The sequence below is a fragment of the Vibrio sp. 2096 genome, from assembly GCF_033339595.1.
Classification (GTDB): Bacteria; Pseudomonadota; Gammaproteobacteria; order Enterobacterales; family Vibrionaceae; genus Vibrio; species Vibrio alginolyticus.
Genome location: NZ_JAWOUX010000004.1, coordinates 1 through 57,671, shown reverse-complemented (window position 1 = coordinate 57,671; position 57,671 = coordinate 1). Strand labels below are relative to the sequence as shown.

General features: G+C 46.2%; 48 protein-coding genes and 5 tRNA genes (1 of these 53 running past the window's edge). 22 read left to right on the top strand and 31 right to left on the bottom strand.

The features are described 5' to 3' along the window. From R7Q41_RS09015 to R7Q41_RS08995, 5 genes are all read right to left on the bottom strand, one after another. Positions 1 to 1,160, bottom strand: the 5' portion of a protein-coding gene (locus tag R7Q41_RS09015) for a diacylglycerol kinase family protein (RefSeq protein ID WP_318144474.1). Its footprint begins 505 nt before the window's first position; the window shows 1,160 of its 1,665 coding nt (coding positions 1–1,160); its start codon is at positions 1,158 to 1,160; the stop codon falls past the left edge of the window. Between the two features lie 144 nt (positions 1,161 to 1,304). After that, a complete protein-coding gene (locus tag R7Q41_RS09010) occupies positions 1,305 to 1,736 on the bottom strand; it encodes a hemerythrin domain-containing protein (RefSeq protein ID WP_005379185.1) in 432 nt (143 codons plus the stop codon). Between the two features lie 104 nt (positions 1,737 to 1,840). After that, positions 1,841 to 2,038, bottom strand: coding sequence for a hypothetical protein (locus R7Q41_RS09005; RefSeq protein ID WP_017821108.1), 198 nt, complete (start codon positions 2,036 to 2,038; stop codon positions 1,841 to 1,843). A gap of 8 nt (positions 2,039 to 2,046) precedes the next feature. Continuing rightward, complete coding sequence (locus R7Q41_RS09000; protein WP_318144473.1) at positions 2,047 to 2,223, bottom strand: DUF1328 family protein; 177 nt, start codon at positions 2,221 to 2,223, stop codon at positions 2,047 to 2,049. A gap of 45 nt (positions 2,224 to 2,268) precedes the next feature. Next, on the bottom strand, positions 2,269 to 2,820 hold the full coding sequence (locus R7Q41_RS08995; protein ID WP_005379174.1) for a BON domain-containing protein: 552 nt from the start codon (positions 2,818 to 2,820) through the stop codon (positions 2,269 to 2,271). A gap of 436 nt (positions 2,821 to 3,256) precedes the next feature. Here R7Q41_RS08995 and R7Q41_RS08990 point away from each other — a divergent pair, with 436 nt between their 5' ends. Then, positions 3,257 to 4,600: a sigma-54 interaction domain-containing protein gene (locus tag R7Q41_RS08990; RefSeq protein ID WP_005382945.1), complete on the top strand. Its 1,344-nt coding sequence runs from the start codon at positions 3,257 to 3,259 to the stop codon at positions 4,598 to 4,600. Between the two features lie 93 nt (positions 4,601 to 4,693). Here R7Q41_RS08990 and R7Q41_RS08985 read toward each other — a convergent pair whose 3' ends face one another. The 3 genes from R7Q41_RS08985 to ftnA all read right to left on the bottom strand — a co-directional run bounded on the left by R7Q41_RS08985 (position 4,694) and on the right by ftnA (position 7,009). Continuing rightward, positions 4,694 to 5,887: an NAD(P)/FAD-dependent oxidoreductase gene (locus tag R7Q41_RS08985; RefSeq protein WP_005382944.1), complete on the bottom strand. Its 1,194-nt coding sequence runs from the start codon at positions 5,885 to 5,887 to the stop codon at positions 4,694 to 4,696. A gap of 179 nt (positions 5,888 to 6,066) precedes the next feature. Continuing rightward, positions 6,067 to 6,390, bottom strand: a complete 324-nt coding sequence (uspB, locus tag R7Q41_RS08980) for a universal stress protein UspB (protein ID WP_005379169.1) — start codon at positions 6,388 to 6,390, stop codon at positions 6,067 to 6,069. Between the two features lie 91 nt (positions 6,391 to 6,481). Beyond that, positions 6,482 to 7,009: a non-heme ferritin gene (gene ftnA / locus R7Q41_RS08975; RefSeq protein WP_005379167.1), complete on the bottom strand. Its 528-nt coding sequence runs from the start codon at positions 7,007 to 7,009 to the stop codon at positions 6,482 to 6,484. Positions 7,010 to 7,291: 282 nt separating this feature from the next. Between ftnA and uspA the strand changes: the two genes are divergently transcribed. Together uspA and R7Q41_RS08965 are read left to right on the top strand one after the other, a co-directional pair. After that, on the top strand, positions 7,292 to 7,717 hold the full coding sequence (gene uspA, locus R7Q41_RS08970) for a universal stress protein UspA (RefSeq protein WP_005379165.1): 426 nt from the start codon (positions 7,292 to 7,294) through the stop codon (positions 7,715 to 7,717). A gap of 64 nt (positions 7,718 to 7,781) precedes the next feature. After that, positions 7,782 to 8,660 (top strand): carboxylate/amino acid/amine transporter, encoded by an 879-nt coding sequence (locus R7Q41_RS08965; protein WP_017635030.1) that lies wholly within the window; start codon positions 7,782 to 7,784, stop codon positions 8,658 to 8,660. Between the two features lie 69 nt (positions 8,661 to 8,729). On the opposite strand, the gene R7Q41_RS08960 is transcribed toward R7Q41_RS08965, so the two are convergent. From R7Q41_RS08960 to R7Q41_RS08950, 3 genes are all read right to left on the bottom strand, one after another. Then, positions 8,730 to 9,302, bottom strand: coding sequence for a hypothetical protein (locus R7Q41_RS08960; protein WP_318108454.1), 573 nt, complete (start codon positions 9,300 to 9,302; stop codon positions 8,730 to 8,732). 186 nt (positions 9,303 to 9,488) lie between these two features. After that, the gene (locus tag R7Q41_RS08955) at positions 9,489 to 10,268 is read right to left on the bottom strand and encodes a class I SAM-dependent methyltransferase (RefSeq protein ID WP_053303431.1); all 780 of its coding nucleotides are present in this window, start codon (positions 10,266 to 10,268) and stop codon (positions 9,489 to 9,491) included. Positions 10,269 to 10,357: 89 nt separating this feature from the next. Continuing rightward, positions 10,358 to 13,483 (bottom strand): EAL domain-containing protein, encoded by a 3,126-nt coding sequence (locus R7Q41_RS08950; RefSeq protein WP_318108456.1) that lies wholly within the window; start codon positions 13,481 to 13,483, stop codon positions 10,358 to 10,360. A 113-nt stretch (positions 13,484 to 13,596) separates the two neighbouring features. On the opposite strand from R7Q41_RS08950, the gene asnC reads away from it, so the two are divergent. After that, positions 13,597 to 14,061, top strand: a complete 465-nt coding sequence (asnC, locus tag R7Q41_RS08945) for a transcriptional regulator AsnC (RefSeq protein WP_005389595.1) — start codon at positions 13,597 to 13,599, stop codon at positions 14,059 to 14,061. A gap of 66 nt (positions 14,062 to 14,127) precedes the next feature. Here asnC and prlC read toward each other — a convergent pair whose 3' ends face one another. After that, positions 14,128 to 16,170, bottom strand: coding sequence for an oligopeptidase A (gene prlC, locus R7Q41_RS08940; protein ID WP_054575420.1), 2,043 nt, complete (start codon positions 16,168 to 16,170; stop codon positions 14,128 to 14,130). Positions 16,171 to 16,569: 399 nt separating this feature from the next. Between prlC and R7Q41_RS08935 the strand changes: the two genes are divergently transcribed. Next, positions 16,570 to 17,409 (top strand): 23S rRNA (adenine(2030)-N(6))-methyltransferase RlmJ, encoded by an 840-nt coding sequence (locus R7Q41_RS08935; protein ID WP_047103871.1) that lies wholly within the window; start codon positions 16,570 to 16,572, stop codon positions 17,407 to 17,409. A gap of 259 nt (positions 17,410 to 17,668) precedes the next feature. Next, on the top strand, positions 17,669 to 19,024 hold the full coding sequence (gorA, locus tag R7Q41_RS08930) for a glutathione-disulfide reductase (protein ID WP_005379157.1): 1,356 nt from the start codon (positions 17,669 to 17,671) through the stop codon (positions 19,022 to 19,024). A gap of 81 nt (positions 19,025 to 19,105) precedes the next feature. On the opposite strand, the gene R7Q41_RS08925 is transcribed toward gorA, so the two are convergent. Next, the gene (locus R7Q41_RS08925) at positions 19,106 to 20,011 is read right to left on the bottom strand and encodes a LysR family transcriptional regulator (protein WP_182039706.1); all 906 of its coding nucleotides are present in this window, start codon (positions 20,009 to 20,011) and stop codon (positions 19,106 to 19,108) included. A 121-nt stretch (positions 20,012 to 20,132) separates the two neighbouring features. Here R7Q41_RS08925 and xapA point away from each other — a divergent pair, with 121 nt between their 5' ends. Next, on the top strand, positions 20,133 to 20,957 hold the full coding sequence (gene xapA / locus R7Q41_RS08920) for a xanthosine phosphorylase (RefSeq protein WP_182039705.1): 825 nt from the start codon (positions 20,133 to 20,135) through the stop codon (positions 20,955 to 20,957). A gap of 105 nt (positions 20,958 to 21,062) precedes the next feature. Here the strand turns inward: xapA and R7Q41_RS08915 are convergent, their stop codons facing one another. Then, positions 21,063 to 21,674 (bottom strand): bifunctional 4-hydroxy-2-oxoglutarate aldolase/2-dehydro-3-deoxy-phosphogluconate aldolase, encoded by a 612-nt coding sequence (locus tag R7Q41_RS08915; protein ID WP_005394384.1) that lies wholly within the window; start codon positions 21,672 to 21,674, stop codon positions 21,063 to 21,065. A gap of 9 nt (positions 21,675 to 21,683) precedes the next feature. Next, the gene (locus R7Q41_RS08910; RefSeq protein WP_170890705.1) at positions 21,684 to 23,060 is read right to left on the bottom strand and encodes a GntP family permease; all 1,377 of its coding nucleotides are present in this window, start codon (positions 23,058 to 23,060) and stop codon (positions 21,684 to 21,686) included. 153 nt (positions 23,061 to 23,213) lie between these two features. Between R7Q41_RS08910 and R7Q41_RS08905 the strand changes: the two genes are divergently transcribed. Together R7Q41_RS08905 and edd are read left to right on the top strand one after the other, a co-directional pair. Next, entirely contained in the window at positions 23,214 to 23,738 is a 525-nt protein-coding gene (locus R7Q41_RS08905; protein ID WP_005379140.1) for a gluconokinase, read from the top strand. Further along, positions 23,738 to 25,534, top strand: coding sequence for a phosphogluconate dehydratase (gene edd, locus R7Q41_RS08900; protein WP_182039704.1), 1,797 nt, complete (start codon positions 23,738 to 23,740; stop codon positions 25,532 to 25,534). The genes R7Q41_RS08905 and edd overlap by 1 nt, the downstream gene beginning before the upstream one ends. Positions 25,535 to 26,708: 1,174 nt before the next feature. Here the strand turns inward: edd and R7Q41_RS08895 are convergent. The 4 genes from R7Q41_RS08895 to R7Q41_RS08880 all read right to left on the bottom strand — a co-directional run bounded on the left by R7Q41_RS08895 (position 26,709) and on the right by R7Q41_RS08880 (position 29,707). Next, positions 26,709 to 27,038 carry an SMR family transporter gene (locus tag R7Q41_RS08895; protein ID WP_005478614.1) on the bottom strand — a complete coding sequence of 110 codons (330 nt, stop codon included), beginning with the start codon at positions 27,036 to 27,038 and terminating at the stop codon, positions 26,709 to 26,711. After that, positions 27,035 to 27,439: an SMR family transporter gene (locus R7Q41_RS08890; protein ID WP_005379135.1), complete on the bottom strand. Its 405-nt coding sequence runs from the start codon at positions 27,437 to 27,439 to the stop codon at positions 27,035 to 27,037. The genes R7Q41_RS08895 and R7Q41_RS08890 overlap by 4 nt, the downstream gene beginning before the upstream one ends. 269 nt (positions 27,440 to 27,708) lie before the next feature. Further along, positions 27,709 to 28,644 (bottom strand): LysR family transcriptional regulator, encoded by a 936-nt coding sequence (locus tag R7Q41_RS08885; protein WP_005379132.1) that lies wholly within the window; start codon positions 28,642 to 28,644, stop codon positions 27,709 to 27,711. Between the two features lie 55 nt (positions 28,645 to 28,699). Next, positions 28,700 to 29,707 (bottom strand): substrate-binding domain-containing protein, encoded by a 1,008-nt coding sequence (locus tag R7Q41_RS08880; RefSeq protein WP_005379123.1) that lies wholly within the window; start codon positions 29,705 to 29,707, stop codon positions 28,700 to 28,702. A gap of 219 nt (positions 29,708 to 29,926) precedes the next feature. On the opposite strand from R7Q41_RS08880, the gene R7Q41_RS08875 reads away from it, so the two are divergent. The 6 genes from R7Q41_RS08875 to R7Q41_RS08850 all read left to right on the top strand — a co-directional run bounded on the left by R7Q41_RS08875 (position 29,927) and on the right by R7Q41_RS08850 (position 37,619). Continuing rightward, positions 29,927 to 31,279, top strand: coding sequence for a serine/threonine-protein kinase (locus R7Q41_RS08875; RefSeq protein ID WP_318071546.1), 1,353 nt, complete (start codon positions 29,927 to 29,929; stop codon positions 31,277 to 31,279). Between the two features lie 13 nt (positions 31,280 to 31,292). Continuing rightward, positions 31,293 to 32,765 (top strand): chromosome partitioning protein ParA, encoded by a 1,473-nt coding sequence (locus tag R7Q41_RS08870; RefSeq protein ID WP_238952165.1) that lies wholly within the window; start codon positions 31,293 to 31,295, stop codon positions 32,763 to 32,765. Between the two features lie 2 nt (positions 32,766 to 32,767). Beyond that, positions 32,768 to 33,340, top strand: coding sequence for a sigma-70 family RNA polymerase sigma factor (locus R7Q41_RS08865; RefSeq protein ID WP_005379118.1), 573 nt, complete (start codon positions 32,768 to 32,770; stop codon positions 33,338 to 33,340). Positions 33,341 to 33,342: 2 nt separating this feature from the next. Further along, complete coding sequence (locus tag R7Q41_RS08860) at positions 33,343 to 34,902, top strand: hypothetical protein (RefSeq protein WP_017821131.1); 1,560 nt, start codon at positions 33,343 to 33,345, stop codon at positions 34,900 to 34,902. A 262-nt stretch (positions 34,903 to 35,164) separates the two neighbouring features. After that, on the top strand, positions 35,165 to 37,486 hold the full coding sequence (locus tag R7Q41_RS08855; protein WP_318108463.1) for an acid phosphatase: 2,322 nt from the start codon (positions 35,165 to 35,167) through the stop codon (positions 37,484 to 37,486). Then, positions 37,476 to 37,619 carry a hypothetical protein gene (locus tag R7Q41_RS08850; RefSeq protein WP_012841245.1) on the top strand — a complete coding sequence of 48 codons (144 nt, stop codon included), beginning with the start codon at positions 37,476 to 37,478 and terminating at the stop codon, positions 37,617 to 37,619. Before R7Q41_RS08855 ends, R7Q41_RS08850 begins: the two co-directional genes overlap by 11 nt. A 75-nt stretch (positions 37,620 to 37,694) precedes the next feature. Here the strand turns inward: R7Q41_RS08850 and R7Q41_RS08845 are convergent, their stop codons facing one another. From R7Q41_RS08845 to R7Q41_RS08825, 5 genes are all read right to left on the bottom strand, one after another. Next, a complete protein-coding gene (locus R7Q41_RS08845; RefSeq protein ID WP_213910732.1) occupies positions 37,695 to 38,714 on the bottom strand; it encodes an SPOR domain-containing protein in 1,020 nt (339 codons plus the stop codon). Between the two features lie 157 nt (positions 38,715 to 38,871). Next, positions 38,872 to 39,822 (bottom strand): ABC transporter permease, encoded by a 951-nt coding sequence (locus tag R7Q41_RS08840; protein WP_005384239.1) that lies wholly within the window; start codon positions 39,820 to 39,822, stop codon positions 38,872 to 38,874. Between the two features lie 2 nt (positions 39,823 to 39,824). Then, positions 39,825 to 40,802, bottom strand: a complete 978-nt coding sequence (locus R7Q41_RS08835; RefSeq protein ID WP_005379110.1) for an ABC transporter permease — start codon at positions 40,800 to 40,802, stop codon at positions 39,825 to 39,827. 147 nt (positions 40,803 to 40,949) lie between these two features. After that, complete coding sequence (locus R7Q41_RS08830; protein WP_005379109.1) at positions 40,950 to 42,503, bottom strand: ABC transporter substrate-binding protein; 1,554 nt, start codon at positions 42,501 to 42,503, stop codon at positions 40,950 to 40,952. Between the two features lie 92 nt (positions 42,504 to 42,595). After that, entirely contained in the window at positions 42,596 to 44,311 is a 1,716-nt protein-coding gene (locus R7Q41_RS08825) for a dipeptide ABC transporter ATP-binding protein (protein ID WP_005379108.1), read from the bottom strand. 661 nt (positions 44,312 to 44,972) lie between these two features. Between R7Q41_RS08825 and R7Q41_RS08820 the strand changes: the two genes are divergently transcribed. Next, a complete protein-coding gene (locus R7Q41_RS08820) occupies positions 44,973 to 45,698 on the top strand; it encodes an HAD family hydrolase (protein ID WP_005379107.1) in 726 nt (241 codons plus the stop codon). A 195-nt stretch (positions 45,699 to 45,893) separates the two neighbouring features. Here the strand turns inward: R7Q41_RS08820 and R7Q41_RS08815 are convergent. The 5 genes from R7Q41_RS08815 to R7Q41_RS08795 all read right to left on the bottom strand — a co-directional run bounded on the left by R7Q41_RS08815 (position 45,894) and on the right by R7Q41_RS08795 (position 46,490). Beyond that, positions 45,894 to 45,970, bottom strand: a tRNA-Pro gene (locus tag R7Q41_RS08815). Between the two features lie 64 nt (positions 45,971 to 46,034). After that, positions 46,035 to 46,110: transfer RNA gene (locus tag R7Q41_RS08810), tRNA-His, on the bottom strand. A 48-nt stretch (positions 46,111 to 46,158) separates the two neighbouring features. After that, positions 46,159 to 46,235: transfer RNA gene (locus R7Q41_RS08805), tRNA-Pro, on the bottom strand. 69 nt (positions 46,236 to 46,304) lie between these two features. Further along, a tRNA-His gene (locus R7Q41_RS08800) sits at positions 46,305 to 46,380 on the bottom strand. A 33-nt stretch (positions 46,381 to 46,413) separates the two neighbouring features. Further along, positions 46,414 to 46,490, bottom strand: a tRNA-Arg gene (locus R7Q41_RS08795). 335 nt (positions 46,491 to 46,825) lie between these two features. On the opposite strand from R7Q41_RS08795, the gene R7Q41_RS08790 reads away from it, so the two are divergent. Then, a complete protein-coding gene (locus R7Q41_RS08790; protein WP_005384252.1) occupies positions 46,826 to 47,239 on the top strand; it encodes a c-type cytochrome in 414 nt (137 codons plus the stop codon). A gap of 73 nt (positions 47,240 to 47,312) precedes the next feature. On the opposite strand, the gene rep is transcribed toward R7Q41_RS08790, so the two are convergent. Next, entirely contained in the window at positions 47,313 to 49,328 is a 2,016-nt protein-coding gene (gene rep, locus R7Q41_RS08785) for a DNA helicase Rep (protein WP_005379104.1), read from the bottom strand. 170 nt (positions 49,329 to 49,498) lie between these two features. On the opposite strand from rep, the gene R7Q41_RS08780 reads away from it, so the two are divergent. The 4 genes from R7Q41_RS08780 to ubiK all read left to right on the top strand — a co-directional run bounded on the left by R7Q41_RS08780 (position 49,499) and on the right by ubiK (position 54,723). Then, positions 49,499 to 50,080 (top strand): TetR/AcrR family transcriptional regulator, encoded by a 582-nt coding sequence (locus R7Q41_RS08780; RefSeq protein ID WP_005384254.1) that lies wholly within the window; start codon positions 49,499 to 49,501, stop codon positions 50,078 to 50,080. 18 nt (positions 50,081 to 50,098) lie between these two features. Beyond that, positions 50,099 to 51,205, top strand: coding sequence for a multidrug efflux RND transporter periplasmic adaptor subunit VmeC (gene vmeC / locus R7Q41_RS08775; RefSeq protein WP_005379101.1), 1,107 nt, complete (start codon positions 50,099 to 50,101; stop codon positions 51,203 to 51,205). Positions 51,206 to 51,217: 12 nt separating this feature from the next. Continuing rightward, positions 51,218 to 54,340 carry a multidrug efflux RND transporter permease subunit VmeD gene (gene vmeD, locus R7Q41_RS08770; RefSeq protein ID WP_005379100.1) on the top strand — a complete coding sequence of 1,041 codons (3,123 nt, stop codon included), beginning with the start codon at positions 51,218 to 51,220 and terminating at the stop codon, positions 54,338 to 54,340. Between the two features lie 131 nt (positions 54,341 to 54,471). After that, positions 54,472 to 54,723, top strand: coding sequence for a ubiquinone biosynthesis accessory factor UbiK (ubiK, locus tag R7Q41_RS08765; protein ID WP_005379099.1), 252 nt, complete (start codon positions 54,472 to 54,474; stop codon positions 54,721 to 54,723). Positions 54,724 to 54,988: 265 nt separating this feature from the next. Here the strand turns inward: ubiK and ilvC are convergent, their stop codons facing one another. Continuing rightward, on the bottom strand, positions 54,989 to 56,473 hold the full coding sequence (gene ilvC / locus R7Q41_RS08760; protein ID WP_005379098.1) for a ketol-acid reductoisomerase: 1,485 nt from the start codon (positions 56,471 to 56,473) through the stop codon (positions 54,989 to 54,991). A 143-nt stretch (positions 56,474 to 56,616) separates the two neighbouring features. Between ilvC and ilvY the strand changes: the two genes are divergently transcribed. Next, a complete protein-coding gene (gene ilvY, locus R7Q41_RS08755; RefSeq protein WP_318108466.1) occupies positions 56,617 to 57,507 on the top strand; it encodes an HTH-type transcriptional activator IlvY in 891 nt (296 codons plus the stop codon). Positions 57,508 to 57,671 lie beyond the last annotated feature (164 nt).

Below are 57,671 nucleotides of genomic sequence, written 5' to 3'. Positions count from 1 at the left end.
TGAGCGTGCTCGATCATTTTCTGTTCTAGCCCAATGCCTAAGACCAATAAAATAAGCCGCTGATTACATTCCGCAGTATCAATACGTTGGCAGTGTCCGCCAAGCAACGCTTCACACGCTTTTTCGACCGGTGAGAATTTTGCGCCAACGCCATAGAGCACATGACATAACGCATTGGCAGTTCCGAGCGGAACAATACCGAGTTTGAGGTCGGTATCCACCAATTGGCTCGCCACCTCTGTTACTGTGCCATCGCCACCAGCTACGATGATTTGCTTAGCTCCACTTTCTTTTGCCTGTTGTGTTAGCTGCTCGGCGCTGAGGTTTGTGGTGGTTTGATGAATACTCAAGCGATATTTTTTGGTTAGCTCACGAATCAAGTGCTGTTCGTTTTCCTCCCATTTGCCGCCACCTGCAACAGGGTTAACCACCATCCAAGTGGATTGATCCAGCCCCAGTGCGCCTTTTTCACTGATCGCTCGTAACGTCCTAATCTGTAATTTATTCAATCTCGCGGTACTGCGTACGTCATTGATTTTTTTCATCACGGATTCAACCGTCAGTGACGGGTCTTTGCTCAGTAAATACGCCGCCACAACAAACACTGAACGACCACGCCCTAACGCACAATGCACAACCACGGCCCGCGAGCACGAGATTTGAGTATCAATCCAGTTAATCGCATGGCGAAGACGCTCTAGCGTTGGGGCTTTGTGGTCGAGTACCGGAATCGAAAGGTAATGAAACTGCTTGTCGGTCATCGCACTTTCAAGGCCTGCAAATTCTGCGGTGACATCGACAATACAAGAGATCTCATTGGATTCGAGAAAATCTAAGTCACTCTGAAACAAACGGCGAGATAGGTATAAATTGTCGCTGACTTTTTGGATTGGAGGTACAGTATCACGCCGTCTCTCCCAGGCGTTATACGCTCTAGCCCCCAATAGAAATGGGATGAATGCCCAGCGAATCCACCTGACAATCTTGCCATCTTGGTTTTTTCTAAAAATAGAGGGAATGTCGAATACGTAGGCTACGCTGACCAACGCTAAAGAAAGAGATATCCACAAGAACAGCAGACTAACGATAATTTGAGGCGTATAGATAGCGGCCAATAAACTGATCAGAGCGCCAACAATATAATATTTGATGATAAACATTCACTCTCCTTGCCTTCAGCGAGTGCACTTTTTAGTGGAAGTTAGAATACGCGGGGGATTGAGCTTGGATACATGAACTTGAGTAAACGCCTTGATTGAGTGCCTTCCCGTGCCGAAATGGCACGAAAAGGTCCAACACTCTACCTAGCTTGCCATCTCTTCAACATAACCATCCGCTAGTTTCATTTTCTGCTTATCGGTCATTACCTTACCGGCTAACTGGAAGAAACGCTGCTCTTCTTCCTCAAGATGGTGCAACACTTTGTGACGCAAGGTTTTCATTAGGTTGAGCCACGCTGGCGAGCTCATATCGGTTGCATCAAGCTGTGCAATCACTTTATCAATTTCATGATGCTCTGCGATGCCATGGCGAGTGAGATCAATGGTCTTATCGCTATCTATTAAAGGCGCGTAGAAAAATCGCTCTTCTGCCGCTGCGTGCTGTTCGAGTTCCTCTTTAAGGTTGTGGTAAAACTCTTCACGAGCGGGGGAATCTCCAGACGTTTCCATCAGAGCATCGAGTAAAAGGCGCTGCTTTTCATGACTCTCTTTCAGTACATCAAATATGTTTTTCATCTTTGACTCCTTATCTGATTGTAAACAATTGGGACAAAAGGAAGGGCGGTGATTGACCGCCCCTCTCTTACATAGCTATGCGTAAAAAACCTAACCTGATTCGGCTAACAGTCTTGGTCTTCAGCGTTTAGATTTTCTTTAATGTTTTCACATTCATCTTCAATCGCATTTTGGGTTTCTTCGGCGGCTTCATCTATCTTTTTGCCGGCCTGTTCCATTGGCCCTTCTTCACTACAAGCTGCCAACGCAAACACCAAACCGAATACTGCGGCGATACGGTAAACAAATGACGTAAGTCGCATGGAATCTCCTATCTATTTACGTTTTTTCTTCCCAGCAGAACAATCACTATTGATACAATTAATGACAATAGGAATAGGTAAAATATCACTTGCGCGATAGAGGCAGCAGCTCCTGCAATACCGGTAAAGCTTAATAGTGCAGAAATTAGTGCCAGTGCCAGAAAAATAAACATCCAACGAACCATAGTGTTACCTCCTAATAAAAGTGGGTTAAATCACTCGGCTCGCTATTATTGAACCACTTCTAGCTTATCAATCACCTTATTTACGTCATTGGTGTTATTTGCAATTGAAATTGCAAGATCATGCTCCGCATCTGAATTAACTTTACCTGCCAACGTTACCGTTTTGCGTTCTGTCGTTACATCAATATCCGTACCACTCACATTGGTATCCATTAGTAGGCGCGTTTTAACTATAGTCGTGATTTTAGAATCGGTCAGTGTAGCTAAAGCTTCTGAATCAGTTTCTTTCTTGCCTTCATTCACTACTGACAATTCGTTGTTTACTTTTTTCACACCATCAAGACCAGTAACAAGCTCTTCGGCAAGTGATTTTTCAAGATCATTGTTTACCGAACCAGAAAGGGTAACGACCTGATTCTCTACATCGGTATTGATATCAAAAGAGTTGAGATTGCTGTTTAGCAGTAGTGTGGTTTCAGCTTTACCATCTAGCCAAGCGTCCATGGATTCTTTTTCCCATTTATCACTCGCTAAGACTGCTGTAGATGAAGTAGCAAGAACTGACGTAAGTACAATTTTAGCTGCGATGTTATTCATGGTAATTCTCCTTTATTGACGTTGCACTTCCCTAGGAGCAAACCATGTGCCAACTTTATAACTCATTGTTTTTAATTGACTAATAAAGGAAAGAGGTAAAAATGAGATGAGCAATAAAGTATAAGCATGAATTATTTACACGTAAAAAATGTAATTTTTAATCGGTGATAAAGCCTCCGTCACTTGTGCCTAAATAACCTGATAAAACAGAAAGGCTATTTCTCCAGAATCAATTAATAGCAAAATTATTATTTAAAAAATAAAAATCTGAACAAAAGGAAATATCTACTGATGGCTCTCACCGATATATATCAAAAAGGGGCTAACAACATAAAAATACCGAACAAATCCTTAAATCTATGCTGACAATATTTTGTCTTGTGAAGTGAGAATAATCCACGTACATTGTTTCTGTCATAGTAAAGAGGACATTTCTATGTCGATGCCAAGCCTGTTTCTAAGAATACAAGATCCATCACTTAAAAATGCCATCGCTTCTTGCCAGGAACTGAACAAATTTCGTCTGCATGACATCGATGCCGCAGACCAATGGATTGAAGATTTCCTACAACTCAAACCGGAAGTTGCGATTGTTGAAGTCGCCCACTTTACTAGTGCAGATTATCAACGTCTTTCTAATATCGAAGACATCTACGATATGGACTTGATCATCATTAGCTCAGGCGCTCCAAACGAGAACTTGGATAAGCTGATGAACTTGGGTGCTATTTTTCACTACAGAAAGCCCGTTGATATTGCCATTCTGACGGACACCCTGAGCGAAGTCAGCCAGTACTATCAACACAAACAAGATCAAGGGCGTAAAGTGTCCACCAGCGATCTTGACCAATTTGGTCTTTTGGTCGGCTCTTCCTCTCCGATGCATCAGCTCTATCGTATGATCAGGCGCGTTGCTAAAACAGAAGCCAACGTCCTTATTGTCGGTGAAAGTGGATCAGGCAAAGAACTGGTGGCGCAGACCATCCACTTAGCGAGTGAGCGTAAACAACAGCCCTTTATAGCGATTAACTGTGGTGCCATTAGCCCTGAATTGGTTGATAGTGAACTGTTTGGCCATGAGAAAGGCGCTTTTACCGGAGCAAATAAAACTCACCAAGGTGTATTTAAGCAGGCAGAGGGCGGCACCCTATTTTTAGATGAAATCACCGAGATGCCTATCGAGCATCAAGTGAAGCTATTACGGGTGCTAGAAACCGGAGAGTATCGCCCAGTTGGCAGTAATACGGTTCATATCGCTAATACTCGCATCATTGCTGCTACAAACCGTGATCCTAAAATCGCCATTGAGGAGCAGTTCCTGCGTGAAGATCTGTTTTTCCGCTTATCGCATTTCCCATTAACGATACCGCCACTGCGAGAACGAGGCGGTGATATCGTCGGTCTGGCCAAGCACTTTATCGCGCACCGCAACGCCAATGAGGCAAAAACCAAAACGATTCTTGACTCTGCGATCCAAAAAATCGCTGCACACGACTGGCCAGGTAATGTCCGTGAGCTCAAACACACGATCGAGCGTGCATTTATTTTGGCTGATGACACCATCCGAGATGAACACCTTATCTTCGACACACCACCATTGGAAACAGGCACCAGCATCGAAGACCTTGTTCCGGCGGGCGTTTCGCTAGAAGAGCTAGAAAAAGCCGCCATTCTCAATACCCTTGAAGAGAATCAAGGCAATAAAACGGAATCAGCGCAGGAGTTAGGCATTAGCGTGAAAACGCTCTATAACAAACTCGAAAAGTATCAAGACGAGTAACTCGCTATGGGAATACAAAAAGAGCACTGACTTTTATTCAGTGCTCTTTTTGTATCTTATCTTTTATGCAGTTAGGCTGCGTTTGGTGTTTGATTAAACCCACTGCCCCGCAACAAAGCCGCTCGACCAGCACCACTGAAAATTGTAGCCCCCTAGCCAACCAGTCACATCCATCACCTCACCAATAAAATAAAGCCCTTTAATGTCTTTGCATTCCATGGTTTTCGAGGATAAGTGATCAGTATCGACACCGCCGAGTGTCACTTCCGCAGTTCGGTAGCCTTCAGTGCCATTCGGGGCGATATCCCAATGCTCTAGGCGCTCCACAATCGCCGCAAGCTCCTTTTGATTGAACTGTTTTAGCGGTTTATCGACTAGCTCTTTACGTTCAATTAAGACTTCAACCAGACGCTTAGGCAGCACTTTGGCAAGCGTATTCTTGAGTGACTGATTTGGATGCTTCTCACGACTGCGTTCTAATAACTCAGCAACATCATCGTTTGGCACAAGATTGATCAACACCTTTTGTCCGGCCCGCCAGAATGAAGAAATCTGTAACACTGCTGGACCAGATAACCCACGATGTGTGAACAACAGGGCTTCTTTGAACATGGTGCCATCTTCAGCCGTAATTTCCGCAGGTACCGCGATACCGGATAACTCAGCAAAGTCTTCTTTGTCTTCTTTATGCAGAGTAAATGGTACAAGACCTGCCGTGGTTGGGATAACTCGAAGACCAAATTGTTCCGCGACTTTATAACCAAATGGTGTCGCTCCCAGTTTTGGCATCGACAAGCCACCTGTTGCGATAACTAAAGACTCACATTCGACAATCTCAGTACCAGCATGCAAACGAAAGCCTTCATCAATTTTTTCAATCGAATGAACATCGCATTGGTAACGCTGCTCGATGTTCGGCATGTCACACTCAGCTAACAACATCTTCACGATATCTTTGGCCGTAAATGCATCGACACAAAACAACTGGCCGTGATCACGCTCTTCGAACTCAATGCCATGTTTACACACCATCGAGATGAAATCCCAGTTAGTGTATTGGGAGAGCGCCGACTTAACAAAGTGCGGGTTTTGACACAAATAGTGATTAGCTGAAACGTCGTAGTTAGTGAAGTTACAACGACCACCGCCCGAGATAAGGATTTTACGTCCTGGCTTTTTAGCATGATCGAGCACCAAAACACGGCGGCCTCGCTTGCCTGCTTCTGCAGCACACATTAAACCTGCTGCGCCTGCGCCAATTACAACAACATCAAATTTCTTACTCATCGGTAGCTCTTAGACTGATTGGTATCGAATCAAAATAAAAAAGGATGTGCACATTGCACATCCTTGCTTTCTAGGCGCGACATTCTACCGACAAATACCGAAAGGGAAAAGCGCTTAAACTCTAAGCGCTCTGTATGTCCGCAAAATCTCAGACAGAACAACTTCTGGATTATTGACTCTTAGAGAATGAAGGCCGCAAGTAGCGTCACGCCGAGCAACGCGGTCGATAGAACAAACAATTCACGCACTCTTTCACACTTACCAGTAAAAATTTCATCGTGGTGATGATGATATTCTTTACTTTTAATGTAGTGATACAACCTCACCTGCTTGGTGACATTTCCATGAGTGGTAAAAAAACCATTACCATCAACTTGCTGATATAACAGCGGATGCGCTTCACGCATGATATAAATTAGAGAACGAAGAGCGGTGAGATACCGGACCATATTAACTCCAGTTACCACCATTAGCGCAAATAAGATTGTGTCTCCACTGATCATCTTTTCCTCCCTACATCTTCAACAATGCTCAAGAGAAAAAGACGATCAACACTTCGTCTTTACCCGCTACTTACAACGTCCCAAAACGCGTTTACGCAGCTGGAGCATCCATGATTGAAGATGAACCTTCTTTCGCCATTTGTGCTAGATCTTTGTCAATGAAGAACAACGCTTTACCGTCTTCACCTACCAGTTCGATCTTATCTAAAATCCCTTTAAACAACTTCTCTTCTTCGTGCTGTTCTGACACGTACCACTGTAGGAAGTTAAACGTTGAGTAGTCTTGGCTAGTAAATGCAACGTGCGCCAGTTTGTTGATTTTTTCCGTGATCATTTGCTCATGTTCAAATGTCTCGCGGAAAACGTCACCTAGGCTCGCAAAGTCATGCTTTGGCGCATCAATAGCGCCTAAGATTGGCATTGAGCCAGTTTCACTCACGTAAGTGAATAGGCGTTGCATGTGCTCCATTTCTTCTACGGCGTGAGCGCGTAAAAATTCAGCCGCACCTTCAAAACCTTTGTCTTCACACCAAGCACTCATTTGTAAGTATAGATTGGATGAGAAAAATTCTAGGTTAATTTGCTCATTCAATTGTTCGACCATAGTTTGAGACAGCATGTTAACTCCTATTATTGTGCATGCAATATACCCAAGTAACCTCGAAATAAATGACGCTGCGAGAATAGCTTGGTCTGGCAGACACGGCGAAGTTTCACTTCAACTCTAGTCAGTAACACTACGCTTATTTCAGCATATCAAAGTCACTTGGGTATAACGCCACTATAACATGATTACTGAGACAAGACTTTGTACCTACGGCACCGATATGAGATCACTTCAGCAAATTTTTTTTGGGGTTGGTGCTAATCTAAAACTATGACCTTACAAGGAGATAGCAATATGAGTTACAAACACATACTTGTGGCAGTCGACCTTTCAGACGACAGTAAAGTGTTGATTAAGAAAGCCGTATCACTGGCTAAACCTCTGGATGCGAAAGTCTCTTTTATTCACATCGACGTGAACTACGCAGAACTCTACACCGGGCTTATCGATATCAATATGGCAGAAGCGCAACATCAAGCAATGGAAGCATCGCGCACACAATTGGCAAACTTCGCTGAATATGCGCAATACCCAATTGCCCATACTTTAGTCGGTAGTGGCGATTTGAGTAATGAGCTGTGCGATACCATTCAAGATTACAGTATTGATTTGGTGGTTTGTGGTCATCACCAAGATTTCTGGAGCAAGATTCTATCTTCGACTCGACAGCTGATTAACTGCTCACCAGTCGATATGCTGGTCGTACCGCTAAAAGACTGATTGGCGCAGCGATAAAACTTGGTTAGACTGCGGGCACATTTGTTGTTGATAAAGATTCTCATCCATGGCTTATCTATCCGCAGTTACCCTACTTTGGGCATTCTCATTTAGCCTGATCGGCGTTTACCTCGCCGGTCAGGTTGATTCTTGGTTCTCGGTGTTCATGCGCGTGGCACTGGCGAGCCTGGTTTTCATTCCCTTTTTGAAATTCCGTGGCGTTAGCAAACCCCTGATCGCGAAACTGATGACCGTCGGTGGCTTCCAGCTCGGCTTGATGTATTGCTTCTACTACCAATCTTTTTTGCTCCTTTCCGTGCCAGAAGTATTGCTGTTCACCGTATTCACACCCATTTACGTCACGCTAATCTATGACTTCTTGAAAGGTCGCTTTTCACCTTGGTACTTAGTTACCGCTGCAATAGCCGTATTTGGTGCCGCCTGGATTAAATTTGCAGGCATTAATGAAGATTTCCTACTGGGCTTTTTGGTCGTACAAGGAGCAAACCTCTGCTTTGCCATCGGTCAGGTGGGCTACAAATATATCATGGAGAGTGAACCCGTCGATTTGCCACAACACACCGTGTTTGGCTACTTCTACTTAGGTGCACTTTGTGTAGCAACCGTGGCTTTCGCGCTCATGGGTAACCTCGACAAACTACCTACCACTGCAACACAATGGGGCATTCTGACATACCTTGGGTTGATTGCTTCTGGTTTTGGTTACTTTGCTTGGAACAAAGGCGCGACTATGGTGAACGCAGGTGCACTGGCAGTAATGAACAATGCATTGGTTCCGGCGGGCTTGATTGTAAACATTGTGATTTGGAACCGCGATGTTGATGTCATGCGACTCGCCATTGGCGGTGCGATCATCATGCTATCCCTATGGATTAACGAAACCTGGGTGAAAAAGCGCGTAGAGATGAGCTACGCCAATAAGTAACGCAGCTAATCCTATAAACATTTCGACAATAAAAAACGCTCTCCGACTGGAGAGCGTTTTTTTATTTGATTAATGCACTTTGGCTTGTGAGATTGCGTTCATCAAAGCATTAGGTGGCGTTGGCAGCAACACTTCTAGTTTCGCATTACGCGCTTCCAGTTTACGCTGACGCTTAAGTAACTTTTGTTGTTTTTTCGCCACTTTTAGCAACTTCTTTTGCTGCTTATAGTGCTTTTTCAGTGCTTTTTTCGCTTTCTTGAGCGATTTTTTATCCGCTAAATCAAACCATACTGATGCGTCGGCTCTTACTGGCTCCGGAGATTTTTCGGCTTGTTTTTTCTCTTTCACGCGCTCAACAACACGCTTCACAATCGCGGCTTTTTCGTTGCTTTGTTTAGTGGTCACTGGAATCGCTTGTGATGGCAGAGCTTCAACCAATAAGCCACATGCTTGTTGCTCACTCAATGGCTTGTCTTGGCATTTTTGTGGAGGAATTGCGGCTGGCTTACAAAGGGTATCTTTGGCCGATGAAGAGCGTGCGCAAGAGCGACAAACGAACTTAGGTGCGACGACCAAACGGTGAATGTCACCCAAGTTGGCCGCAATTTGTTTGCGGTTCATCTTACATAAGCGTTTAGACATTCGACTACTCCAGCTTCCCAATTATCGACAGCATCACAACAAGTGAAATAATAATGATTCTTAGTTAGATATACAGTCAGAGTGTCGAATTAGCAAGTGAAAACTATCAATAGTGTTCAGGAAAGAATGGCAGCGTCACAGCACTTGGTTCAATGCTGTGACGAGAAGTTTTTGCGAGTCAGGAGGTTATGCCATCGAGGCTTTGACGTAGACGTCGAAACGATTCTTTTTGGTTTCAATCGCCATGCTTGGCTTTTGCTCGTTCAGCCAATTCGCGTAGTCCGGGCGCTTAACTACTACACGCTTTGTGGCTAACGCCATGGCTGGTTCTAGTAGGCCATCGGCGTCCAAATCAGCGCCAACCAACGATTGGAAAACGCGCATTTCTTTTTTCACGAGCGCCGACTTCTTTTTATTTTCTGGGTGCGGATACATCGGGTCAAGATACACCACATCTGGCTGGACAAAGTCTTTATCTTGCGCCAATTGTTCCAGCGCATCATGGCTAGAAGCATGGATTAGCGACATGCGCTCAGATACCCAGGTGCCGATTTCTGGGTCTTGTTTCGCTCGATCCAAGCCATCATCTAACAAAGCCGCTACGACTGGATGACGCTCGACCATCTGCACTTTACAACCTAGCGAGGCGAGCACAAACGCATCACGACCAAGACCTGCCGTGCCGTCTAACACGGTTGGCGTTGCCCCTTTGTTCAACCCCGCAGCTTTCGCAATTGCCTGGCCTTTACCACCACCGAACTTGCGACGATGACCGACCGCACCACCAATCAAATCCACAAAGATTGCACCCAGCTTTGGCTCATCCACTTTACGTAGCTCCAAACGCTCGGTGGTTAGCACCAAAGCAAAATCGCTATCGTCAGTGTGTGAAAGCTGCCAACGCGCAGCGAGTTCATCAAGATGAGATTGTTGAGACGGGTTTTCACAGATCAATTGCAGTTGCAAAAGGAGGCTCCAATAAAAATCGAGGTAACTGGCGCTGAGTGTATACCTAAGTTACCTATTAATGCTAGGTTGAGCTTGCTACGCAGAGGTTATACAGCCGTCAGTTGCTCCACTAGCTCAGAAAGCGGCTTAGGATGGCCAATACCGTAGCCTTGGCCGTAGTCCACACCGAGGTCTATCAAATGCTGCATGACCTGGTCATTTTCGACAAACTCCGCCACCGTCACTTTGCCTAGTTGTTTCGCCAAGTCATTGATTGAACGAACCATCACGCGGTCCATTTCATTTACGTTGATATCTTGCACGAAAAGACCATCAATTTTCACGATATCGACAGGAAGTTTCTTTAAGTAACCAAATGAAGACAATCCAGATCCGAAATCATCCAATGCAATCATGCAACCCAAAGCCTTTAGCTTGGTAAACAGCTCAATGGCTTGATCCAGATTGCTCATCGCCGCTGTCTCGGTGATTTCTAAGCAGATTTTTTCACACGGCAGAGTCGAACTTTCCAATCGCTCCAATAAGAAGTCAATAAACTCTTGATTCCCCATAGATTGACCTGAAAGGTTTATCGAACAGCGACCAAGCTGTTCAATCACCTCAGGACGCTGTTCAAACCACTCTAGCGTTTGAGTAATAACCTGCTTATCAATCCAATGGGCAATGTTGTAGCGCTCGGAAGCAGGGATAAACAGCGCAGGAGAAACATAATCACCGTACCCATTGCGAATACGCACCAAAATCTCAAAATACATTTGAGTCTCGTGCTTTTGTAAGCTTTTTATCGGTTGAGCAAACAGTTCTAAACGTTGATTCGACAATGCCTCATGCACCAAATTGACGCTCTGCATTTCCATCTGACGACGCTGCAACTCTTCGTTATCTAAGCTGAATAGATTATAGCGGTTACGGCCTTGCTCTTTAGCGGCGTGACAAGCAGAGTCTGCTTGAGCGTGCACCATTTGTGGCGTATCAGCGGTATGATCGATGATACGGATACCAATTGAGCAACTGATGAACAGGCGTGTGTCTTCCCAAATAAAGAGGTGTTCGCTTAGTGTCGAGATGATCAGTTTGGCAATATTGATGGCGCCATATTCGTCACAGTCTTTGAGTAACACCGCAAACTCATCGCCTCCCATTCGAGCCAAGATGGAATTGTACGGCAGAACGCCTTCCAGCATACTGGCGCAGAATTGAATCGCCGCATCACCTGCATCATGCCCAACCGTATCATTGAGGACTTTTAGCTGATCTAAGTCGAGGTACAGCATGGCGTGGACTCGACGATGGCTGTCCACTTCGCACAGTGCGGTCTTAAGCTCTAGTTCAAAATGGTTTCTGTTGTAAGTCCCCGTCAGTAAGTCATAGCGAGCTTGGTATTCCAATTTCTCGGAGAGCAGTTTGGTTTCGGTAATATCTTCGCCCACAATCAGCAGTTGCTCAGATTCACTCAGCGGACGAATATTCTCGCGCACCCAAACACGATGACCATTTGCATGACGATACTCGACTTCACGTCGCCAAACACCATGCACTTGCTGGTTGGGTTGCAATAACACTTGGCGAGGGAACAGCACTTTGTCATCAAAATAGAACTCCCTCAGGCGATGTCCGAGCATGTCCATCGGTTTGTAGCCAAGAAGTAGTTGAGCAAATCGATTCACTTCTTGAATTCGGTTATTACTATCAAGCGTCACCATCATCACGGGCTGCTGCTCGTAATAGTTGCGTAGGGTTGACTCACGTTGGTAGAGCTTGTCCTCCATCAATTTACGACTGGTAATATCGCGCGCTTCAAACAAGTATTGCTTATGATTCCCTACTTGCTGAGAAAAAGGCTTGAGCGAAACTTCTAACACCAATGCGCCGTGTTCTTTACTCCAAATTTCAGCTTCAAACGTCGACACTTGATGGTGAGGCGCGTGGAAATACTCCTCTAGCAACGCTTGTGCTTTTTCACTCCAGTTGGGGTGAAACCAAAGTGGTCGGTCTAAGCGCAGTCCTTGGTGATAAAGTAAGGATTGAAGGTGATCGTTGCCCGATTTAAGCACACCGTTGGCATCCAAAATGCCCATATACTGCATGCTCTGATCGAAAATCGATTCTAGAATAGCCTGGCTTTCTCGCGCAGCGCTCTCACTGCGACGCATCCGCTGTAAATAATAACCCATCAGCAAAATGACCACCGACATCACCACAAACAGACTACCAAACAGGCGAATTTCCTTGGCAAAACGTTCAGAAAGCTTCATTGGCTTATTAAAAAATACCGCAGAAACCTCTTGTTCAGCCCCCAATCCCCAACGCGCTACCGCTTGGTAATCGAGCTTTATTTCAGAATCACTTTTTTTCACCTCAGGCAGAGGCTGATCAGGGTTATCCAAAACGAATTCAAGCATCTCTGCACTCTCAATACCATGCCGATAACCACTTTGAATAACCCCTCCAACTGCGCCATGACCCAAACCAATGTCATGCACCATAAACAGCGGCGCGTTTGAGACTTTGTTGACACCAACCCAGTCACGCTCGCTGCCTACCATACCTTGTTTATCTCGGTAATAGGTCCAGAACAAGACGACTTTATCGGAACTCAGTTTTGCGACTTGTTGTTTTAGATCGATGATGCTGTCTGGGACAAGTTGTACGATTTTGTCTCGATATTGCGGGAGCTTGAGGACAAAATTGTCGATTTGATAACGCAACACCTCACCGGTCACCGAGTGGTCACTGACGATGAGAACTTGTGTGTAGTTCGGATGTAAGCGCTCAATAAGAGCGAGATTCGCTTCCAAATCGACATCTTCCATGACTCCGGTTGCATTCAGAGAACGATGTAAAGAAGGATGGTAGTTATTAATGCCGTTAAATATAACTGGGGTGTCTTTGATGATTGGGGCTAAACGCTGCATGAGTTCAAGCGCATTGTTATCGCTCACTAAAATGGCATCGAATCGCTCTTTGCGTAATTTCGTAAGATATAAGGATTTTAGTTGTGCAAAAAACTGCTCACTCTGGTTACGTTTCGAGTCTAGATAGAGCACACGCATGTCCAGCGCTCGATCGCCCAGCTGTTGCTCGATGCCTCGCTGTATGGAGTCCGTCCAGAAAAAACCCTGATGATAGGAGTGCACGACCAACACCTTCGGATCTGAGGCCGTAGCAAACGCGCTCCAACATAGCGCGGCAATAACCAGAAAACGCTGCACATTATCTCCATAGCTCGGAGTTAACCCGCAGTTACTCCTGCCAAACCTTGTGAATCCTATCCGCTATGAGTATAAAAGGGAGGTAAAACTCTATCCCTAACGGAAATCATAGTATGAATGCGAGCCTGCCAAAACTCGACGACCTTGACCGCGCAATATTAAAAACACTAATGGCTGACGCCAGAACGCCCTACGCAGAAATGGCAAAGCAGTTCGATGTCAGCCCTGCCACTATCCATGTGCGTATCGAGAAGATGAAGTCGGCGGACATCATCGAAGGAACGGAGGTGATCATCAATACTAAAAAGCTTGGCTACGATGTGTGCTGCTTTATTGGTATTAACCTCAATGCAGCTCGTGATTACCACTCCGCGTTAGAAAAACTCAACGCGCTCGACGAAGTCGTTGAAGCTTACTACACCACGGGCGCGTATAACATATTCGTCAAATTGATGTGCAAATCGATTGAAGAGCTGCAATTTGTACTGATCGACAAGCTGCAAGCCATTGATGAGGTTCAGTCCACGGAGACATTGATATCGTTGCAGAACCCGATCAACCGCAACGTAAATCCGTAAAATTTTTTATAAAAAATGTACAAAAAAGGCCAACCGTTCGGTTGGCCTTGATGTTTTTTGCTCAATTTACGCCGCAATACCCGAATGGCGCAACAGTGCGTCGATTTGTGGCTCGCGGCCACGGAAGCGCTTAAACAGCTCCATTGGCTCTTCACTGCCCCCCATTTCTAGAATGTTGTTCAGGAAGCTTAGGCCCGTCTCTTTGTTGAAGATGCCTTCTTCTTCAAAGCGAGAATACGCGTCTGACGACAGCACTTCAGCCCATAGGTAGCTGTAGTAACCCGCACTGTAGCCACCAGCAAAAATATGGCCGAAGCTGTGTGAGAAACGCGCCCACTCAACCGCAGGAACTACCGCGACTTTCTCTTTCACTTTTGCCAGAGTTTCCAGTACACGCGCACCCACTTCTGGGTCATATTCGGTGTGAAGCGTGAAATCGAACAAGCCGAATTCTAGCTGACGCAAAATACCCATCGCAGATTGGAAGTTTTTCGCTGCGAGCATTTTGTCTAGCATCGCTTTAGGTAGCGGCTCACCTGTCTCATAGTGACCAGAAATGAACGCCAGCGCATCCTCTTCCCAACACCAGTTTTCTAGGAACTGACTTGGTAGCTCAACCGCATCCCAAGGCACGCCATTAATACCTGAAACAGCACCTGTATCAACTTGCGTCAACATGTGGTGGATTCCATGACCAAACTCATGGAATAGCGTCACGACTTCATCGTGCGTGAACAGTGCTGGTTTGTAGCCCACTGGACGGTTGAAGTTACACGTTAGATACGCAACCGGCGTTTGCAGCTCGCCAGATAGCGTAACGCGACGACCACGACAATCATCCATCCACGCGCCGCCACGTTTGTGTTCACGAGCGTAGAGATCTAGGTAGAAGCTGCCACGGAGTGTGCCTTCAGCATCAAAGATATCGAAAAAGCGCACGGACTCATGCCAAGTGTCTACGCCTTCGCGCTCAGTAACGGTCATGCCAAACACGCGGTTTAGCACTTCAAACAGACCGCTCACGACTTTTGACTCTGGGAAGTATGGGCGCAGTTCTTCATCCGAAATTTGGAACAGGTGCTGCTTTTGTTTCTCGCTGTAGTAAGCGATATCCCAAACGTTCAGCTCTTCAACACCAAACTCACTTTTCGCAAACTGACGTAACTCTTCGACTTCACGTTCACCTTGCGGTTTCGCTCGTGTCGCTAGGTCATTCAGGAAGCCCAGCACTTGATCCGGCGTTTCAGCCATCTTTGTTGCTAACGACTTTTCACTGTAAGTATTGAAACCTAGCATACGTGAAATTTCATGGCGCAGTTTTAGCTGCTCAGTAATGATTTCTGAATTATCCCATTTGCCTGCGTTTGGACCTCGATCAGAAGCGCGCGTCACGTACGCTTCGTACACTTCTTTACGCAACTCTTGGTTATCGCAGTACGTCATGACAGGTAGGTAAGATGGGATATCTAGCGTAATGAGGTAACCATCTAACTCTTTTGCTTCTGCGGCAGCTTTCGCTGCTGCCAGCGCCGATTCTGGCATACCTGCTAGGTCTTTCTCGTCTGTGATGTGCTTGGTCCAACCCATGGTGGCATCCAGCACATTGTTAGAGAATTTAGAGCTCAGCTCAGACATACGTTTGCTGATCTCGCCGTAACGGTGCTGCTCATCGGATGGCAAACCAATGCCTGATAACTCGAAATCACGCAGTGCATCAGTGATGGTTTTCTGCTGGGCACGAGTTAACGTTGCAAATTCCTCGCTCGCTTTGATGGTTTTGTACGCTTCGTACAACCCTTTGTGCTGACCAACCCAAGTGCCGTACTCTGACAAAATTGGTAGGCAACTTTCGTAAGCTTCACGTAGCTCTTCGCTGTTCACTACCGAGTTCATGTGACCCACTGGCGACCAGATGCGGCTTAAGCGATCATCCGCTTCTTCAATTGGCGCAATCACACTGTCCCAAGTTGGGTGAGCGTTGTCTTGTAGAACTTCATCGATTTTTGCTCGGCAGTCAGCAATCGCTTGCTCAACGGCAGGCTTGATGTGTTCTGGTTTAATTTGAGAAAACGGAGGTAGGTCCGTAAACGTCAGAAGAGGATTAGACATGAATAATTCCTTTTGTGTTTTGACTCTGTGATTGCCTGTCTATTTTGTGTAGATAGGCCAACTCAATGTACAGACGAGCCAGCAACATGGATTGGGGGAGCTCCGTTCCCTTTCTCTATGCCGCGATGACCATCATATAGTCAACCAGCGCTACTCTGTCCTTGAGTCTTGTTATACCTAAATGAAATTTCACACCCTTTTGAGTGCGAGAAACTCACCTAGTTCAATTCGATTACCAATAGTAAGTGTGGGTGACTTAAAGAAATTTCAATAGCGTCCCCTTATCAGAGGAACAGATTTGATTGGAAGTTCTACATCTTTAAGTTACTTGAGTATAATACCGCCATAGAGTGAAAATCACAGACCACACTCAGCCAAAGAGTGTTTCGAGAGTTTAATTTGTTAAGTTACCGCCACAGCTTCCACGCTGGCAACCATGCCGACGTGGTCAAACACATCGTTCAAAGCCTCATTCTTGATGCGCTGAAACAAAAAGATAAGCCATTCGTTTATCACGATACCCACTCGGGTGTGGGCCGTTACGATCTGACTCACGAATGGTCTGAAAAAACGGGTGAATACAAACAAGGCATCGCACGTATCTGGGATAACCCAAGCATTCCCAAAGACATCAAAAGCTACATCGATGCCATTAAAGTGCTCAACAACGGCGAGAAGCTGCGTTACTACCCAGGCTCACCACGTGTAGCGCGCGCGCAAATCCGCCCACAAGATCGTATGGTGCTGACCGAGTTGCACCCAGCCGATCACCCATTGTTAGAGCAAGAATTCCATCGTGATCGCCAAGTGAGCATCTTCAAAGAGGACGGATTCCAACGCCTCAAAGCAAGCTTACCGCCACAAGAACGTCGTGGTTTGGTGCTGATTGACCCACCATACGAACTCGCGAAAGAGTACCGCGATGTGGTGCGAGCGATTCATCAGAGCCATAAACGTTGGGCAACCGGTATCTACGCGATTTGGTATCCAGTGGTAAACCGTCACGACATCGAAGATATGATCGAAGGTTTGGAAGCACTCGGTATTCGTAAAATTCTGCAAATCGAGTTAGGTGTTGCACCAGATACCAACGAGCGCGGCATGACGGCATCCGGCATGATTGTGATTAACCCGCCATGGAAACTGGAAAGCCAGATGAAAGAGATTCTGCCATTCCTGCAAGACGCGATCGCACCAGCAACTGGCCACTGGAAAGTGGACTGGATTGTGCCAGAGTAAGCACTTCAGTACTGCTATCTTCAAGCGCAACGATATTCTCGTTGCGCTTTTTTATGCTCTCACCTTCTCCCTCCAGTCGTGCTTATTCTTCTTTTTGTGCCTCTCATCGCTATTTGTCATAAGTATTGTCGCTTTTTCCCATTTAGGAATTAGTCGAATTCGATTTATGATAGTGGGATAACGGTGGCATTGAGTTCGGGCAAGGTCATCCCAATCTATCTATGTACCAGATAAAATTTATAAGCTCTTGGAGAAAGTAATGGCGACTCATTTTGACTATATCTGTATCGGTGGCGGCAGTGGCGGCATCGCATCTGCAAACCGTGCGGCGATGTACGGCGCGAAAGTTGCGCTAATCGAAGCTCAAGACCTTGGCGGTACCTGTGTAAACGTAGGTTGTGTACCGAAAAAAGTGATGTGGCATGGCGCGCAAATCGCAGAAGCGATGAACCTGTACGCAGAAGATTACGGTTTTGATGTCGACGTGAAAGGTTTCGACTGGAGCAAACTGGTTGAGAGCCGTCAGGCATACATCGGTCGTATTCACCAATCTTACGATCGCGTTCTTGGCAACAACAAAGTAAACGTGATTAAAGGCTTTGCTAAGTTTGTTGACGAAAAAACTGTCGAAGTAAACGGTGAACACTACACAGCAGATCACATACTGATCGCGGTTGGTGGTCGTCCTACTATTCCAAACATTCCAGGCGCTGAATACGGCATCGATTCAAACGGCTTCTTCGACCTAGCAGAGCAACCAAAACGCGTTGCGGTTGTGGGCGCAGGCTACATCGCAGTTGAAATTGCTGGCGTACTGCACGCGCTAGGTACAGAAACGCACCTGTTCGTACGTAAAGAGTCACCACTACGTAGCTTCGATCCAATGATCATCGATACGTTGGTTGAAGTAATGGACGCAGAAGGTCCAAAACTGCACACCCACTCTGTACCAAAAGAAGTGGTAAAAGAAGCCGATGGCAGCCTAACTCTGCACCTAGAAAACGGTGAAAGCCAAAACGTTGACCAACTGATTTGGGCAATCGGTCGTCACCCAGCGACAGACGCAATCAACCTAGCGTCAACCGGTGTGGCAACGAACGAAAAAGGTTACATTAAGGTAGACGAATACCAAGAAACCAACGTGAAAGGCATCTACTGTGTGGGTGACATAATGGAAGGCGGTATCGAGCTAACACCAGTAGCAGTGAAAGCGGGTCGTCAACTTTCTGAGCGTTTGTTCAACAACAAACCAAACGCGAAGATGGACTACGATTTGGTACCAACTGTGGTATTTAGCCACCCACCAATCGGCACTATCGGTCTTACAACGCAAGAAGCGGAAGAGAAGTACGGCAAAGACAACATCAAAGTCTACACATCTGGCTTTACGGCGATGTACACCGCCGTTACTAAGCACCGTCAACCATGTAAGATGAAGCTTGTATGTGCGGGCGAAGAAGAAACGGTTGTTGGTCTGCACGGCATCGGTTTCACGGTAGATGAAATGATCCAAGGCTTCGGCGTAGCAATGAAGATGGGCGCAACCAAAGCAGACTTCGACTCTGTTGTGGCTATCCACCCAACGGGCTCAGAAGAGTTCGTAACGATGCGTTAATTACGCGCTAATCGCATTGCTGATTTCAGCGAATCATTTGAAAAGGTCATCTTAGGATGACCTTTTTTTGTTATCCCATGCTTAACTCGCATTCTCCAATAACGTGCGAATAAACTCGGCTTTGATAGCACTCTCCTGCTTACCGTCATGAATCAGACACAAGTCTGCACGCAGTGATTCTTTCAGATTGATAAAACGAATTCCATGCCAATGATGCTGAGAAAACGTCGACGGCACCAACGTCACGGTATTGCTGTTTGCCACATACGCCATCAAGGTGCTTGGCTCCACCACTTGTTTGCCAATATGGGGTGAAAAGCCTTCTTGCAGACAGGCATTGATGATGAAGTTTGCCGAGGCAGAATTCGCCAGACTCATAAACGCAAACTCACACGTCTTTAAATCTTGGAGCCGCAGCAAAGATTTGCTGGCTAACTCATGTTGCTCCGACACCGCCACCACAAACACATCTTTGCCCAAAGATACCGACTGATACGGATAAATGTTGAGTGCATCAGCAAAACGCACAATGCCCACATCGATTTTCTTCTCGCTCAGATGCTTCTTTTGCGTCTCTGGGTTAAGGTCAAAAATGTCGGCGTGATAAGTGTCATGCTCAGCATGGAAGCGCTGTAACAGACGATCAAATCCGCCCCAAAATGCGCTACTTACCATACCAACTCGCAAGATGTTTCTCTGGTTCAACCCCACTTGCTGAACTTGATTGAGCGAGACATCTAAGGTCTGAAAAATCAGTTGGCATTTGGACTCCAACAATCGTCCGGCCTCCGTCAGCATGACGTTTCTTGAATCACGCTCAAACAGTTTGACGTTAAGCACCTCTTCCAACTCTTTGATGCGATTGCTCAACGGCGAATTGGTGATATTGAGGTTCTCGGCCGCCTTAGTGAAATGCTTGGTTTGTGCGACCTCGTAAAAGTAACGCAGCATCTTCAGCGTCACGCGCTCAAATGGTTCTGACTTCATGCATTGAGTCCTAGCGAATTTCATCATCCTCTTTTTAAGGATGATAGTAGCGAATAAAGCAAAGATAACCAGCGCAGAAAGTCACACAATGGAATCAACACACAACCAGAAGGTGACTAACATGAATCACGATCCAGTAATCGGCGCGCTACAAACCATTCGCGAACGCAAACCAAACTTCCAACCTAAAGCGGCGTTTATTTTAGGCTCTGGCTTAGGCGTATTGGCAGACGAGCTACAAGACAAAGTGGTCATTCCATACGAAGAGCTCGAAGGCTTTCCGGTTAGTACCGTGCAAGGCCACTCTGGTGAGTTGGTGCTTGGTACCATGGGCGGCGTAGACGTAGTGTGCATGAAAGGTCGCGGTCACTACTACGAACACGGCTCAATGAAGGTCATGACCACGCCCGTGCGCACCTTTAAAAAGCTGGGCTGTAAGTTTTTGCTCGTCACCAACGCGGCAGGCTCACTTCGCCCTGAACGCATCGACGTCGGTTCTCTGGTGGTATTTCATGACCACATCAATACCATGCCTGAATCGCCAATGATCGGTCCGAATGATGAAGAGTACGGCCCGAGGTTCTTCAGCCTCGCCAATGCGTACGACAAAGACCTGCGCGCAGAAGCGTTTGAAGTTGGCAAAGCCAATGGCATTCACCTGAATGAAGGTGTGTTTGTCTCTTACACAGGCCCCAACTTTGAGACCGCAGCCGAAATCCGCATGATGCAAATCATCGGTGGTGATGTGGTGGGCATGTCGGTCGTGCCAGAAGTGATTTCTGCGGCGCATTGCGGCTTACCCGTATTGGCAGTGTGTGCAATCACCAACATGGCAGAAGGCTTGGGAGATGTAGAATTGTCTCACGCCCAAACATTGAAGTGCGCGAAGCTAGCCGAAGCAGATTTCATTCGCTTTATTAAGCGCTTTATGAAGCATCACTTCTAAAACCGTTTCATTCCCAAAAGCAAAAGGGTCATCAAGTAACTTGATGACCCTTTTTCGTATCACGTTTTCTAACGTTCGGGGGTATTTCGGAGCCGTTTGTGCGTTTTACTTAACTGCGCGAACCAATTCAGCAATGCCTTCCCAATCGCCGTTGTCCATCATTGCGGTTGGCACCATCCAAGTACCGCCACAAGCTACAACCGATTTCAGCGCTAGGTAATCTTCCACGTTGGATGGGCTTACGCCACCTGTTGGCATGAATTCCACTGGGTAAACCGCCGTGAGTGCTTTCAGCATGTTTACGCCGCCTGATGGCTCAGCAGGGAAGAACTTCAACGTACGCAGACCCATTTCCATCGCTTGCTCAACCAAGCTTGGGTTGTTTACACCCGGTACGATAGTCACGCCACGTTGCTGACAGTATTTCACTGTGGTTGGGTTGAAGCCTGGGCTAACGATAAAGTCCACGCCCGCTTCGATTGCGATGTCGACTTGTTCTGTGGTCAGAACGGTGCCCGCGCCAATCAACAGTTCTGGGTACGCTTCACGCATGATGCGAATCGACTCCGCCGCCGCTTCGGTGCGGAATGTTACTTCCGCACATGGTAAACCGTTTTCTACCAACACTTTTGCCAGTGGCAGAGCGTGTGCTACGTCGTTGATTGCGATAACTGGGACGATTTTGATTTCTCTTAATCGTTGTTCAAGTGTTGTCATGGGGAACCTCTAAAGAATAAAGCTTAATGTTGCGACGATAATAAACGCGATACCGCCAAGTAACGTTTCCATTACCGTCCAAGTTTTTAATGTGGTTTTCTCATCCATCTCAAGGAGACGAGATACCAACCAGAAACCAGAGTCATTGAAGTGAGACAGTACCGTTGCACCACCCGCAATCGCGATTACGATAAAGCAAAGGTCGAGTTCACTCAAACCTGTTGATGCTGCCACAACTGGCGCGATAAGAGCCGCCGTAGTGGTTAGCGCTACGGTTGCCGAGCCTTGAGCAACACGCAGACAAGTTGAAATCACAAACGCCGCCACAATCACAGGCATACCTGTGTCTGTAAGAACGTCAGCCAGTGCATCACCAATACCGCTTGAGCGCAGTACGCCGCCAAACATGCCACCTGCACCCGTGACTAGGATAACACCACAGATAGGAGCCAATGACTCACCACATAATTTTTCTAGTTTTGCCATGCCGTAGTCTTTGGCAAACACAGCCAGACAGACAATCAAAGTGATCAGCAACGCGACTGGGGTTTTACCTAGCATACGTAGGAACTCAACCAGTGCCGTTTTGCCATCAATCACACCCGCAACCGCCAGTGTGTTCAATACCGTATCCAAACAGATTAGCAGGACTGGCAGCACAAGGATGGTCATAACCGTGCCAAATTTTGGTGCGTTGCGCTCATCCACCATCGCTTCGCCATTAAAGAAGGCTTTAGATAGTGGGATATCGAATTTTTTGCCCGCGTACAAACCAAATAGGTAAGCGCCAAGGTACCAAGTTGGAATAGCCACCAGAATACCCACCACCAATAACAGACCGATGTTTGCGCCAAGGAATTCTGCCGCTGCAACCGGACCTGGATGTGGTGGAACAAACGCGTGCATAACCGCAAAAGCACCGGCTGCTGGCAACGCGTATTTAATTGGTGAGCCACCAAAACGAGCCGCCACACTTAGGATGATAGGCATCATCACTACAAGGCCAGCATCGAAGAAGATTGGGAAGCCAAACAGTAATGAAGCGACGCCCAAAGCAAATGGTGCGCGCTCTTTACCAAAGCGACCAATCAAAGTGTCTGCCAGCACTTTCGCACCGCCAGTCACTTCAAGAATTTTACCGATCATCGCACCAAGACCAACCAGCAATGCCACGGAAGCCAGAGTACCGCCGAACCCACCCATCATGGTCGATACGACTTTCTCTGAAGGAACGCCAGTGGCGATTGCCGTACCTAAACTCACCATAGTAAGGGAAGCAAAAGCATGGACTTTCAGTTTAATGATCAGAACGAGTAACGCTGCAATGGCAAGGCCTGCAATCGTCAGTAGGAACGTAGGATCTGGGGCTAGGGTTAATTGCTCCATAGGTTCACCTTTAAGAATTATTGTTTGTGTTATGGTTCACATTTATTTCAGTTACCGGTAACATGTTACCGATAACATGAATAAGATAAACCCATATTTTAAAGTGAATTCAAAAATTGAGATCACGCGCAAATTTGGTTATGAGGATAAGTTATGGCTGGTAGTAGTGTCATCGTTATGGGCGTTTGTGCTAGTGGTAAAAGCACAATTGGTGAGCATCTAGCGAAAAAGCTAGGGCGTAAATTCATTGATGGTGATGATCTTCATCCACGAGCGAACATTCAGAAAATGGCATCGGGCCAGCCTCTGAACGATGATGATCGCAAGCCATGGCTAGAACGCATTCGTGATGCGGCGTACAGCCTAGAAAGCAAAAACGAACACGGAATTATTGTCTGTTCAGCACTGAAAAAGATTTACCGCGATCAGATCCGCGAAGGCAACAACAACGTGACCTTCCTGTTCCTTGATGGCGATAGGGAGTTGATCCTTAATCGCATGCGTATGCGCAAAGGCCACTTCATGAAAGAAAACATGGTGAAGAGCCAATTCGAGACACTAGAGCGCCCAGACAACGAGCCTCAAACTCTGATCGTCAGTATCGACGGAGACATCAGCGACGTGGTGGAACGCTCTGCCGCTGAGCTAATCAAAATGCAAGCGATCGAGGTGGCGTAATGACTCACTCTGTTGTTCTTGAGATCACACAACGCTTGACCGAGCGCAGCCGTGAAGCGCGCGCTGCCTTTCTTACTCGCACCGAAGTCCAAGCCGAAGCAGGTAAAGGCCGCGTTGGTTTATCTTGTGGTAACTTAGCCCATGCAGTCGCCGCTTCTTGCTCTTCTGAAAAGAAAAATATTCTCGATTTTACTCATGCCAATGTCGCGCTGATAAGCGCCTACAACGACATGTTGAGCGCCCACCAGCCGTACCAAGACTACCCAGCACAAATCAAAAAAGTGCTGGCGGACTACGGCCATACGGCGCAAGTCGCAGGTTGTGTGCCAGCGATGTGCGATGGGGTGACTCAAGGTCAAGCAGGCATGGATATGTCGCTGTTTTCGCGTGACTTAATTGCGCAATCAACGGCGTTGTCTTTGAGTCACAATGTCTTTGATGCCACATTACTGCTTGGCATCTGTGACAAAATCGCACCGGGGCAACTGATGGGCGCGCTGTCTTACGCACACCTACCAACGGCGTTTGTGCCAGCGGGTCTGATGGCAACAGGCATCAGCAACGAAGAGAAAGTCGACGTGCGCCAAAAATACGCAGCGGGAGAAGTCGGCAAAGACGCTCTGCTGGATATGGAGTGTCGCGCTTACCACTCTGCGGGGACGTGTACGTTTTACGGCACCGCCAACACCAACCAGTTGGTGTTCGAAGCCATGGGCTTGATGCTGCCAGGTTCGGCATTCATTCATCCCCATACCCAACTGCGTAAAGCGTTAACCGATCACGCGGCTCTGAAAATCGCCTCAATGACGGCGGGTTCTGCACACTTCCGTCCGCTGGCCGAGGTGGTCACAGAAAAGAGCTTGGTCAACGGCATCATCGCTCTACTTGCATCTGGCGGCAGCACCAATCACACTATTCATATGATTGCCGTGGCGCGTGCTGCTGGCATCTTGCTCACGTGGCAAGACATCAGCGATCTGTCGGATGTGGTTCCTTTGTTAGCTCGCGTTTACCCGAACGGCCCAGCCGATATGAACGCGTTCCAAGACGCGGGTGGCGTGCCTGCGTTATTGCACCGCTTGAACGAATCCGAGCTTTTGCATCGCGATGTGAAACCCGTGTTTGGTGAATTTGAAGACCAAATGACGCTACCGAGCCTTGTCGATGGCCAACTGACTTGGACACCGTGCCAAGGCAGCCAAGACGGTGACGTGATCGCCAAACCAGACGCCACATTCCAAAATACTGGCGGCACTCGCGTATTGACTGGCAACTTAGGCAAAGCCGTGGTGAAAGTGTCTGCGGTGAAAGAAGAGCAACGCGTGATTGTGGCACCAGCGATCGTATTCCAATGCCAACACGAAGTGGAGGCCGCGTACAAACGTGGCGACCTGAACAAAGACTGCATCGTTGTGGTCACACACAACGGCCCAGCGGCAAACGGCATGCCTGAACTGCACAAGCTGATGCCAATTTTAGGGAACGTGCAAAAAGCGGGCTTTAAAGTGGCGCTGGTGACGGACGGTCGTTTATCTGGTGCATCCGGTAAAATTCCGTCTGCGATTCACGTTTCTCCAGAAGCCATTCGTGGTGGCGCGATTGGTTTGGTGCGCAACGGTGATTTGATTCGTCTGGATTGCCAAACGGGTGAACTGAACAACTTAAGCGACACCACTGGTCGCGAGTTGATTCATTTCGATACCGAATCGACCCAACAAACTTGGGGACGAGGTCTGTTTAGCGTGATCCGCCAAAACGTATCGAGTGCAGAAGAAGGCGCAAGCTTTATTGTTTAAGGCGAGAAGAAAGACTTCGTCGTTCCGACGAGCCCAAGCAAGATCAGGAATTTAATATCAACGTGCTGTGAAGCCAGAGAAAACTCCTCTGCCACAGCACTTTTTGTTGGTAGATTCTGAATCACGCTCGTCCCTCGCTGTTCAGAATGACGAGCGTTGGGATTGGCCTCGGTTCTTTTTAAAAATGAATGAGTCCGTCATTCCGACGAGCCTAAGCAAGATTAGGAATCTACTATCAACGTGCTGTGAAGCAAGAGAAAATCCCCCTCTGTTACAGCACTTTTTGTTGGTAGATTCTGAATCACGCTCGTCCCTCACTATTCAGAATGACGAGCTTTGAGATTGGCCACCGCTATTTCTAAAAACGAATGAATCCGTCATTCCGACGAGCCTAGGCGAGATCAGGAATCTAATATCGACATGCTATGACGTCAGAGAAAACTCCTCTGCCACAGCACTTTTTTGTTAGTAGATTCTGAATCACACTCGTCCCTCGCTGTTCAGAATGACGAGCTTTGAGATTGGCCACCGCTCTTTCTAAAAACGAATGAATCCGTCATTCCGACGAGCCTAAGCAATATCAGGAATCTAATATCAACGTGTTGTGAAGCCAGAGAAAATCCCCTCTGCCGAAACACTTTTTGTGTTGGTAGATTCTGAATCACACTCGTCCCTCGCTGTTCAGAATGACGAGTTTTGAGATTGGCCACCGCTCTTTCTAAAAACGAATGAATCCGTCATTCCGACGAGCCTAAGCGAGATCAGGAATCCACTATCAACGCGCTGTGAAGCCAGAGCCCCCCCTCTACCACAGCACTTTTTGTTGGTAGATTCTGAATCACGCTCGTCCCTCGCTGTCCAGAATGACAAGCTTTAGGATTGGTCACTGCTCTTTCTAAAAAAGTGAATCCGTCATTCCGACGAGCCTAGGCGAGATCAGGAACCTAATAGCAAAATGCTGTGAAACCAGAGAAAGCACCTCTGCTACAGTACTTTTTGTTGGTAGATTCTGAATCTTGCTCGTCCTTCGCTGTTCAGAATGACAAACTTTGGGGGTTGATCACGGTTCTTTCTAAAAAATGAATCCGTCATTCCGACGAGCCTAGGCGAGATCAGGAACCTTGCTCGTCTCTTGCTGCTCAGAATGACGATATCTAGCATTCAGTAAATTACATCAAGCGGTCTTCATCACTACGACGGCAGCAATCACCACAAAGATACCAAACCAGCCGATTGGCTTGAGTTTCTGCTTAAACAGCAAGGCTCCACCCACTGCGGTACCCAAGATACCGATCGCACCCCAAGAGGCATAAGCAATGGCTAAGTCGATCTCTTTCACCGCTTGTGCCAACAGCGTGAATGCTGTCAGTACCAACACAATCGCCGCAATGCCCCAGCCTTTATATTTAAAACCTTTTGAGCGTGTCAGCGCCATATTGGCCATGATATCGACCAAGGCAGCCATCACGACAAATCCAAATGACATCGTAAAAAATTGACTCATGATTCGCACCTTGTACTAGTAGAAAATGAACGTTCTTTTGCCGGTTTATCGGCATTTTTCTTGGCGTTAGGTTGACCATGTGATTCCCCTAAGGTCACACACACAATGCCAACAACGGCTAACATCAAACCAAACAACTCTTGATGGTTTAAGTTGGCATCAAAGGCGATGATCGACACCACGGTGATCAACGAGATACCTAACCCTTCCCAGACAGCGTATGCCACACCGATAGATATTTTCTTCGCGGCAAACGCAAGAAAGTAGTAAGAGATTGCGATCAGCACATACATTACGATGTAGCCCCACCACCCGTGCCCTTGTCCGATAAGAGACATAGTGCTGGTGCCAGCTACTTCGGCAACGATGGCGAGCAATAAAAATAGACGTGCAACTAGCATGATTAATCCTCCATCAGAAATTAAAAAAATGCATAACGGAGAATGGTGAATGTCGCGTACCTGTATCGACATTCAAAAAGTTAAAAAGATAAAAATGAGCCACTTCTCCTGACTATTTGAGATAAGATTAGCGCTGGGTAGGAAAAAGAGACAGGTAATTGAGATATTCATTTTTGAATATCTTAAGAAGTAAGTTGTCTATGTAATCACACAATATTGATAAGGTTAAAGCATCTACTCTCTCATTCAGCCGATGCCATAAGGTGACGTCACTGCGTAAAAATCAGCGGCGTATTGAGGGTTTGTCGCACCACTTTATGTAGGTGTCTGTGCAAAGGATGGTTGCGGTTGGTTTGAAGGAAACCGCCAGAGACAACAAACTGGCTAAACTCACGATTAACGGGTGGCATTGCGTAAGAGGCGAGTTCTGGCATCAACAATGCCGAGCTTTGACTGGCATACATAATCGCGTCGGTTTCTTGCAACATTTGGCAAGCCAAACGCAAATTATAGGACTTCAGTAACACTACTGGCTCATAACCCATGCGTCGATACTCGGACTCCACGGTACAAAGCGGTTTATATGACGCAGGCGCAGGCAAAGAGACGAGTGGTAGTTTGGACACCGTGTCCCAATCATTGCTGACTTTCGACAACGTTGGGTGGTTTTTGCGCGCCAAAATCACTCGTTTTTCAACGAATAACGGGCGCATGTAAATGTCTTTCGACAGCTCGGTCTCTTGGTCAAGAATGCAGTAATCGTGCTCACCTTCTAACATTTCATCGTGAGAGTAAGTATTCCAGCTGGAAAAGGCAAAGTGCGCTTTGGGAAAGGCTCGATGACAACCAGTGAGCAGTCGCTGCCCTTGCTCATCCATCAAATAAGGGTCAGTTACAATCGCAATCTGCCCTTGGTATTGCAGTGGGTCGAACACTTCAAATTCTTGCACCACTTTTTCCAGTGGTGCAACCATATTGTCGAACTCGGCGGCGAGACGAATCGCCATGGGTGATGGCTCTACCCCATGTGCTTTACGCACAAAAAGCGGGTCATCAAACACTTGCTTCAACTTCATCACGCCGCGGCTGGCGCTCGGTTGAGAAATGCCAAGCTGCATTGCGGCCAGCTTGATGCTGCGGTTTTCCACCACAGCTTTTAATAAACGCATTAAGTTGAGATCCAATGCATCCAGCTGATGTGCCATACCCTAACCTACCAATACCATTGATGAGCGAATACAAAGAGCAGTTAACAATTAGTTAAACACTCTCTCCCGACGTGATCTGATAACCCATATCGAAGACTTTTTCTTCTTGTGTTTCGCCTTTCAGGCGCGCAATTAATAGCTCTGCGCTCTTTACACCAATTTGGAAACGCGGCGTATCAACGCTGGTCAGTTTCGGGCTGATGGTTTGACCGATATCCAGCGCGTTATAGCCCGCCACTGCCAATTGCTGTGGAACTTGAATGCCACGTTGCTGCGCACTCAGCATGGTGCCAATTGCGATGTCATCGTTGGTACAGAACACCCCATCGAGCGTTGGGTGCATTTCCAGTGCGCGTTCGAGCAAATCATGCGCTAAAGAAAAACTAGAATGATCACCAGTTAATACATGTTTGGGTTCTAGCCCTGCTTCTGTCATCGCGCGATCGTAACCTTGCATCCGCAATTTGGTTCGCGTATCCAGACGCGCGCCAAAATAGACGATTGTACGCTTCCCCGTATCTAGCATCTGCTTAACCACGGTGTACGACGCATCTTCATGATCGAGTCCAACCGCCATATCAATCGGCTCCGATGGCAGTTCCATGGTTTCGACCACCGGAATGCCCGCATTTTTGATCATCTGTAATGTACGCGGCGTGTGATGGCTTTCAGTTAGAATAAGTCCATCGACTTGATAAGAGAGTAATGACGCGATCTTGCGCTCTTCTTCAAGCTCATCGTAGCTAAAATGCGCTAAAAGCGTCTCATAGCCATTGGCTTTGGTCACCATCTCTATGCCCTGAACAAAGGAAGCAAAAATTTGGTTGGACAAAGACGGCAGTAAAATACCAATGGCTTTACTGGAGGACTTTGACAACATCGCCGGTGCACGGTTTTCGATGTAACCCATCTCTTCAATCGCAGTCGCAATCTTAGCCCGAGTCTTTTCTGCCACCGACTCAGGGTTACGCATATAGCGTGAAACGGTCATCTTCGTGACGCCAACCTGGTCTGCGACATCCTGCAATGTCGTACGCGTTTTCTTATTCTGTTGAGCCATAAATATGTGATTTATCAGTAATGTTACAAGTAACATTATGACGAATAGACTCTCTGCCGACAAGCTCAGTGAAAATAATTCGCAAAATCATGACGTTATTACTCCATTAGCCATCAAATTGCGTTTCATGGATTGTGAATCAAAACCGAATAAATAAATGACATTTATATCAAAGTTCTTATAAAATGCCGTACCTAAAAGAATAAGACATTAGTCACAGTGCAGTTAGGCTCTAGCGAAACCCAGATTTACTACCACCTGCTTGATCTGGACGACTCCCAAAAGCAGCAATACCTCCAAGCATTGCAACGAAGTCAACCTGAGCTGTATCGACAACTCGTTCCTCTTTTAGCCAACGAGACACCGGAAGAACAACTAACGCAGTTACTTTATTTTGGTGCTCATCAGGCAACGAACCAAGACGTCGATCTAAGCGGAGAAATCATCAGTAAGTACCGCCTAACTCATGAGTTGGGGCGTGGTGGCATGGGTGTCGTATACGCAGCTCTACGTGCAGATGAAACGTTCGAGCAAGATCTGGCTATCAAGTTTATTCAAAGCAATTTGAGCAATGTGTTAGGGCAACGCGCACTCTTCGATGAAGCTCAACTTCTCGCGCGTCTAAACCATCCTTACATCGCGAAAGTGTTTGACGGCGGTCTCCATCAAGATTCGGTTTACATCGTGATGGAGCGGGTGTTTGGTCAAACTTTGGATGAGTACCTATCTGAAAATAAGCTAGAAAAAACGGAGAAGCTGCTGCTGTTTAAGCAGATCTGTCAGGCGATGGAGCACGCCCATCAGCACCAGGTTTTGCATGCCGATCTAAAACCAGAAAATATACTGATTGATCGTAGCAAGCGTCCCAAACTGCTTGACTTCAACTTGACTCAAAAAGCGCACTCTAACCGAGAAGACTCACCCTCAGCGCTGATTGCGTTTAGCCAAAATTTTGCTAGCCCAGAGCAGCAAGCAGGACTGGTTCTAACAGAGCAAAGCGACGTGTACTCCTTGGGCAAAATTCTCGCTTTGATGTTTCCATCACCAACAATTTGGTCTGATGTTTACTGGGTGATAAGACGCGCAACGCGTCCTGCCACTCAAATGCGATATACCGATGCTAGAGCATTGCGCATTGATATCGAAAGAATTATCGAACGCCGTCCAATCGAGCAGAAAAAAAACTGGCCATTGTATAGCGCCTTTCGCTTGGTACAGCGACGTCCCCTTGCTTCGGTATTGTCAGGCATCATTGTGCTCTCTGGTGTGTTATTTGGCAGCGCCATGATGCAAAAGAATATCCAGCTGCAACAAGAGAAGAAGATTGCAGAAGATATGATGTACGAAATGACTCGCCTCATCTTCCACGCGAAGGGGCAAAATGTCGAACATCTCTCAGTGAACTCCATGATGGAGTTAACACGAAGGCGGATACTCTCTAACCCTGATATCCCCAAACATATAAAACAAAAAATGTTGTTGGCGATGATGACACCGGTGCCAGAGAAGCACCTAACTACACCAATGAGTTGTCAGCCAAATTGTGCGTCTAAGGACAGCACCAACCAATAAGGCTTAAAACAAGATGTATACTCGTTCAGTGGTATTTTGGCTGTCTGCATTGACGGCTACGTCCACGTTGGCAGCAGACGTTTCAGCTGCCACTTCACACCCACCAGCTTCAACCTTGAAGCAAGGCTACTTTATCGACGCCCCAGTGACTGGCCTGTATTACAAAACCAGTTCCAATATCACTGGCGTCACTCAGCAAGGAGCATTTCATTACCAACCCGGTGATGTAATTAGCTTCTTCCTTGGTAACGATGATAAAGGTTATCTGCTGACGACCTTATCAAGCCAAGAAGTGCTGACGCCGACGATGGCGACAACCAAACCTAGCCGCAGCATCAATATGACGCGTCTGCTGCTTTCTCTCGACAGCACGCCTGAGAATCGTGAGGAAATTGTCCTAGCAAACCGTGTGCTGTCTGATCCTCACTTTCAAAGCCAGCTCAAAGGCCTTGATCTCAATTACCTGGATGACGCTAAACGCTACCTCAATCTCGATTGGGTATCTGTCAATGAGGCGATTGAGCACCTAAACGAAAGCCAGCAGTACATTGAAAAAAACTTTTCCTCTGATGAGATCATTTTTGAACCTCGCGACATGACGTTCAAAAACATCGTCATCAAAAAGAAGGATTGGCAAGGCCGCGCTTGTGCTTACGATCTACGCTATCAGCATCATCCCAAATATCGTCCTCCTATTGGTGAAACTCGATTCACTATCACCAAAGACTCATTGATTGAACACCCAAGCATTGGCGATCATTTTCAAGGCTGCTTCCTCTCGATGAAGCGCCCTATCACGGAAGATGTCGTCGAACCGATAAGCAAGTTTGCGGATTGGTTTAATATCGTTGGTTGTTCAATCACAGGGTGCACCCGCAACGACTTGAATGGCTTCTCTCTCGAAGACTTCGATGATGAAGGCGACTGGAAGTACCGCTCCGTTGCCCTCAATTTTGATCCGAGCACCGAGTTATTGATGGAAAAAGTACAAGGTCTCGGGCGTAAAAAAAACATCCAACACAATAACCGCACAGAAATGCTCTGGTTTACGTATCCCAATACTAGCGAACACGACATTGACTACCTCGGCGTGTGGCAGCAAACCGAATACCACCAACAGTCCATGACACAATCGTGCCTATTGATGCGCCATCAACAAGTCATGCGACTTCCGAAAAATACGGACACCTGCCCAACCGATACAAGCCTGTACACCCAAGATGTTACCCGCGAATTTGCCGACATGTGGTGGGTCAACAATAGCGCCCCCAAAGCCGAACTCGCGCAAATGAACGTCATGGTACGTTGGTCAACAACCCCATCCGAAATCAATTACACCACCTGGGAATACTTGCCAGCTGGTGCAACTTGGGAGCAAGGCATTTTATATCGCTATCAACAAAATGTTCTGCGCAACCAAGACGGTTCCGATCGCATTGAAACCCACACCATTTCTGAATTTGTCAAAGTGAGCGAGGATGTATAACCATGGCAACAGCAGTAGCACTGACACAAATCATTCAACAATGGCAATCTGGTGATAAACGAGCTGAGAGCGAGCTCTATCAGTTTGCTTATTTACAGTTGCGTAAGATCGCCCAACACGAGCGTGAACGAAATGCAGAAAAGTACGGCACCGACAACAAAGTACTGGCAGACAGCGTCAACAGCACCACAGCATTAATTCATGATGCTTACCTGAAAATGTCCAACTGCGACATGAGTGAAATTGAAACAAAGCGCGATTTCTTTTTGATGGCCGCCAAAGTGATGCGTCAAATCTTGATCGACAACGCACGCTCGCACCAAGCACAAAAGCGTCAACACATTACATTGATGAGAGATGAAGAAGATCGTTTCGAGCAATTGATTATCATGGATAAAGCTCTGGATAGTTTCAGTAGCCGCTATCCACGCCAATCGAGCGCACTCAAACTCAAGTATTTAATGGGCATGAAAAACCAAGAAATCAGTGAGCTACTCGAATGCAGCGCAAGCCTGATAGAGAAAGACCTCAAATTCTCTCGCAGTTGGCTACAATCACGAATGGCGCACACGTAATCATGAACAAAAAGCTTTGGATAATCGGCGCAGTATGCGTCGGTTTGTTCGGTATTTACTTCATTTCAAACAAACACAATTTGGCATCTGTGGAAGACTCGTCAGACAACGCCGACAAGTCAACCCAGCAAGCACATCGTCAATATGAGCGCACATCTTTAGTTGAAGTAAAGCAAGCGTTGACAGGTTCTGCGTTGGATCGCACTCATAAAAAAGCGGGAGATGACGCATTTAACTCCGCCCTTTTAGGACAACCAGGCCCTGTTACGAATCCATTTCATACCACAGAAGACAACACGTTTTACGAGTCAGCATTGGGTGATAAGAACAGCCGACCACAAGAGGACCCATCAGAGAATAATAAACCCATCATCAACCTCACTGTGGAACAGCAGCTACAAACCATTATTTATGCTTGGGAGCTGAAACAAAACTCTCCGGTGAGTTATTCGCTCAACCTTAACCAGCTTTTTGAAGACCCAGATGGCGATCTCCTCACCACTCAGATTTGGCTTGAAAACGCCAATGGGTTAAGAGTCCTCAACCAAGGACAAATGATGGTGCAAGGAGCGCCTGAGGAAATAAAAACCACCACATATTTGGCGGTAGCAGCGCGCGATGATTATCACGGTAATAGCGATCATGCATGGGTCACAACGCGCTTTGAGTTACCCGTTATCACACCCGATCAAAATGACACAGAACACTCGTTAGTTGGCGATGTAGTTTATCGCCTAGAGACGACACAAAATCTTGCAGGTATCGCGTACGCGTATGAAGTGGTGTATTGCGAGGCCTTTCAGTTTGAGGGGGGCGAAGTAAGTTATGCCGCCTCACACAACAAACGCCAGTGTCCTGAAAAGGGAGACTTGAAAAAAGTGGGCAAGTACAAAATCAGTGATGACTCGTTGATCGTTTATGTCCAAGGTGTACGCCAAATTTGGACCATCAAAAAAGAATACCCATCTCAGGTTCATGAAGATACTCGGAACTACTTCACCACCGTGTTTGATGGTAAACAATTCGAAAGCTATACCATGCAAAAGAACAAGCAGTCCATGGAAAAGCGCATCAATGTCCACACTGGCGAGTACGAATATCAAGGAACGTCGTTTGACTACCTCTTTCCAATTTCAGGAGGAGGTTACATAAACGGGACTGCTAGCAACTACATATTTGATAGAAGTGTTCAGGGTAACGAACCAGTGCACAAGCTGGACTCTGATCTCAATATGAAATCAAATCAACATGACCTATTTTGTCATGATTATTTATTTTACTGGTACAGCTCTATCGTAGCGGGGCGAGGAGAGTTTGCCGATATTATCTCTAGCTCAATGGATTTTGACGGCATAAATCCAATACATTGTGCTGAATGGCCAGATAATTACTGGCAACGAACATTTATGTTTTACAACCTTGAATACACAGATTACGACATATTCATTCCAGGCGAAGTCTACAGTTATGTGCTTAAACCTCACCCTCAATTTGCTGATCGCGTTGAGGAATTTAAGATCAACATGATTTATCACGCCCCTGTCCTTAGCGACACCCAATAAACCTTTTTTACCGGTGGTTATATTAACAAAACAATCATTCCCAAAATAAAACTGGAACCGTGATCAAATTATAAATTTTCCATCATAGACAAAAAATAGAAATAAATTTTACGGGTTTTGTGCGGATTTTCGTGTCTTGAACCTAAGCTCAATAGTCATTAAAAAGACACCACTCTCTTATATCTCACTAGTGAGATATAAAGAAAAAAATAATAAAAAAAGCGACTTTCTCATTCGGAAACGAAACAAGGACAAATAAATAATGAATAAGGTGAGTTTACTAGCAGCGTCAGTGGCTATCGCTCTTACAGGCTGTGGCGGTTCAGATGGTGGTTCAAACAGTGCTAACGACGGCGTTGTGATCACAGGTTTTGACGGCTACTTCAAGCATGCCGTTGTTTTTGAAGATACGAACAACAACGGCCAATGGGACACTCAAGAAACATTCCTTGGTCTGACCGATGAGAAAGGTCAACTGAAATTGGATGCAAAACCAGAAAGCACTCTAGCGCTACAGACCATCACACCAAACGGTGCAAAGCAGAAACAGCTCATCGCCTTGGATGCGAAAGAGTACGCTGGCAAATACACGGTTGATATGGATCATCCAGGCCAAGCTATGGCGCACGAAATCGTATTCCGTGCACCAACATCATCAAACGTGATTTCACCTATCACGGATCTTGTGGCGATTGAAATGGCAAAAGATCCAGCCATTAGTGAAGAAGATGCGAAAGCGAAAGTAAACCAAGCGCTAGGAGGCTCAGAAGAAGCACCAATTGATCTGTACAGTGATTTTGTTGAAGGTGCGACAAAAAACGCCGAACTACATAAAACCGCTCAGATTCTGACCGACTCGAAAGCACAAAACCCAACGAACTACGAGAAAAAAGCCACGGAGTTTGCTCAAGCGGCAAACCAAGAAGTGGAACGTCTTGTTGCATCTGGCGAAAACATCAATGACCCAAATCTACGTCCAATCATCACTGACGCGACCCCAGACAGCGACACCTTAGCACCTGAAACGGCAGTTAATAACAAGCTAACCATAAACAAAATCGTCGAAAAGGCAGCTAAAGATAAGCTAGAAAAACTACCAAAAATCGTACAAGGCGTGGACTTTGATGGCTTAGAGCTAGACATTGAAGGTCTATTTGCAGACAAAGACCAAAACCTTGTGACAACCAAACTGACGCACAGCTTTGCAGGCACAGGCATTGAAGTTGTGCAAACTGGCAACCTGATTGTTCTACATCCAACTGCAATCGTAGAGAAAGCTGGTGATTTTGAGATTGTTCTAACGGCGCAAGACATTGATTCGTCAGGTAAGGTTTTGGGTACGGTAAGCACCGTATTTCAGTTCGAAATCGAATCGGCAAACTTACCACCAATGGTTGTAGAAACAGAACAAGCGCGTCTGCAGTCCATCGTTGATGGTTGGTACCTACAACAAGGTGAAGTGTTTGAACAAACACTCGATATTTCTGGTTTGTTCCAAGATAAAGACGGTCAAATTACCGACTACTCAGCGGACTATGTAGACATTGAAGGTCTAACAGTATCTGAGGATGGTAATGCAATTATCACCATTAAAGGCACACCAACAAAAGCAGGTGAAGCTGGAGCAGTACTTGCGATTAGCGCAACAGATGGCCATACCGCGGTACAAATTGCGCTCAGCATGCCAACGGTTATCGAAGGCGTCACGCCACCACCAGTAGTACCGACTTTGGGCTTCACTCACGAGCACTTCAACGGTCAAGAATGGAAAATGGGTAGCTTTGCACAGAAAGATGGTGAAATTGGCTACGCCATGTTGATGCAAGATTCTGAAGGCCTACTATTCTGCTGGGGTTCAAACCACGATGAGATGAATCAAGAGTACAAAGCGAACATCAGTGACTTCCTAAAAGACACATGGGAACACGATGCTTACGCCATTCTTGCCGATCTGGACCAACAAACTGGTTACACGGAATACAACAATAAAGACTGTAACGACGTTGAGCTGAAAGACGGTAAGCTATACAACAGCTACGGCGACGAGTATGAAATGTTGTACCAGCACAAAACCGAGCATAACGGCACTCAAATGATCGTTAAAATATCAGATGATGAGCTGTTCTGGATGGACTCAAGCAATACCCCATTTGCAGAATCACTTTCGGTTGCAGAACACATCAAACACGGCACGGTAGAGCATGACTTGATGGTAGAAAGTAATGGCACAGGCGACGACACAGTCCTGAAATACTCGTCAGGTGCGTACGAATACGACACTGATACTTACAACTACACTTCGTTCATGCCAACAGGATTCCAAACTCCAGGTAATTGGGAAATCCAGAATGATGAAGACCGTGAACTGCTGATTCTAGAAGAAACAGGCTCAGAGTCAGATTACAAAACTCGTCATCGTTACATCAACCGCGATTTTGGTGACTTTTATATTGGTATTCGTTGGAGTAAAGAACAAAACGGTCATGAATCCGCACCGGAATATGGTCTGTACTCTAACAGCAAAGAAGCCATGACAAGCATCGCGAGTTCACTACCGATTTTGGAGCCTGGTGATGATGACTAAAGCAACCATCGTTAACCCTTGCTGTGATAGCGTGCATTTGCGTAGAAGACGCAGAACACTTTGGGAACGATTGGTCGGCATCAAAGAAGTGTATATCTGCTCTAACTGTCACAAAGAAACGCCACTCAAATAGCGATAATATTTGAGACCGCAAAAAAGCCCCGAACTCGGGGCTTTCTTCTATATTTTGACCACAATATCTGAGTCGTTATTTCACGCACACCACGTTCAATAATGAGGTCCCGGTGAGCTGATTGGGCTCACGATCGGCGAACAAACCTTTCTTATCTTTGCCCCAATACGGCAGTTGCAGTGGCCATTGATTTTTTTCCATCACCCCAGACGCCCTCAGCGCTTTAAACTCTGCAGGGTTAGCTAAGTTCATACCCAGTTGCTGACATACTTTGTGCGAGTTTTCGTAGTTGAGGCGGTTCCACGGCTTACCATGTTCCATGTAAAACTGATTATGGTGATCGAGTAAATATGGGACCACGTACGTTTTGCCCTGTACTGAAGTTCTCAACCGAACTTCAATGTTATCATTTCCAGTGACAATTGGCTTCGCTTTGGTCTTAGCAACAGGCGTAGACGAAGAGCTATCACGTGAACTTTTTGCCTTGGTATCTGGCTTCTCTGCCCGCGCTTTAAAGGCGTCGGTATCAGCTCGCACAGCAGGAACTGGCGCGGGTTTCGGGGTCACCGTCGGTGTTGGCTTAACCGAAGATGCGGCTGATTTCGACGATACAGTAGATTTAGGTGTAGGTGGTGTTACTGGTTGTTTCGTCCCTTTCCCAACCACTCGGATGAACGCCTCTTTGTAATTCGACAAGGTTTTGACTCCTCGTAAGTCATCCCTCGCATCAGACAATGCCTTGTAAGGTCCAATCAAACAGCGATAACCTTTGGATTCAGGCTTCATCCACACGTCGGTCGTAATCTTGCTGTAAAGCGGCTTTGCTTTCGCGAGTGACATTGGCTTTGGTAGTAATCCGCATTGAATCCAGTAGAGGTAGTTGCCTCCTTGCGGCACTTTCTTTCCCCATACTCCGTTACCAATTGGGCACGTTTTCTCAAGCATCGGTAATTCTTTCTCGCTGGCTTGAGTGGCTTGGCAAAGGAACTCCTCCGCCTCAACTGGATTAGAAAACTGGGCGCATACTAGCAACAAACCCAAAGCCAGGCTTGCTTGGAAGACGTTAGATGGGCGTTGGGCCTTCTTCATATCCATACACTTCACTCTAAATTAGTGGGTAAGGTCATCATGGCGGAAAAGCGCCAAAAAAATGTGAACAAAGAATAACTAGCAAAAAAAGAGCCGGAATTTGCATCCGGCTCTCAGTTTAGGAAGGAATTAAGCGAATTTACAACGCTTGGTGGGAAAATTCTTATCCTTTGTACAGTTTCGGGTTGAATACATCACGTAGCCAGTCGCCCAACAGGTTGATAACCAAAACCAATGTTACGAGCACGATGCCTGGGAAAGCAGTAATCCACCATGCACCAGAGAAGATGTAGTTAAAGCCGATGCTGATTAGCGCACCCAGTGACGGCTGATCGACTGGCAGACCCAAACCTAGGAATGACAGCGCCGCTTCCGACATGATTGCGTTCGCTACCTGTACCGTCGAGATAACCAAGATTGGCGATAGACAGTTTGGCAGAATGTGACGGAACATGATTCGCGGAGCTTTAAAGCCCATCACACGCGCCGCTTCGACGTATTCTTTCTTCTTCTCTGCCAATACCGAGGCACGAATAGTCCGTGCGTATTGCGGCCATTCAGCCACACCGATGATCACCACCAGCATCACCACTGCGTATTGGCTGTAAAAATCGCTGCCAAAGCTGGCTTTGAAAATGGCCGATACGATGATCGCCACCATCATGGTTGAGAACGATAGTTGAACATCCGCAAAGCGCATCAAGAAGCTATCGATACGACCACCGAAGTAACCCGCCGACAAACCAATGATGATACCCAGAATCAACTGAAGACCGACGGCTAAAAAGCCTATCGTCAAAGACAAACGAGAACCGTAAAGAATGGTCGATAAAATATCACGGCCTTGCTCATCAGTACCAAGAACAAAACGCTCATCGCCATCTTCCATCCACGAAGGTGGCAACTCAGAATCCATGATGTCGATAGACGTCAGATCGTACGGGTCTGTTGGCGCAAGAATCGGTGCAGCCAATGCCAATACTAAGAACATCATAAAGACGGTAAAACTCGCCATCGCCACTTTGTCGCGTTTGAAGTAATACAGAAAATCTGACTCTTTGAAACGCTGCCACGCTGATGGAGCAGGAGCTGGTGTTAAATTTGATTGGCTCATGATTAAGCTCCTTTTCCAGTTAGGTTCACAGTTGGGTTGATGATGCCGTACAGCAAGTCAACGATGGTATTGGTTACCACGAAGATCAGACCAACAAAGATAACGTAGGCAGTGATCAGCGGTGTATCTACACGGTTGATTGCCTCTAGGAAAAGGAAGCCAGTGCCCGGCCATTGGAACACGGTTTCAGTAAGAATGGTGTAGGCCACCATGGTACCAATCTGCACGCCACCTACCGTCAATACTGGTAGCATGGTGTTCTTAAGTGCATGTTGGTAATAAATCTTTTGTAAGTTCAAACCTTTTGCTTTGGCGAACTTAATGTATTCCGAACTCAGAACTTCCAGCATTTCTGAACGCACCAAGCGGATGAACAACGGCAGCATGATAGACGCTAGCGCAATACAAGGTAGGATGAGGTGCTTGATACCATCAATGGTAAAGAAGCCAGATTCCCAACCGAGTACGTTAGCGGTTTCACCTCGCCCATAGGAAGGCAACCAACCGAGTTCTATGGAGAAGACATACATCAGCATGATTGCGGTTAAGAACACCGGAATCGAGATACCGACACTGCTCATCGCCATGACAAATTTGGTAAAAACACTCTTAGGATGAATCGCAGAGTACACCCCAAGCGGAATAGAGAAAACAATGATGATAAGCGTCGCGCCAAACACGAGCTCTAATGTAGCTACCAGCTTGTCGAGAATCACCTCAACCGCAGGTCGCTTGAAAAAATATGAGGTACCCAAATCACCTTGCAGTGCATTACCCACAAAGCGCGTGTACTTTGTGATAAAGGGATCGTTCAGGCCCAAGTCGTCGCGTAGCGCTTGACGCTCCGATTCCGAAACCGACTGACCTACAAGCTCACGCAGCGGATCACCCAGGTTGTCCTGAATGGCAAACGCCACCAAACTGATCACAAACATCACTATCAGTGCCTGAAACAGGCGCTTGACCAGAAACGAAAACATTCCTTGCCCCTTAACTATCCATAGATCTCTAAATTAGAGAGAAAATTCAGTCTAAATAGCCAACTCAATCCGACTGAAACAAAACTGAGTCGAGTGCTTTAAGTTGAGGAGGGAAATCCATCCCTCCTCAAAGTCGACTAACCGTGATTATTCAACCACTAGGTCACCGAAGTAAGGCATTACCATTGGGTTAACGATATCTGCCGCTTTCACGTTAGACTTCGCGCCCCATGCTTCACTTTGCCAGTGTAGCGGTACGAATGCTGCGTCGTTGTATAGTGTCGCTTCTACGCCCTTCAGCATTTCTGCACGTTTCGCAGGGTCCGTCTCTACGTTCGCAGCTTCAACCACTTTGTCCATTTCTGGGTTTGAGTAGTAACCACAGTTGTACTGACCACGACCGGTTTCTTCGTTACGAGTCATAGTTAGGAACTCGTTGAAGTTCGCTGAGTCTTCTGTATCTGAGTGCCAACCGATCATCAGCATGTCTGCCGCACACTTGTCGAACTCAGGCCAGTACTGAGCTTTTGGCATGGTCTTCAGATCAACCTTGATACCGATCTTAGACAACATTGCCGCCGCCGCTTGTGCTACTTTCGCATCGTTCACGTAACGGTTGTTTGGTGCGATCATCGTTAGCGTCAGGCCGTTTTCGTAGCCCGCTTCTTTCATCAGTTCTTTCGCTTTCTTCAAATCGTAGCGAGGAACCAGTTTGTCATCGTGACCCACGTAACCTGCCGGGCTTTGCTGACCAGCAGCCGTTGCGAAGCCTTTCATGATTTTCTTCACGATACCTTCGTTATTGATTGCGTGAACAATCGCTTGGCGAACGCGAACGTCTTTCAATGCTTCGTTGCTGTTTTGGTTTAGTTGGAACGTGATGATACGAGTACCAGGTAGCGTAACTAGGTCGATGCCATCAGCATCTTCAACGCGTTTGTGGTCGTTTGGCGCTACAGGGTGAATCATGTCAACACCGCCAGAAAGCAGCGCTGCTACACGAGTCGCGTCTTCTTTGATTGGAACAAGTGTTAGCTTATCAACGTTACCTTTCGACTCTTTGTCCCAGTAATCTTTAAAGCGTTCAAATTCCACTTTTACGCCCTGCTCACGTGATGTCACGATGAACGGACCCGTGCCAGAAACGTTAGTCGATGCAAATGAGTTACCGTGCTTCACTAGTTCAGACTTGTCTTTGCCGTCTGCGGTTTTACCCGTGTAGAACTTGCTGTCCATAGGGAAAATGTACGTTGCGGTTTGCAACACTAGTGGGTAAGGACCTTTAGTTACAAGATCGAACGTGTTGTCGTCAACTTTGACGATTTTTTCGTACGGGTCGAAGATGTTTTTAAAGTCAGGAGAGCTTTGTAAACGCTGGAACGTCCACACGACGTCGTCAGCCGTTAGAGTATTGCCAGAATGGAATTTCACACCTTCACGCAGTTTGAAACGAACAGTCGTATCGTTAATACGTTCCCAGCTTTCTGCTAGACGAGGCTCGAAATCCATTTTTTGAGTAAAGCGAACCAACGGATCAAATACCATGTGTGACATTTGCAGTGTGCCACCTGATAGCTGCTCATGTGGGTCAAGCGATACTGGGTCAGCTGCATAGCCAACTTTGATATCTGCTGCCATTGCGTTAAAGCTTAGGCCCGCAGCCATTAGCGCCACTGCTAATTTGCTTTTCATGGTTTTCATTTGCATAACTCCTTCATGCGGGGATACGGATCCCTTGTTGTTGTGTTTGCGTCTTTGTTATGACTAAAGGTTAGCCAAGCGAATTGCTTGGTTTATGCCGTTTCGATCTCTTCTCGCAAGCCAGTAAACTCCGGCATCAGAGAAATCAATTTTTTGCTGTATTCGTGTTGAGGTGCCGTGAATAACTGTTCTGTTGGTGCCACTTCTAAAAGTGTACCCATTTGCATCACACCTACTCGGTCACACATCTGACGAATAACAGGTAAATCGTGGCTGATAAACAACATAGTCAAGTTCAGCTCACTTTGCAGATCTTTCAGCAAGTTTAGAATTTGTGCCTGTACCGATACGTCCAGTGCTGAGGTCGGTTCATCACAAATCAAAAGTCGAGGACGAGTCGCCAACGCACGCGCAATAGAAATACGCTGACGCTGACCACCGGAGAATTCATGAGGGTACTTAAGCCCAGCCATTCGACCCAAACCAACATGATCCAATAGGTCATTTACGATTTGGCGAGTTTCCGACTCGTTTTTCGTCAATTTATGGAAACGGATTGGCTCAGCAATAATATCGAATACCTTCATACGAGGGTTCATTGAAGTATATGGGTTTTGGAACACCATCTGCATTTGACGACGCATCGGGCGGCGCTCTTTCTCAGAGGTTAAAGCGGTCAGGTCAATGCCCTCGAATTTCACCTGACCAGAGTTAGGTTGGTATAAACCAGCAATCACACGTGCAATGGTCGATTTACCTGAACCAGACTCGCCCACCAAACCAAAGGTTTCGCCTTCGTGCACTTCAAAGCTCACATTATTAGATGCTTGCACGTATTCTCGGCGGCTCTCGAACAAAGAGTCTTTGGTCACAAAGCGAAGATTAACGTTCTTCACGTCCAAAAGCGGGCCAGTGTACTCACGCTCATCTTGGCTTTGTCCTAACCAGTGGTTCTTGATATCGAGTGGCTCCATTTCCGCCGCTTCTTCGATATAGCTTACTAACGGGAAACGATCTAACTTTCTGTCTGAACGTGGTACCGCTGAAATTAGACTGCGAGTGTAAGAGTGATCAGGATCGCCCAATACTTTGGCTGTTGGTCCAAACTCCACCAAGTCACCACGATACATTACCGCCACGCGATCGGTGACGTTGGAGACGACACCCATATCGTGAGTAACTAACATACAGCCGACATTGTTCTTGATACACAGCTCGCGGATCAAGTTGAGGATTTGGTCTTGGATAGAAACGTCTAACGCCGTAGTTGGTTCGTCCGCGATGATGAGATCAGGCTCACCAGCCAAAGCAATAGCAATGACAACACGCTGACGCATACCACCAGAGAATTGGTGCGGGTACTGTTTTAAGCGGTTTTCTGGTTGCGGAATACCAACCTGCTGCATAAGAGAAAGCGCGCGCTGATACGCCTCTTCATCAGAGACCTTCATGTTAGCGTGGATCGTCTCTTTCAGCTGTTGCTCAACAGTAAAAAGTGGATTGAGCGAGGTCATCGGATCTTGGAAAATAAAACCTATTTTCGAGCCGCGAACCTTACGCATCGCTTCTGGTGATAGGCCAGAAATTTTTTCTCCATCCAAGAAAACATCGCCGCTAGCAACGCGACCTGGAGGGCTAAGCAAATCAATAACGGCGTTACCAACGGTGGATTTACCCGCACCTGATTCGCCAACAACACCCACGATTTCACCACGTTCAATATGAAAAGAAAGTGACTTCACGGCAGCGTGAACGCCGTGTCGGGATGGGTATTCAATACGAAGGTTTTTCACTTCTAATAGTGACATTTCAGACCTCTACTGCCTTGTCTGTGGTATCGAATCATGCCAAAGGCACCATTCATCACCTGAATGAATCCGTTCAAATTCAGAATAATACTCTGAAATCTTAATGCGGAAATAATTTGGCAAAAATCACACAAAAAAGCAACAATTAAAGTATATTCCGCCGAAAAAACATTAAATAAACGCACAATTAGCGAATAAAAATGCATTAACAAGTATTTAACCATTTTCATATCACACTATTTTTGTGCGTCATGCACCAATAAAACTAGAAAAATGCTCTAAAAGTAAACATGAGCTAAACAAGATCATTAACCATATTATTCATGTGCATTTATTAACATTTAACAAACAATATCATATGCAAAAAGTGTTTTTTCAACATAAAAAACTATTAATAAAATAGTCGGCAAATACAAAAAGCCAAACTTAGGAAGAGAAAGGATAGGTCAAAACGTGAACAAAACAGCAAAACCACACAAATCCTGCTCCAATGCAGATTATGCGCCACTTAAGCGGTTTATTGACTAAGCAAAGGAAAGTACCGCTATCTTCATTCGTACGTCATAAGAAAACTCGCCGGTTTTAACCCTTTACGACACAATTGAGAGTGGGATAATAGATGAACAGTGTCAAAGCCAAGCCGTAAATAAAAGGAGCCCCTGTGCTTAAAGCGATTTTTTTTGATATGGACGAGACTTTATGTGCAACGTCACAAGCCGATAAAGTTGCAGGACAAGCGTTTACAACTTGGATTCATAAAACCTACCCACAAGTGACTGAGCCAAAAGCTTTTTTGCAGCGCTACTTACAGGGTGTATACAAAAAGCTGAATGCTGAGTTCCCTCACCTTGTTGCTCTGCTACCCGATGAAAATGCCTTCCGTTGTGGCCTGATCCAAAACATCTTGGCGGAGCAAGGCGTCAGCATCACTGCAAAAGAGGCTCAACAAGCTCAAGACTACTTTGACTCTGCACGTATGGGCGCGTTCACTTTCTTCCCTGGTGTAAAAGAAATGCTCAGCGACCTTCGTCAACATTACAAACTCGTCGTGATCACTAACGGCCCGATTTTTTCTCAACACCCTAAATTAAACGCGACACAAATGAGCAACTGGGTGGACCATATTATTGTGGGAGGAGAAGAGCCAGAAGAGAAACCTGCTACAAGTATTTTCCAAAAAGCGCTCGACTTGGTCGAAGTAAAACCAGAAGAGGCTCTACACGTGGGCGACTCTTTACCTGCTGACATTGCTGGCGCTAACAATATGGGCATTTTGAGTGTATGGGTGAATGCGACAGGCGCAAGCAACTCAACGGATATAACGCCAAGTTTTGAAATCCAAGAAACGGTAGAACTGAAAGAAATCCTTAAAACACTCGCCCAATAAAAGCAGCGGATTAGAAAACTACAAAACCCCAGACACTGCTCTGGGGTTTATTTTGTCAGCTCGAAAAGCATTTGGATCATAGGTGGTCAAAAGCCCCTAGAGCTGTACACTTTTGGGAAAAATTGAAATGGAATGCCGATTCTTTTCAGGAGAGATGCAAAAAAGCCCCAGTCTTTCGACTGAGGCTTTAAATAGTGGTCGGTGAAGAGGGATTCGAACCCCCGACCCTCTGGTCCCAAACCAGATGCGCTACCAAGCTGCGCTATTCACCGAACTGTATTTGCTGATTTTCTCAAATCAGACAGGACACTTCAACTAAGAAGTCACCTTAATTAATGGGGTGGCTAACGAGATTCGAACTCGCGACCACCGGAATCACAATCCAGGGCTCTACCAACTGAGCTATAGCCACCATCAATTTTTGCTGTTTACCGCTCTATTAGAGCCATAAACTAAATAGTGGTCGGTGAAGAGGGATTCGAACCCCCGACCCTCTGGTCCCAAACCAGATGCGCTACCAAGCTGCGCTATTCACCGACGATGTTTTATCTTGATTGAATCAAGATTGGGAGCAATGCTACCGCATTCAATCTAAAAAAGAAAGAATGGGGTGGCTAACGAGACTTGAACTCGCGACAACCGGAATCACAATCCGGGGCTCTACCAACTGAGCTATAGCCACCACTGATTTTTACCGATGTATCCTCCGAGGCAATGGTACGCCCGAAAGGATTCGAACCTTCGACCTTTGGCTCCGGAGGCCAACGCTCTATCCAACTGAGCTACGGGCGCATGCCCTATCGGCGGAGTGGAATAATACGGATATCACACTATGCCGTCTAGTACTTTTTTTACTTTTTTTATCGTTTGGTCTCTTTTTCGACAGTTATCTTCCGTTAAAGTGGATTTTTGATGTGATTCACGCCCTGTCATGGATAACTTGTTGTTTATTGCAACAAGTTATCGGGATATAATCACCCATTATTTACATTGATTTAACAGCTGCAACCAAGTTGTCTAATCATTCTATGCCATTCAGTGGAATTTAATGATTTCTCTGCTCGGCATTAATACTCTAACTATATAAATAGGTAAGTCACTTACCTCGGGAATGTGAAGTGGGTTTAATGGATATGTCTCGACAAATGATTAGCGTTTTGTTCGCTGCCTTAACGTTTTCTACGGCAGCTTTAGCTTCTGACATCAGCCAAACTGAATACGATGCGATCGCAGAACGCATCCAACCTGTCGGTGATGTTTATCTAGCGGGTTCTGAGCCAGTGAAAGAAGAGCCAACCGGTCCACGTGATGGCGCCACAGTTTATGGTACTTTTTGTATTGCTTGTCACGCATCTGGTGTAAACGGCGCACCTAAAACAGGTAATGCCGATGATTGGGCACCACGTATTGCACAAGGCAAAGATACGTTAGTGAAGCACGCATTAGAAGGCTTCAATGCGATGCCAGCCAAAGGAACCTGTATGGACTGTTCTGACGATGAAATCATCGCAGCAATTGACCACATGATTGAAGGTCTATAAGTAAAGACATCAACGAAAAAGGCTTGCCAGTTGGCAAGCCTTTTTGTTTTTAGTCAGTGAGAACAGGGTTACTTTACTTCTTAAACATTGCTCGAATATTGGCAATGTGTGCTTGACCTTTCGCCATACGCTCTTCTGCTGATACTGGCTTTTTGTTTACTTCCCATTCAACGTCATCAAATGGCAACTCATCCAAAAAGCGGCTTTGAGTCGGTTTGATCAACTCGCCGAACTGCCGACGCTCTTTGCACATAGTGAAAGTCAGTTCACGTTGCGCGCGAGTAATACCAACGTACATCAGGCGACGCTCTTCTTCCACGTTATCTTCATCAATACTGGTTTGGTGCGGTAAAATACCTTCTTCGGACCCAATTAAGTATACATATGGGAACTCAAGGCCTTTTGATGCGTGCAAGGTCATCAGTTGTACTGCATCACTGTCTTCATCTTCTTCACCGCGCTCCATCATGTCACGCAAGGTCAAACGTTGAACGACTTCTTTTAACGTTTTCTCTTCTTGATCGTAGTTGTCACCCTCTAGGTCCGCCACTATCCATGAATAAAGATCAGAAACGTTCTTCATTCGCATTTCAGCGGCTTTCGGACTTGCTGAAGTTTCGTATAGCCAATCTTCATAATGGATATCACGAACTAGCGAACGAACCGCTTCGACGGTATCACCACGCTCAGCTTGATCAGCAATCGCCACTAGCCATTGGGTGAAACGACGCAGGTTTTCTAGGCCACGTCCCGTTAGGTGCTGTTCGAGCCCCATTTCAAAGCTCGACTCAAACAGGCTCTTCCCTCGCATATTGGCATAACTGCCTAACTTCTCTAACGTTACTGGGCCAATTTCACGTCGTGGAGTATTCACAATGCGCAAAAATGCATTGTCGTCATCCGGATTAACCAAAACGCGCAAATACGCCATGATGTCTTTAATCTCTGCGCGCGCAAAAAACGAGGTGCCGCCAGAAATTTTATACGGTACACGGTTTTGCATCAGAGACTTTTCAATCAAACGTGATTGGTGGTTACCACGGTATAGAATCGCATAATCTTTATATTCGGTACGGTTTAGGAACTTATGCGCAATTAGTTCACCCGTTACGCGCTCTGCTTCATGCTCTTCATTTTTAGCCAACAACACTTTGAGTTTTTCACCGTCAGGAATTTCAGAGAACAAGGACTTCTCATAGACGTGAGGGTTGTTAGCTATCAAAATGTTGGCCGCACGCAGGATTCGACTCGTTGAACGGTAGTTTTGCTCTAGCTTAATCAAACGCAAATTTGGATAATCTTCACCCAGCAACACGAGGTTCTGAGGTTTCGCACCACGCCATGAATAAATAGACTGATCGTCATCCCCTACAACCGTCAATCGCCCACGTTCTCCGACAATTAATTTGACCAGCTCATACTGACTCGTGTTGGTATCTTGATACTCGTCAACCAGTAGGTAACGGATACGATTCTGCCAACGCTGACGAACATCTTCATGATTACGTAAGAGTAAAACGGGCATCAAAATTAGGTCATCAAAATCGAGCGCGTTATAGGCTTTCATTTGCTTTTGGTACATATCAAAACAGAACGCAAACAATTGTTGCTGTTCACCTTGCGCACGCGCTTTGGCTTGCTCTGGCGTCAACATGTCGTTTTTCCAGTTGGAAATACAACTCAGAAGCTGACGTAGCAGATCTTTATCACCATCAAGCTGCTTTTCGGTAAGTTCTTTGAGTAGCGCTAGCTGGTCTTGGTCATCAAACAGTGAGAAGCCCGCTTTCAACCCTAAATGCTTGTACTCACGCTTGATGATGTTCAATCCTAAAGTGTGGAATGTTGATACCATCAAACCTTTAGACTCACCTTTCCCTAACGTTTGACCTACACGCTCCTTCATTTCACGTGCTGCTTTGTTGGTAAACGTCACCGCCGCAATGTTACGCGCTTTGTAACCACATTGCTGAACCAGATAAGCGATTTTATTGGTAATAACACGAGTTTTGCCCGAGCCAGCACCAGCTAGCACTAGGCATGGACCAGACACGTATTTCACGGCTTCATCTTGACTAGGGTTCAGCTTCATAGAAATTCTCTGCGGGTGATGAATGTGGCGCCTATGATAAAGGGGTGGCCTCGTGAAAGCTATGCTGATTTCTTGTAATTTTCACACCAATTAAGTGCAATATTCTGTTGCATAAATGGCGGGTATTTAAGCTATAATGAATGAACGTTCATTCACTAAAGGGTGACATTATGAAGGATAACCCTGCTGTAGATAAACGAGAACAAATCTTAGTCGCTGCTGAACAACTCATTGCTGAATCTGGTTTTCAAGGGCTTTCCATGCAAAAGCTCGCCAATGAGGCAGGTGTCGCAGCAGGGACGATTTACCGTTATTTCTCAGATAAAGAACATCTTTTAGAGGAACTACGCCTTAACGTTGCTAAGCGTGTTGCTACTGCGGTGCAACTAGGTGTTAGTGAAGAGATGCCTTTAAAACAGCGTTATCGAACCATGTGGCTCAATATTTGGAATTTAGCGAGCTCGAACTTAAGTGCGATCAGCAACCGAGTCCAATATGAGTCTTTACCCTGTTCAAATAGTAGCAAAGCTCGGGAACTTGAGAGACAAATGTTTGCCCAAGTAGATCTTCTTTTTAATCAGGGTAAAGACGAGGGAGTATTCAAGCTTCTCGATAACGAAGTACTTTCTGGATTAAGTTTTGAGGCAAGTGTTGCACTTGCTCGGAAACACGCTTTGGGATTTTATCAACTGGATAAGACGGCATTAGAGGCCGCTATTGAAGCCAGTTGGGATGCAATTATTAAACACTAACTTGGAGTTCTTAATAGAATGAAAAAGTGGACTTTCTTTATGTTACTTATCGCCGTTCTCTTGTTCGGCAGCGTGATAGGTTTCAATTTATTTAAGCAACAAAAGATCGCTGAATACATGGCAAACCGTCCTGAACCTGAGTTCCCAGTAACCGTGACAGAAGTGCAAGCGGTGGATTGGGTACCAGTCATCGAGGCAATTGGTTTTATCGAGCCAAACCAAGGCGTGACGGTAGCGAACGAAACGAGCGGTGTTATCGATAAAATCGCGTTTGATTCCGGTACTCAAGTTAAATCGGGTCAGCCATTAGTGTTGCTTGATTCTGAAGTCGAAAAAGCAAATTTGAAGAGCTCGCAAGCTAAGTTGCCAGCGGCAGAAGCGAAATACAAACGCTACCAAGGCCTATTCAAAAAAGGCTCTATTTCTAAAGAAGCGTATGACGAAGCAGAAGCAAACTACTTCTCCTTAAAAGCGGATATTGAAAGCCTGAAAGCAACCATCGACCGACGTGAAATAAAAGCGCCATTTGATGGTGTGGTAGGTATTCGTAACGTGTACCTCGGTCAGTACCTACAGGCGGGCACCGATATTGTTCGCCTTGAAGATACCAGCGTGATGCGCTTGCGCTTCACCGTGCCACAAACCGATATTTCACGTATCAATATCGATCAAGAAGTGGATATCTTTGTTGACGCTTATCCAGACCAACCTTTCAAAGGGTCTATTTCTGCGATTGAACCAGCTGTAAACGTACAAAGTGGTTTGATTCAAGTTCAAGCGGATATCCCTAACAGTGACGGCAAACTACGTAGTGGTATGTTCGCGCGTGCAAACATCATTCTGCCTAAATTAGAAAATCAGGTCACGCTACCTCAAACCGCGATCACATTTACGCTGTATGGCGACAATGTTTACATCGTAACAGAAGAAGATGGCGAAAAACGCGTTAAGCAGCATGTGGTAAAAGTTGGCGAACGCTCTAAAGATATCGCACACATTCTAGAAGGCGTGAAGCCAGGTGATGTAGTGGTGACATCGGGTCAAGTCCGTTTGAGTAACCATGCGAAAGTAAGCATTGTCGAAAGCGATGCAACTACCCCACCTGCTGAAACACCAATGCTTTAAGTTGGAGGCATCATGCGCTTTACAGATGTTTTTATAAAACGTCCAGTTTTAGCGGTATCGATCAGCTTTTTGATTGCATTGCTTGGTTTGCAAGCGGTGTTCAAAATGCAGGTTCGTGAATACCCTGAAATGACGAATACGGTGGTCACCGTGACCACCAGTTACTACGGTGCAAGTGCCAACTTGATCCAAGGCTTTATTACTCAGCCATTGGAGCAAGCGGTAGCGCAAGCCGATAATATTGATTACATGACTTCGCAATCGGTACTGGGTAAATCGACCATTACTGTAAACATGAAGTTGAATACTGATCCAAATGCGGCGTTGTCTGACATTCTGGCGAAAACCAACTCGGTACGTTCACAGCTACCAAAAGAAGCCGAAGACCCAACCGTAACCATGTCGACAGGTTCGACAACGGCGGTACTGTACATCGGCTTTACGAGTGACGAGTTATCTTCAAGCCAGATCACTGACTACCTTGAGCGTGTAATCAACCCGCAGTTGTTCACCGTAAACGGTGTGTCCAAAGTTGACCTGTATGGTGGTATGAAGTACGCACTGCGCGTATGGTTAGATCCTGCCAAAATGGGCGCTTTGAAGCTTACCGCAACCGATGTGATGAGCGTTCTTAACGCCAACAACTACCAATCTGCAACCGGTCAAGCGACGGGTGAGTTCGTGCTTTATAACGGTAGCGCAGATACTCAGGTATCAAACGTTGCTGAACTTGAAGCATTGGTCGTGAAAACTGGTGAAGGGGATGTCATCCGCCTAGGTGATATCGCTAAAGTAACGCTAGAGAAGAGTCACGACGTTTATCGCGCAAGTGCAAACGGTCAAGAAGCTGTGGTTGCGGCGATCAACGCAGCGCCAAGTGCTAACCCAATCAACATTGCAGCAGACGTACTTGAACTGTTGCCTCAGCTTGAGCGCAACCTACCAAGTAACATCAAAATGAACGTAATGTACGACTCAACTATCGCCATCAACGAATCGATTCACGAAGTAGTGAAAACGATTCTTGAAGCAGCAGTAATCGTACTTGTGGTTATCACACTGTTCCTAGGTTCATTCCGCGCGGTAATCATTCCTATCGTGACCATTCCACTTTCATTGATTGGTGTGGCAATGGTGATGCAGGCAATGGGTTTCTCTTGGAACTTGATGACGCTACTGGCGATGGTGCTTGCCATCGGTCTGGTGGTGGATGACGCGATCGTTGTACTAGAAAACGTTGACCGTCACATCAAAGAAGGGGAATCACCATTCCGAGCTGCAATCATTGGTACACGTGAAATTGCGGTTCCAGTTATCGCGATGACATTGACGCTAGGTGCAGTGTACGCACCGATCGCATTGATGGGTGGTATCACCGGTTCATTGTTCAAAGAGTTCGCTTTGACACTGGCAGGTTCAGTATTCGTATCCGGCATCATCGCTTTGACACTATCACCAATGATGTGTTCGAAGATGCTGAAGGCGAACGAGAAGCCAAGCAAGTTTGAGCAAAAAGTTCACCATATCCTTGATGGCATGACCACTCGTTACGAAGGCATGTTGAAAGCGGTAATGGCTCATCGTCCGGTTGTTATTGCGTTTGCAATCATTGTATTTGCAAGCTTACCGGTCTTGTTCAAGTTTATTCCTAGCGAACTAGCACCATCTGAAGATAAAGGTGTGGTCATGCTGATGGGTACCGCACCATCAAACGCGAACTTGGACTATATCCAAAATACCATGGATGACGTAAACCAAATACTCTCAGATCAACCGGAGGTGGAATACGCGCAGGTCTTTAATGGTGTACCAAACTCAAACCAAGCGTTTGGCCTAGCAACATTGAAGCCTTGGAGTGAACGAGAGGCAAGCCAATCTGAAATCACGAAACGTGTGGGTGGCCTAGTATCAAGTGTACCTGGTATGTCTGTCACTGCATTCCAAATGCCAGAGCTTCCAGGTGCAGGCTCAGGTCTACCTGTTCAGTTTGTAATTACAACACCAAATAGCTTCGAGAGCTTGTTTACTATCGCTAGCGATATTCTAACCGATGTTGCAAGTAGCCCAATGTTTGTCTATTCCGACCTGGATTTGAACTACGATTCAGCAACGATGAAGATCAAGATCGATAAAGACAAAGCGGGTGCCTACGGTGTGACTATGCAAGACATTGGCATCACTCTCAGCACCATGATGGCAGATGGTTATGTAAACCGAATCGACCTGAATGGCCGCTCGTATGAGGTGATCCCTCAAGTTGAGCGTAAATGGCGTCTAAACCCAGAATCGATGAAGAACTACTATGTACGCTCTGTGGATGGTAAAGCGGTTCCATTAGGCAGTCTGATTACTATCGATGTGGTGGCTGAGCCTCGCTCTTTGCCACACTTCAACCAGCTAAACTCAGCGACTGTGGGTGCAGTACCATCGCCTAGTGTTGCTATGGGTGACGCAATCGACTGGTTTGAAAATATTGCACAAACCAAGCTGCCTGCAGGCTATAACCACGATTACATGGGCGAATCTCGTCAGTTTGTAACGGAAGGTAGTGCCTTGTATGCAACCTTCGGTCTTGCACTTGCGATCATCTTCCTCGTTCTGGCGATTCAATTTGAATCACTCCGCGATCCTATTGTCATCATGGTATCTGTACCTCTGGCAATATGTGGTGCCTTGATCGCATTGGCCTGGGGTACGGCCTCGATGAACATCTACTCGCAGGTTGGTTTGATCACGCTGGTCGGCCTAATAACCAAGCACGGTATCTTGATCTGTGAAGTCGCCAAGGAAGAGCAGTTACATAATAAACTGTCTCGTATTGATGCGGTGATGGAAGCTGCGAAAGTGCGTCTTCGCCCTATCCTAATGACCACTGCTGCGATGATCGCAGGTCTTATCCCACTGATGTACGCAACAGGTGCAGGTGCCGCGCAACGTTTCAGTATCGGTATCGTCATCGTTGCTGGCCTTGCAATCGGTACACTGTTCACACTATTTGTACTACCTGTGATTTACAGCTACCTAGCTGAAAAACACAAACCTCTGCCAGTATTTGTTGAAGACAAAGACTTGGAGAAGTTAGCGCGAGTTGACGAAGCGAAAGCAGCTCATCGTGAATTAGCGGATAACAGATAAGCTATTAAGGCATTCAAAAAGGTCACTTCGGTGGCCTTTTTTATTGCCGCTCTCTTTTTTGCCATCTAAATGGCGACTTTCACGTATCATTTACTTAAAATGAGGACAAATCAAAAGGAGTTTTAGCCACTATGTTTGACCCAAAGAAATTAGAGCAAATTGCTAAACAGATTCACGACTCAATGCCTCAACCTGTAAAAGAGTTGGGCTCTGATGTCGATCAGAAAGTTCGTCAAGTAATCCAAGGCCAGCTAAACAAGCTAGATGTTGTAAGTCGCGAAGAGTTTGATGTTCAAACTCAAGTTTTACTACGTACACGTCAAAAGCTAACAGAAATGGAACAGAAGTTGGCACAACTTGAAGAAAAGCTTGCTGAAAAATAAGTATCAAAGCGCTCCTCACAAAGGAGCGTTTTTCTTATCGGCGCGCAGATAAATCGGCTAAAAACAAAAAGGCTTGGTCAACGGCGACCAAGCCTTTTGATTAGATGTTGTGTTTTATTTTGTATTTATCACTCCAGTCTGCCTGGAGTTTATCTACTGCGTTACTTGAGACTAAGTAAATTACGCTGTATTAAGGTTTCATTTCTAGGAGTACGATAGTAAACGAGCACCTTCGACACCGAAATGGAGCCTTAAGGCCAGTCATTTAGCCGCCCACCGCGATACGCTTCATATCAGTCATGTAACCACGTAGCTCTTCACCGATGTACTCTACAGGGTGGTTACGGATTGTTTCATTCACAGCGATAAGAGTCGCGTTATCCACTTGGTTAGACGTTTCACCTAAACCTTTACCAATTACGTCAGTATTTACGGCTGGCATAAACTTCTCACGTAGAAGCGGCGTTGCTACGTTAGCGAACAGGTAGTTACCGTATTCCGCAGTGTCTGAGATAACCACGTTCATCTCGTATAAACGCTTACGTGCGATAGTGTTTGCGATAAGTGGCAGCTCGTGTAGAGACTCGTAGTAAGCAGACTCATCGATGATGCCAGATGCCGTCATCGCTTCGAATGCTAGCTCAACACCCGCACGAACCATAGCAACCATCAAGATGCCGTTATCGAAGTACTCTTGCTCAGAGATTTCTACGTCAGTTTCTGGGTAGTTTTCGAAAGCAGTTTCACCTGTTTCTGCACGCCAGCCTAGTAGATTTGCATCGTCGTTTGCCCAGTCAGCCATCATAGTGCTAGAGAAGTGACCGGTGATGATGTCATCCATGTGCTTGTTGTATAGCGGACGCATAAGTTCTTTTAGCTCTTCAGAAAGCTCAAATGCTTTCACTTTTGCAGGGTTAGTTAGGCGATCCATCATGTGAGTGATACCACCAAACTTCAGTGCTTCAGTGATGGTTTCCCAACCGTATTGAAGAAGCTTACCAGCGTAGCCAGGATCGATACCATCAGCAATCATCTTCTCGTAACACACGATAGAGCCAGCCTGTAGCATGCCACAAAGGATAGTTTGCTCACCCATTAGGTCAGATTTCACCTCAGCAACAAAAGAAGACTCTAGACAGCCAGCACGGTGACCACCGGTTGCAGCAGCCCAAGCTTTCGCGATATCCCAACCTTCACCTTTTGGGTCGTTCTCTGGGTGAACAGCGATAAGAGTCGGTACACCGAAACCGCGCTTGTATTCTTCACGAACTTCCGTACCTGGACATTTAGGTGCAACCATTACTACCGTTAGGTCTTTACGGATTTGCATGCCTTCTTCAACAACGTTGAAACCGTGAGAGTAACCTAGTGCTGCGCCTTCTTTCATTAACGGCATTACCGTCTCAACAACGTTTGTGTGCTGCTTATCTGGAGTAAGGTTTACTACTAGATCAGCTTGTGGAATTAGCGTTTCGTAGCTACCTACCTCAAAACCGTTGTCTTTTGCGTTTTTGAATGACTGGCGTTGCTCATCAATCGCGGCTTGGCGAAGCGCATAAGCAACGTCTAGACCAGAGTCGCGCATGTTCAGACCTTGGTTAAGACCTTGAGCACCACAACCTACAATGACTACTTTCTTACCTTTCAGATAATCCGCTTCTGAAGCGAACTCACTGCGGTCCATAAAACGACAACGACCTAATTGGTCCAACTGCTCGCGCAAGTTTAGGGTATTGAAATAATTAGCCATCTGGGTGCTCCTTTGAGATTCTTCCATTGAGGTCAGTAATTGCCTTACCGAATAACTTCATACTAAAACAGACATGAGATTGCTTAAAGTGATATATTCACAACTAGTTATTGCAATTTATGCAACATGGAAATGAAAATTTAATGAATATCAAAAGCCTGCAACTTTTCATTCATCTCTGTGAGAGTAAAAGTTTCGCCAAGACCGCAGCGGCAATGCATATTAGCCCTTCAGCCTTAAGCCGACAGATACAAAAATTAGAGGAGGAAACCAGCCAACAATTGTTTTTACGCGACAACCGTAGCGTTGATTTAACTATCCAAGGTAAAAAGCTAGTCCCAGTCGCCTTAAAGATTCTTGGCGAATGGCAGCAGTATCAGAGTCATCTGAAGGGAACCGAGGATGAATTGAAAGGAGAAATCCGTCTCTTTTGTTCTGTTACTGCAAGCTACAGCCATCTTCCGGAGCTAATCTCTGACTTTCGTATTCAGAACCCTTTCATTGAGTTCAAACTATCAACCGGCGATCCAGCTCAAGCGATCGACAAAATACTAGCAGATGAAGCCGATATTGCCATATCAGCCAAGTCAGAACAGATGCCAAATAAAATCGTATTTGAAACGATCAGTGAAATCCCACTTTCTGTCATCGTACCTGTTGGGGTTAGTGCGTTTGCTGAAGAGCTACAAAAAGAAAAACCAGACTGGTCGGTCATTCCATTCATACTCCCAGAAGCAGGGACGGCAAGGGACAGGGCCAATACTTGGCTCAAACAAATGAAAATAAAGCCAAAGATTTACGCACAAACTTCCGGACATGAAGCCATCGTAAGTATGGTTGCATTGGGGTGTGGAGTAGGTATCGCACCTGATGTTGTAATCAACAACAGTCCGGTAAGAGAAAAGATAAATCGTTTAAAAGTCTTACCAATTAAACCTTTTAAACTTGGTGTTTGCTGCAACAAAACTCAGTTGGAAAATCCGCTTGTTAAAGCCTTTTGGAAGGTTGCAGAGAGCAAATATATCGCACCGTAAATGACCACTTTTTAGGTATAAAGTGAGCTAATTTTAAAACGCTATAGATGCAAAAAAGCCCACTCTTTCGAGCGGGCTTCTTAAATTTAAAGCCTGGCGATGTCCTACTCTCACATGGGGAAGCCCCACACTACCATCGGCGCTATTTCGTTTCACTTCTGAGT

Coding starts and splice junctions, on each gene's coding strand:
- R7Q41_RS08790 (WP_005384252.1), top strand. CDS start 46,826: ATGGATATGTCTCGACAAATGATTAGCGTTTTGTTCGCTGCCTTAACG.
- R7Q41_RS08925 (WP_182039706.1), bottom strand. CDS start 20,011: ATGAAGTCAGAACCATTTGAGCGCGTGACGCTGAAGATGCTGCGTTAC.
- prlC (WP_054575420.1), bottom strand. CDS start 16,170: ATGTCTAATCCTCTTCTGACGTTTACGGACCTACCTCCGTTTTCTCAA.
- R7Q41_RS08780 (WP_005384254.1), top strand. CDS start 49,499: ATGAAGGATAACCCTGCTGTAGATAAACGAGAACAAATCTTAGTCGCT.
- uspB (WP_005379169.1), bottom strand. CDS start 6,390: ATGATCAGTGGAGACACAATCTTATTTGCGCTAATGGTGGTAACTGGA.
- ilvC (WP_005379098.1), bottom strand. CDS start 56,473: ATGGCTAATTATTTCAATACCCTAAACTTGCGCGAGCAGTTGGACCAA.
- R7Q41_RS09010 (WP_005379185.1), bottom strand. CDS start 1,736: ATGAAAAACATATTTGATGTACTGAAAGAGAGTCATGAAAAGCAGCGC.
- R7Q41_RS08825 (WP_005379108.1), bottom strand. CDS start 44,311: ATGTCACTATTAGAAGTGAAAAACCTTCGTATTGAATACCCATCCCGA.
- rep (WP_005379104.1), bottom strand. CDS start 49,328: ATGAAGCTGAACCCTAGTCAAGATGAAGCCGTGAAATACGTGTCTGGT.
- ubiK (WP_005379099.1), top strand. CDS start 54,472: ATGTTTGACCCAAAGAAATTAGAGCAAATTGCTAAACAGATTCACGAC.
- R7Q41_RS08890 (WP_005379135.1), bottom strand. CDS start 27,439: ATGCTAGTTGCACGTCTATTTTTATTGCTCGCCATCGTTGCCGAAGTA.
- vmeC (WP_005379101.1), top strand. CDS start 50,099: ATGAAAAAGTGGACTTTCTTTATGTTACTTATCGCCGTTCTCTTGTTC.
- ilvY (WP_318108466.1), top strand. CDS start 56,617: ATGAATATCAAAAGCCTGCAACTTTTCATTCATCTCTGTGAGAGTAAA.
- R7Q41_RS08915 (WP_005394384.1), bottom strand. CDS start 21,674: ATGACAACACTTGAACAACGATTAAGAGAAATCAAAATCGTCCCAGTT.
- R7Q41_RS08840 (WP_005384239.1), bottom strand. CDS start 39,822: ATGAGCCAATCAAATTTAACACCAGCTCCTGCTCCATCAGCGTGGCAG.
- R7Q41_RS08845 (WP_213910732.1), bottom strand. CDS start 38,714: ATGGATATGAAGAAGGCCCAACGCCCATCTAACGTCTTCCAAGCAAGC.
- R7Q41_RS08870 (WP_238952165.1), top strand. CDS start 31,293: ATGTATACTCGTTCAGTGGTATTTTGGCTGTCTGCATTGACGGCTACG.
- R7Q41_RS08910 (WP_170890705.1), bottom strand. CDS start 23,060: ATGGAGCAATTAACCCTAGCCCCAGATCCTACGTTCCTACTGACGATT.
- R7Q41_RS08990 (WP_005382945.1), top strand. CDS start 3,257: ATGTCGATGCCAAGCCTGTTTCTAAGAATACAAGATCCATCACTTAAA.
- R7Q41_RS08885 (WP_005379132.1), bottom strand. CDS start 28,644: ATGGCACATCAGCTGGATGCATTGGATCTCAACTTAATGCGTTTATTA.
- R7Q41_RS08995 (WP_005379174.1), bottom strand. CDS start 2,820: ATGAATAACATCGCAGCTAAAATTGTACTTACGTCAGTTCTTGCTACT.
- R7Q41_RS08880 (WP_005379123.1), bottom strand. CDS start 29,707: ATGGCTCAACAGAATAAGAAAACGCGTACGACATTGCAGGATGTCGCA.
- R7Q41_RS08850 (WP_012841245.1), top strand. CDS start 37,476: ATGATGACTAAAGCAACCATCGTTAACCCTTGCTGTGATAGCGTGCAT.
- R7Q41_RS08895 (WP_005478614.1), bottom strand. CDS start 27,038: ATGAGTCAATTTTTTACGATGTCATTTGGATTTGTCGTGATGGCTGCC.
- R7Q41_RS08965 (WP_017635030.1), top strand. CDS start 7,782: ATGGCTTATCTATCCGCAGTTACCCTACTTTGGGCATTCTCATTTAGC.
- R7Q41_RS08960 (WP_318108454.1), bottom strand. CDS start 9,302: ATGTCTAAACGCTTATGTAAGATGAACCGCAAACAAATTGCGGCCAAC.
- R7Q41_RS09000 (WP_318144473.1), bottom strand. CDS start 2,223: ATGGTTCGTTGGATGTTTATTTTTCTGGCACTGGCACTAATTTCTGCA.
- asnC (WP_005389595.1), top strand. CDS start 13,597: ATGAATGCGAGCCTGCCAAAACTCGACGACCTTGACCGCGCAATATTA.
- xapA (WP_182039705.1), top strand. CDS start 20,133: ATGAATCACGATCCAGTAATCGGCGCGCTACAAACCATTCGCGAACGC.
- R7Q41_RS08830 (WP_005379109.1), bottom strand. CDS start 42,503: ATGAAAACCATGAAAAGCAAATTAGCAGTGGCGCTAATGGCTGCGGGC.
- R7Q41_RS08860 (WP_017821131.1), top strand. CDS start 33,343: ATGAACAAAAAGCTTTGGATAATCGGCGCAGTATGCGTCGGTTTGTTC.
- R7Q41_RS08905 (WP_005379140.1), top strand. CDS start 23,214: ATGGCTGGTAGTAGTGTCATCGTTATGGGCGTTTGTGCTAGTGGTAAA.
- R7Q41_RS08865 (WP_005379118.1), top strand. CDS start 32,768: ATGGCAACAGCAGTAGCACTGACACAAATCATTCAACAATGGCAATCT.
- R7Q41_RS08985 (WP_005382944.1), bottom strand. CDS start 5,887: ATGAGTAAGAAATTTGATGTTGTTGTAATTGGCGCAGGCGCAGCAGGT.
- R7Q41_RS09005 (WP_017821108.1), bottom strand. CDS start 2,038: ATGCGACTTACGTCATTTGTTTACCGTATCGCCGCAGTATTCGGTTTG.
- edd (WP_182039704.1), top strand. CDS start 23,738: ATGACTCACTCTGTTGTTCTTGAGATCACACAACGCTTGACCGAGCGC.
- ftnA (WP_005379167.1), bottom strand. CDS start 7,009: ATGCTGTCTCAAACTATGGTCGAACAATTGAATGAGCAAATTAACCTA.
- R7Q41_RS08855 (WP_318108463.1), top strand. CDS start 35,165: ATGAATAAGGTGAGTTTACTAGCAGCGTCAGTGGCTATCGCTCTTACA.
- R7Q41_RS08835 (WP_005379110.1), bottom strand. CDS start 40,802: ATGTTTTCGTTTCTGGTCAAGCGCCTGTTTCAGGCACTGATAGTGATG.
- gorA (WP_005379157.1), top strand. CDS start 17,669: ATGGCGACTCATTTTGACTATATCTGTATCGGTGGCGGCAGTGGCGGC.
- vmeD (WP_005379100.1), top strand. CDS start 51,218: ATGCGCTTTACAGATGTTTTTATAAAACGTCCAGTTTTAGCGGTATCG.
- uspA (WP_005379165.1), top strand. CDS start 7,292: ATGAGTTACAAACACATACTTGTGGCAGTCGACCTTTCAGACGACAGT.